Below are 57,038 nucleotides of genomic sequence, written 5' to 3'. Positions count from 1 at the left end.
GCATGAGTGCTGCCCTCGACCTCATCACGATCAACACTTGACCACCATGACGAAAACAACCAATTACCGAATCATTAATAGATACACAAAAGATTCAACAGCGCATCATTCACCACCGGATGCCTGAAACCCGCCCTCGATCGAGGGCCTGCCTCGCGCCGCACTGTCTCGAACTGACCTGTCTCGAACTGGCCTGCCTCTAACCGACCTGAGTCAGCCCGCCACCAGCAGCCTGGGACGTGCCCCAGACAGTTGACGCCGCTGAACGAGCAGGGCGCCCCCTCAACCTCGTCAGGCGTCCTGCAAGCGCCTCTAAGGCCCAGAAACGCAAAAGGCGCCACCCTGATATCAGGATGGCGCCTCGTGGCGTGTGCGCGCTCTCAGAGCGCTCTCATGACTTCATTGCAGAACATGCAGGACAGATCAGCCCGTCAGCTTGGCCTGTGGCGGCGTTCGATGACGTTTCCGGCAACAGGGCTCAGTGTTGCTGACGCTCCTCGGCGGCCTGTTGCTCGCGCTGGCGGGCCCGCTCGCAGGCAGGACGCGCCCGCACCTCTTCGCCCCATTGCTCAAGCACGGTAGGCAGAGGTTGCCCGGCCATCTGCGCCCAGCTGAGGGTCTGGGCGAGAAAGATATCGGCGACACTGAATTCATCGGCCACCAGCCAGCCCTGACCATCGAAGCGGCGCTGAAGTGCCTTGAGAGCACGCTGGAATTCCCATTGGGCTGTCTGCTTGATGGCATCACAGCGCTGGTCCTCCGGCAGCGCGAAGGTGTGCTTGGCCAATGTCCACAGCGGCTGCTCAAGCTCGGTGGTCAGGAAACTGAGCCATTGATCCATCTGGGCCTGCCCGGCCAGCGATTGTGGCAGCAGGCGCCCTTCTCGCGCCGCCAGGTAGCGACAGATGGCACTGGACTCGAACAGGGCCAGCTCACCATCCACCAGGGCTGGTGCCTTGCCATCGGGATGAATGGCCAGGTATTCAGGGCTGTGCCCCTCACCGGCCTTCAGATCCAGACTATGAATCCGGTAATCGAGCCCCAGTTCCTCGAGCGTCCAGGCGACCCGCAGCGAGCGGGAATTCGGATAGCTATAGAGAGTCAACATGGTCGGGCGCACTCCGTGGCGTTGCAGTGGTGACTGGCGCAGGTGACGGCTTTCGCGCCAGCCAGGCCCTGGCTGCTTGAGCAGAGGGCTTGATGGTCATCCAGCATGGGCGGGAAGTCGCGGAGTTTCCATGCATCCTTCGCCATCTCGCCGCAGGCAGTCACGCAACGAAAAACGCCTGTGGACAACTCGAACTCTCGAGTCATCCACAGGCGTTTCGGTATTGCATGTCGCCAGGATCAGCTGCCGAGGCGAGCCTCGATACTGGCGCGGATGCCGGCGGTATCCAGACCGCAGTCACGCAGCAGCTCGACCGGCTTGCCATGCTCGACGAAGCCATCCGGCAGCCCCAGCAGCAGCATGGGCTGAGCCAGTCCCGCGTTCAGGTAGAGCTCGGCCACGCCGGCTCCCGCGCCACCCGCGATGGCATTCTCTTCGACGGTCACGACCAGGTCGTGCTCCGCGGCGATCTCGAGCAGTGCCTCGCGGTCCAGCGGCTTGATGGAGCGCAGATTGAAGTGGGTCGCGTCCAGCGCCTCGGCGACCTCGGCCACCGGCGTGTTCATGCTGCCCACGGCGACGATGGCGACACGCACCTCGGGGCTGCCGCTGATACGACGACGATATTCCCCCTGACCGATCGCCATTGGCGTCAGGTCGGCATCGGTGGCCACCCCCGGCCCGGTACCGCGCGGATAGCGCACCGCGGCAGGCCCGGGGTGGGCCAGTGCCGCGCTCAGCATGCCACGGCACTCGGCTTCATCGGCCGGCGCCATCAGCACCAGCTCCGGCACGCAGCGCAGGAATGACATGTCCAGGCTGCCGTGATGCGTCGGGCCGTCTTCGCCGACCAGACCGGCACGGTCGATGGCAAAGGTCACGTCCAGTTTCTGCACCGCGACATCGTGGATCAGCTGATCATAGCCACGCTGCAGGAAGGTGGAATAGATCGCCACCACCGGCTTCATGCCCTCACAGGCCATGCCCGCTGCCACTGTCACCGCGTGCTGCTCCGCGATGGCGACATCGTAGTAGCGATCAGGATATTCCTTCGAGAAACGCACCAGATCCGAGCCTTCCCGCATGGCCGGCGTGATGCCGATGACGCGCTCATCCGCGGCGGCGGCATCACACAGCCAGTTGCCGAAGACGCTGCAGTATTTCTGCGGCTTGGGAGCCGGCGCGTCGGTGACGGCAGGCGCCTGCTCGGCTGCCTGGGGCGCGGCCTTCTCGAGCTTGGTGATGGCGTGATAGCCGATCGGGTCACGCTCCGCCGGCAGGAAGCCCTTGCCCTTGCGCGTCACCACATGCAGGAACTGCGGGCCATCCAGATCACGCATGTTGCGCAACGTCTGCACCAGCGCCGGCAGGTCATGGCCGTCGATGGGGCCGATGTAGTTGAAGCCCATCTCCTCGAACAGCGTCGCCGGGCTGATGAAGCCCTTCATGTGCTCTTCGGTACGCTTGGCGAGCTCCAGTGCTCCCGGCAAGGGCGACAGCAGTCGCTTGCCGTTGGCGCGCATCTGGGTATACGGCTTGCTGGCCAGAATACGTGCCAGATAGCTTGCCAGGCCGCCGACGTTCTCGGAGATCGACATCTCGTTGTCATTGAGCACGACCAGCATATTGGCCTTCACGTGCCCGGCATGCGCCAGTGCCTCGAACGCCATGCCAGCCGTCAGGGCACCATCGCCGATCACCGCACAGGCGCGCCGTGACTCACCCGCCGTGCGGGCGCCGAGCGCCATGCCCAGCGCCGCACTGATCGAGGTGCTGGAATGGCCCACTCCGAAGGTGTCGAACTCGCTCTCGGCACGCTTGGGGAAGGCAGACAGGCCGTTGTACTGGCGCATGCTGTACATGGCTTCACGACGGCCGGTCAGAATCTTGTGCGGATAGGCCTGATGACCCACGTCCCACACCAGACGGTCATGGGGCGTTTCCAGCGCATGGTGGAGTGCCACGGTCAGCTCGACCACACCGAGCCCGGCACCGAAGTGCCCGCCGGTACAGCCGACGCTGTAAAGCAGGTAGGCGCGCAGTTCGTCAGCCAATTGGCGCAGCTGTGCCGCGCTCATGGCGCGCAGCGCTTGAGGTGTCTCGACCGCATCGAGCAGTGGCGTCGCGGGGCGCGCCTGAGGTATCTCGTCAAACAGCTTCATAGGCGTCAGGAATCAGTGGTCTCGCTCGATCATGTAGCGCGCCAGCACCGCGAGTGGCTCTGCGGCCTCTCCCAACGGTGCCAGGGCATCCAGGGCCTCTTGCAGTAGCTGACCTGCTCGCTCTTGAGCACCTTCGAGTCCAAGCAGCGAGGGATAGGTCGGCTTGTCGCGCGCAGCGTCAGCACCGGCCGTCTTGCCAAGCGTTGCGGTGTCGCCCGTCACGTCCAGGATGTCATCCTGGATCTGGAAGGCCAGGCCGATAGCCGAAGCGTAGCGCTCCAGGGCAGCAAGACGCGAATCCTGCTCGTCGACTGCCACCAATCCGCCCAGACGGACCGCGGCGCGAATCAGCGCGCCGGTCTTGTAGGCATGCATGCGTGACAGCGCCTCTACCTCGCGGAACTGCCCGACCGCCTCGAGATCCAGCGCCTGACCGGCCACCATGCCGCGCCGCCCGGAGGCCTCGGCCAGGGTACGCACCAGGGCAGGTGTCCGTACATGGCCGGTCGTCGCCATCACTTCGAAGGAGAGCGTCAGCAGGGCATCGCCCGCGAGAATGGCGGTCGCCTCATCGAAGGCGCGATGCACGGTGGGACGGCCACGACGCAGGTCGTCATCGTCCATGGCCGGCAGGTCATCATGAACCAGCGAATAGGCATGCACCAATTCGAGCGCCGCTGCCGCCGCGTCCAGCGCAGCGCGGTCAGCGGCCTCCTCATCGCAGCCCAGGGCACGACCCACCGCATACAGCAGCACGGGGCGCAGACGCTTGCCGCCACCCAGCACGCTGTAGCGCATGGCGTCCTCGAGACGCTCACTCACCGCCGCACTGCCGGGAGTCAACAACGCCTCAAGCACGGCCTCACTGCGCGCCTGTCCAGAGCGGATCAGCTCGCTGGCCTGCGATGCAGTCGGCGTGACTTGCGTATTCAATCCACCTGACATCACCAGTCCTTCTCCTCGTCCGCTTCACCCGCCATGCTGCCTGCGGCATCGGGCGCCGTAAACGCCGTGGGCGTCAGCGCTCCCTCCGGGCCTTCCACCAATGCCTGCAGGCGCAACTCCGCGCTGTCGAGCCGCTGCTGCGCCTCGCGCGCCAGGCTCACGCCCTCTTCAAAAGCGCCCAGTGACGCTTCCAGCGACATGTCGCCAGCTTCGAGCCGCGTCACCAACCCTTCTAGACGGGCCAGGGTGGCGGCGAAATCCTGTGGCACTTCCTTTTCGGCCATGGGTGCTCTCGCTCATCCGACCGGGCGGGCCCGGTGTCTCTGTGTGGAGCGCCAGTATAACCCGAAGGGCTTCACGACGCTGCCCACCCCCTGCGCACGGAGGAAGAGTCACATCAAACGGCTGTGCTGTGAATTTTTCATGCCCGGCACGCGGACATTTCATCCGGAGGCCCCGTCGGCTGTGATATTCTTTGCTCCCCTGTTGACAGCACGCCCCGCTGTTTCTCTGGCATTTTCTTGAGGTGTGACACGCCAGCAGGTCATGAAAAAGACCAAACGAACAGAAACGCCGGCATGACCGGCGAGAGGGTTGATCCGACAATGGCCAAGACGTCCCTGGACAAGAGCAAGATCAAGATTCTATTGCTCGAGGGTGTCCACCAATCCGCCGTGGATAATTTCCTCAACGCGGGTTACACCAACATCGAACTGCTTCAGACCTCGCTGGCCGAGGAAGAACTGATCGAGAAGATCCGCGATGTGCACTTCATCGGCATTCGTTCCCGCACTCAGCTCAACGAGCGCGTGATCTCCGCTGCCGAGAAGCTCACCGCCATCGGCTGCTTCTGTATCGGCACCAACCAGGTCGACCTGGAAGCCGCACTGAAGCGCGGTATTCCCGTGTTCAACGCGCCCTACTCCAACACTCGCTCGGTCGCCGAGCTGGTACTGGCCGAAGCCATCATGCTGATGCGCGGCGTGCCGGAGAAGAGCGCCAAGGCACATCGTGGCCAGTGGATGAAATCCGCCAAGAACAGCCATGAAGTCCGCGGCAAGACGCTGGGCATCGTGGGCTACGGCAGCATCGGTTCCCAGCTGTCCGTGCTCAGCGAATCCCTGGGCCTGGACGTCATCTACTACGATGCCGTCACCAAGCTCGGCATGGGCAACGCCCGTCAGGTGGCAAGCCTGGAAGAGCTGCTGGCGCGCGCTGACATCGTCACGCTGCATGTGCCGGAAATCCCCTCCACCAAGTGGATGATGGGCAAGCAGCAGTTCGCGCTGATGAAGCAGAACAGCGTCTTCATCAATGCGGCACGCGGCACCACCGTCGTCATCGAAGACCTGGCCGAAGCCCTCTCCAGCGGCAAGCTGCTGGGCGCCGCCATCGACGTCTTCCCGGTAGAGCCGAAAGGCAACGGCGAAGAGTTCGTGTCTCCGCTGCGCGAGTTCGACAATGTCATCCTGACGCCGCACGTCGGTGGCTCCACCATGGAAGCCCAGGAAAACATCGGTGTCGAAGTCGCCGAGAAGCTGGTGACCTACTCCGATAACGGCACCACCATCGGCTCGGTCAACTTCCCGGAAGTCGCCCTGCCGGCGCACCCGGAAAAGCACCGTCTGCTGCATATCCACGACAACGTCCCGGGCGTGCTGTCACGCATCAACCAGGTGCTGTCCGAGGAAGGCATCAACATCTCTGGCCAGTACCTGCAGACCAACAACACGGTCGGCTATGTGGTCATCGATGTCGACAAGGCCTACGGCAAGAAAGCGCTCGAAGCGCTCAAGACCGTCGACCATACCCTGCGTATCCGGACCCTCTACTCGGAAGCTGATTTCGAGAACTGAGTCCGTGCTCTGCTTCATGGCCGTGGAGCAGAGGGCAGGCAAATGAAAACGCCGCAGCCAGAAATGGCTGCGGCGTTTTTTTGTTCCGGATTACCGAGCGCGTTGATCATCCCGTGCCCCGCTTCCCACTCCCCTCTGTCATGCCTCTGTCATGCCTCAATCGGTTTTCCATATACTGGCAATGCCGGGCCAAGACCAAGGGCGTGTTTCACGTGGAACATCTTGGCCCCTCGTAAAACACCTTCTAAATCAGATAGTTGAGAACAGGCGCCCAGTTGAAACTTCTTCTCTCAGCGCTCTGACAATGGCGTGCCAGCGACGGCCCAGTTTTCCGGCTCCACTTCCTGCAACACCACCCAGACGGACTGCTCACGCACACCCAGCACGCGAGCCGTCTCGCGAGTCAACGCCTCCACCAGCTCCCGCTTCTGTTCCTGTGTCTTGCCCGTCAGAAATTCTGCACGAATCATTGGCATGGTTTTCTCTCCTTGTTGTTCAGATCTTTTTTAGCGTGTGCCTGGCCAGCCTCGACTCGCTATTGCCACAGCCGCCTTATGACGCTGCGGACAATGTTCCACGTGAAACATCTGCCGGCAGCAAAGAGCGCAGCCCAGCGATATCAGTCTGCGGCATAGGCTGGTAAAGAAATTGGCTGCTTTACGAAAAAGCAGCCAATTCTCTCCATACGTCATTCAAAAAATCGCCTGGCTATCAGTCTGTTGGCGCGCTTTAGCCAAATATCACAAGCATCATGTTCCACGTGAAACACTGCTTAGGCGTAGCAGGAATCACCCAGCAGCACCTCTTCGACGCGACCGTTCAACAGCATGCCAAGCAGCGGCGTGTTATGGCCGGCACTGACCAGCGTCTCGCTTGAGACACGCCATTCCTGTTCCATATCGATCACCGCCAGATCACAGTACTCGCCCACTTCCAGCATGCCGCCCTTGAGTCCGAAGCGTCTGGCACTGAACGTCAATGTCTCGATCAGGCGAGGCAGGCTGAGCAGCTCGGCCTCCACCAGCGCCAGCCCCAGCGGCAGCATGGTTTCCAGGCTGGTCATGCCGGGCTCGGATACTGCGAAGGGCGCGCTCTTGGCTGCGGCTTCATGGGGCAGATGATCACTGACGATGGCGTCGATGGTGCCATCGACCACACCGGCCCGCAGCGCATCACGGTCTGCCGCGCTGCGCAGTGGCGGCTCCAGATGGAAGTTGGCGTTGAAGCCTTCCAGCTGCTCATCGGTCCAGTGCAGTTGCGCCATCGACACATCCGCGCTGATATCCAGCCCTCTGGCCTTGGCATCACGTACCAGCTCCACGGCCCGTGCACTGGAGAGCAGTGACACATGCGCCCGCACGCCGGTCTGCTCGATCAACAGCAGCCACTGGGTCAGAGCGACCGTTTCGGCTGATTCCGGAATGCCGGCCAATCCGAGACGTGAGGCAATGGCGCCCTCATGGGCGCAGCCCTGCCCGGCCAAGGCGGCCTCCTGGGCCTGGAACACGACGGTGATATCAAAGGTCCGCGCGTACTCCAGACAACGGCGCAGTACGCCGAGATCGCGTATCGGCTGGCGCAGGTTGGTCAGCGCCACACAGCCTGCGGATTTGAGCGCGGCCATATTGGCGAGCAGATCACCTTCCAGCCCCTGCGTCAGTGCCCCCAGCGGCGCAAGACGCACCCCCGCCACATCACGCGCGCGGTCCAGCAGCGTACGAATATGTGAGGCGCTGTCGAGCACCGGGCTGGTGTCGGGGCGCGGCAGGATGGTCGCGTAGCCACCCGCCAGTGCGGCAGCCGACTCACTGACCAGGCTGCCCTTGTAGCGCGGACCCGGGTCGCGCAGGTGCGCGCCAAGATCGATGAAGGCCGGCGTGACCAGCTTGCCCGCCAGATCATCGCGCTGCTCGGCACTGAAATCCGCCGGCGCTTCGCCGATCGCGATCAGGCGACCGCCGTCGAGGTGCAGGTCGTACTGGCCATCGCGGCCGTTGGTCGGGTCGATCACCCGTGCATTGATCAGGCTGCGTTTCATGCGCCAGCTCCTCGTGAACGTTCACCCCTGCGCTCGGCGCGCGCCTTCATCTGTCCGGAGACCGCCATCGACAGCACCGCCATGCGCACCGCGATGCCGTTGGTGACCTGATCGAGTATCAGCGAACGCGGGCCATCCGCGACGGCGGATTCGATCTCGACACCCCGGTTGATCGGCCCCGGATGCATCACCACGGCGTCAGGATGCGCGTGTGCCAGGCTTTCGCGGGTCAGGCCATAGCGGCGGTAGTATTCCGATTCCGAGGGCAGCAGCGCGCCATCCATGCGCTCCTTCTGCAGGCGCAGCATGATGACGACATCGACATCCTTCAGCCCTGCTGCCAGCTCAGTGAAAACCTGGCAGCCCAGCGTCTCGACCCCGATGGGCAGCAGCGTCTGCGGCGCGACCACACGCACCTCCGCTGCGCCCAGCGTATTGAGCGCCTGGATCTGCGAGCGAGCGACGCGTGAATGCAGGATGTCACCGACGATCGCGACGCGCAGATTGGCGAACTCGCCCTTGTGGCGGCGGATGGTCAGCATGTCGAGCATCGCCTGGGTCGGGTGCGCATGGCGACCGTCGCCGGCATTGATGATCGCCACATGCGGCGTGATCTGGCTGGCGATGAAGTGCGCCGCACCGGAGTCGCCATGACGCACCACGAAGGCGTCCGCCTGCATGGCCTCGAGATTGACCAGGGTATCCATCAGCGACTCGCCCTTGGCGGCCGACGAGGTCTTGATGTCCAGATTGAGTACATCCGCCGACAGACGCTTGGCGGCCAGCTCGAAGGTGGCACGCGTGCGGGTCGAGTTCTCGAAGAACAGGTTGGCCACCGTACGCCCGCGCAGCAACGGCACCTTCTTGACCTCGGCATCGCCGATGCCACGGAAGTGATCGGCGGTGTCGAGAATCTCGGTCAGCACGCTGCGCGGCAGGCCTTCGATATCCAGAAAGTGACGCAGCCGGCCCTGCTCATCCAGCTGGACCTGTGCCGGCGAGGCAGCCCGCACGTCCGCGCTGGCCTGCGAGAGATCAAACAGGTTCATGCCGTCACCTCTCCGGTATCGACCAGTGTCAGGCGCAGGTTGTCGGGGCCTTCCAGCTTGATGCGCTTGCCGGGCGCCAGCGCCAGGTTGGCACCCAGGGCGTCCGGCTGCACCGGCAGCTCACGCCCCGGCAGCTCTACCAGGCAGGCCAGCAGCACGCGGCGCGGACGGCCATAGTCGAACAGCTCATTGAGCGCCGCGCGCACGGTACGTCCGCTCATCAGCACATCGTCCACCAGCAGCAGATCGCGATTCTCGATATCCGGCAGCTGTGACCCCTGGCCGCCATCCGGCAGGCCCTTGTGGCCGAAGTCGTCGCGCCAGAAACCGATATCCAGTGTCGCGAGGGGCTCTTCCAGCCCCAGCCGCTCACGCAGTGCCTGGGCGACCCAAACACCGCCGGTATGAATGCCGACCGGAATCAGACGTTCACGATCGAGTTCACGGCGCTCGAACAGCAATTCGAGCTCCTCGGTCATGGCCTCGAGCAGTGCCTCGACCTCTGGCAGTGCCTCATGTTCTTCGTGCATCTCAGACTCTTGCATGGATATCGCTTCCTATCTTCCCTGCCGGATGGCGGCAAACAGACAAAAAAAACCCGCTTCCGGAAAGGAAGCGGGTGGAGTATTCAGTAACCGACAAGGTCGCCCTCGCCTCGCTGGCTTGCAAACCAGCTCTCGAGAATCAGCTGAGCGGCGAGGCCGTCCACACCATCATCGCGATAATTGCCGCGGTGGCCGCGCTCGCGCGCCAAGCCCTTGGCCGCCTTGGTGGAGCCGCGCTCGTCCCACATTTCCAGCGGCTTGCCATAGCGGCCATACAGGCGCTTGCCGAACTTGCGGGCTCGGCTGCACATCAGTGTCTCGCTGCCGTCCAGCTCGAGCGGCAGGCCGACCACGAACAGGTCGGGCTGCCATTCCTCGATCAGGCGATTGACGACATTCCAGTCCGGAATGCCGTCCCGCACATGCAGCGGCACCAGAGGCGTCGCGGTGCCGAGCATCTCGGTACCCACCGCGACACCGATGCGGCGCGTGCCGAAGTCGAACGCCAGCGCCGTACGGCTGACTTGCCGCTCAGCCATGCCCGATCTCCCGCGACATCAGATTCATGTCGACGCCCAGCTTGCTGGCAGCCGCTTCGAGACGGGACTCGCTGTCGGCATCGAAGAGGATGCCGCTGTCGCCTTCGACGATCAGCCAGCTGTTTTCTTTCAGCTCGTTGGTGAGCTGGTCCGGCTCCCAGCCAGCGCAGCCGAGGCAGACCATGAAGTCATCAGGGCCTTCGTTGCCGGCTATCGCCTTCAGGATGTCCAACGAGGTGGTCAGCGCCAGCTCGTCGGTGACCTGCAGGCTGGAATCCCACTCGCTGGCCTTGCCGCGATGCAGGATGAAGCCGCGGTCCTTGTGGACGGGGCCGCCGTAATAGACCACCTCATCGAGGCGTTCACAGCTGTCGGCAGCGATCTCGAGCTGCTCGAACAGACCGCGCATGGTCAGCTTGATCGGCTTGTTGACGATGACACCGAGGGTGCCCTTGTCATCATGATCACAGAGGTAACTGAGCGAGCCGGAAAAATTGTCATCATCGAGATGCGGCATCGCCAGCAGGAAATAGTCTCGCAGACTTTGCATGGTCCTCCCGAGGCGTCAGGGCGCGCCAGAATCGTTGCCGGGGCCGAATCGCCAGATGCGGGTGATGGTCAGCTGGCTCATCCCCTTGAGACTTTCATCAAAGGGCGCATAAGGAGCCGCGCCGTAGACCGTATCCAGAGCCGCCTGGTCGAGTTCAGCATGTCCCGAGGATTGTAACACTTCCGCGAACTCAAGCTGACCGCTGGGCAGCACGACGGCGCGAATCCGCAGCTCGCCGCTCAGATGAGCAGGCGCCGGATAGTGCTGATTGCCGAATGCTTGTACCGTGCCGGTCCAGTCATTGATATAGCGCGCGCGGGCCGAGGCACGCGCCGCCTTGCGTGAGGCGGTGTCACCCACCACCTCACGCGACTGGCCGGAGGCCTGGATTCGCTGAACGTCCTGCTCGCTGGCCTGCTGTTCATTGTCCGGCGTATCCGGCAGCAGTTCGGAACGCGTCACCTGCTGTGACGACGCTTGCTGGGTCGCGATCACCTCGGGGATGCGCTCCGGCAGTACCAGCGCCTGCGTGGCCGGGGCCTGGGCTTCCGCCACGGCCGGCTCACTGGCCTCGGACGCACTCTGCTCACCCGGCTGCGGGGGCGCCTGATTGACTGGCCCGGCCTGCACCGCTGCCTCGCGCCCGCTGCCACTGGCCTGCTGGTCCTGCTCGGCCACCACCTGCGAGTCGACGGCAGTGGTGCTAGCCTGACTGACCAGCGTCACATCGAGCATCACGGGCTTGGGCATGGGTGGCACCTCGGGCGGCGTCAGCAGGCCGCTGCCCAGCAACCACCAGCCGATGACGGCATGGACGGCCAGTGCCGCGCCCCATGCCACCACACGGCGATGCACCCGCGTCACCGGAACATAGGTGATCGGGTCGGTGACGCTATGATTGCCTGCCCACCATTCGACGGGTGCTGCCATACCCCACTCCCTGTCCACGGAACCTCATTGGCAGCTTCGGCTTCCTTGCCGTTTACTGCGAATCCATTGCGGGTCAGCCAACTGGTGCCGACCTCACCGCGACGTTGATCAGGCGGGCGTCTGCGCCGCCAGACGCGCTTCGATGGCATCCATCAACAGACCGGCGATATCAGTGCCGCGCTGGGTATCGATCTCGCGTACGCAGGTCGGGCTGGTGACGTTGATCTCGGTGATGTAGTCGCCGATCACGTCCAGGCCGACGAACATCAGACCCAATGATTTCACCACCGGCTTGACCTGCTCGATCAGCCAGTAATCGCGGTCGGTCAGCTCACGCGATTCGCCACGTCCGCCAGCCGCCAGGTTGCCGCGCGTCTCTCCGGCGCTCGGGATGCGCGCCAGGCCGAACGGCACCGGCTCGCCATCCACCAGCAGAATGCGCGTATCGCCGGCACTGATTTCCGGCACATAACGCTGGGCCATGATCTGACGGGTGCCCCGCAGCGTCAGCTGCTCGATCACCGAACCGAGATTGCGGCCGTCTTCGGCGACGTGGAAGATGCCACTGCCACCCATGCCATCCAGCGGCTTGAAGATCACGTTGCCATGCTCGGCGTGGAAGGCGCGCAGCACCTTGTCGTTGGCCGACACGGTGGTCGGCGGGATGCACTGCGGGAACTGCTGAGCGAAGAGCTTCTCGTTGCAGGTCTGCAGCGCGGCCGTCGGATTGACCACCAGCACGCCTTCCCGCTCGGCAAAGCCCAGCAGGTGAACGGCATTCAGGAAGTGTTCGTCGACGGGCGGATCCTTGCGCATCAGGATCACGTCAAGCTCGGCCAGCGGAGTCGCGACGACCTCGCCCAGCTGATAGAAGTTGTCCGGGGCGTGGTAGACCTCCAGATCACGCATCCGGCCCATGGCGCGACCATTCTCGAGATAGAGGTCTTCCTGCTCGAGATAGTGCAGCGACCAGCCACGCTGGCTGGCGGCCCACAACATGGCCAGAGTGGTGTCCTTCTTGTAGGCGACGCTGGACATCGGGTCCATCACCACGCCGATCTTGAGCTTGCGAGCAGTCATTGAGGCAACCTTGTGACGACACTGCCAGCCCGGAACGCGGCCGGCAGCGGGGATAACGGAGACTCCCGTCGCGACATGACACCATGGCGCGGGAGCGATGGGACAAGTATGCAGCAGCGCCGTGCTGCTCACCACTGGCGAAACGCCCTTGCCGACTCACGCTGTGTTGCCGGCAGATCAACAATTCTGCTCGGGTGCCAGATGATGGGAGATCAGCGCGGCAGGTCACCAAATCGCTGCTGCAGCAAGGTCAGCGCCACCACCGGCGCCGTCTCGGTGCGCAGGATACGCGGCCCCAGGCCGAGCACTTCACAACCGGCGGCGGCCGCTTCTGCCACCTCATCCTGCGTGAAGCCGCCTTCCGGGCCGATCAGCAGGCTGGCACGGGTCACGCCGCCCTCGGCCTCGGCCACGTTCAGCGCCTCGGCACCGCCCGGCTGCAGAATCAGGCGCAGCGGCTCATCACGCTCGGCCAGCCACTGCGTCATCGCCACCGGGGCATGCACGACCGGCACGACGCTTCTTCCGCACTGCTCGCAGGCGCTGGCCGCCACGCCCTGCCAGTGCGCCAGCTTCTTGTCGGCGCGCTCGCCCTTGAGCTTGACGTCGCCACGCGCGGTATAGAGTGGCGTGATGGCAGCCACGCCCATCTCACAGGCCTTCTGGATGGCGTAATCCATGCGGTCTCCCTTGGAGATCGCCTGCCCCAGATGCACCGCCAGCGGCGCCTCGCGGTCATTGGGCACCGCCTCGATCACCTGCACGCTGACGCCCTTGCGGGTCACCTCCTCCAGCAGCACGCGCACCTCCTGCCCACGGCCATCGAACAGCTGCGCCTCACTGCCGACCTTGGCACGCAGCACCAGCCCGAGGTGGCGTGCAGGCCCCTCGGGGAGCGCGAAGGACGCCCCGGCGCTGACATTGAGATCAAGATCGGGGCAGTGCAGACGGATGGCCATGGACGGGGTCTCGCGGACTAAGAAGCAATGAAAGTGAACCGCGATGAGTCGATGCAGCATCGCAGGCAAGGCGGCGGCCATTGTCGCCCAAAAAAGCAGCGACGGGCCACTGGGGCCCGTCGCTGGTCGTACCTGTCATGTGGCCAATCAAGGCCGGCTCACTGATCAGTGAGCGGTCGCCTCGGCGGCGCCCTGGGCTTCACGCTGCTTGCGCTGCGCGTACATGGCCTCGAAGTTGACCGGAGCCAGCATCAGCGGAGGGAAGCTGCCACGGTTGACCAGGTTGTCGATGGCTTCACGCGCATACGGGAACAGCACGTTCGGGCAGAAGGCGCCCAGGGTGTGATCCAGCTGCTCGGCAGACAGGCCAGCGATACGGAACAGGCCAGCCTGCTCGACTTCCGCCAGGAAGGCTGTGGTCTTGTCTTCGCCGTTGGTGACCTGAGCGGTGACCTTGATGGAGACTTCGAACAGCTCCTCACCGACCTGCTGGTGCTCGGTATCCAGCTCCAGCGCGACCTTCGGCTGGAACGGCTGGGAGAAGACCGCCGGAGAATTCGGGGCTTCGAAGGACACGTCCTTCACGTAGATGCGCTGCAGGGCAAACTGGAGCTGATCCTGAGCCTGTTCTGCGCCTGCTGCAGCCTGTGCGTTCTGTTCTTCAGCCATGAGACATATCCTTGAGGGTTCGGAGATTTATTCTTGGTTGCGAGCCGGCCTCCAGCAGACCCGCAAACTTGCCCAGCCAGCGGGGCAATGACAGCTGGCAGACACGCGACGTGCGAGTCTGCGACTCAGCGAGTCACGACCGGCAGGCTGTCGGCTTCCCACTGGCCCATGCCGCCCTTGAGCTTGACGGCCTGCTTGAAGCCATCCTTCTCGAGGCGCGCCACCAGCGGTCCCGCTGTCTGGCCGTGCTTGCAGACGATGATCACCGGGCGTTCCTTGTACTTGGCCAGCGGAGTGGTCTCGCTGGTCAGCTGACTGCTGGGAACGTTGACGGCACCGGCGATATGACCGGCCTTGAATTCCTTGCTGTCGCGGATGTCGATGAAGACACCCTCTTCGCGATTGACCAGTCGCGTGGCCTCGCTGACGCTGACGCCGTGGTTGCCACGCATGGTTTCCATGACAATGAGGGCGACCAGCAGGGCGACGAAGGCGCCGACCAGCAAGGGATGATTCTGCGCGAACTGAAGCAGCTGTTCGATCATGAGACGGGCTAACTCCGCTGTGACGTGCATGCCGACGCGTACGCGGCAAAGGAAATAGACCGCTACCTGAGGTAACGGAGCCAGCATTATACATGACAGGCCCAAGCATGAATGCCGCTGCATGGCATCAAAAAGGCGTAGCCGGGCGATGCGCCGGCTGCTGTCAGCTCAGCCGGGCCGGGGCGATCCACCGATAGCGCAACCCAATCCCGGCGATACACTTGCGGCACTTGCACTCGGCACCTTACCACCCCTCTAATAGAGGGCAGAACGAGCAGGTAGTTTTATCACTACATGTCGTTTCCGCCGAGGGTTCTGTCTCGCGGATGCGCCACAGCATGGCCGCAGGACATGACAGCTGCATGATGCGTCGTCCGTCGAACATCATCCTGTCATCCCGGCCCCTGCTCACCCCAGATCATTCGTCATCACAGCGAGGAAGTCATGGCAGCTCAAGCACAAGGTCCGCGTCCCGTCGCCCTAATCATTCTGGACGGCTACGGTCACAGCGAAGAGGAGAAGGACAACGCCATCCTCGCCGCCGACACGCCGGTGATGGACCGCCTGCGTCGTGAATATCCCAGCGAACTGATTCACACCGATGGTGGCTTCGTCGGCCTGCCGGACGGCCAGATGGGCAACTCCGAAGTCGGCCACATGAACCTCGGTGCCGGTCGCATCGTCTATCAGGACTTCACGCGCATCACCAAGGCGGTGCGTGAGAATGCCCTCAAGGACAATGACATCCTGACCGCGCCCATCGATGCCGCCGTCAAGGCCGGGCGTGCCGTGCACCTGATCGGCCTGCTGTCTCCGGGTGGTGTCCACTCCCACGAAGACCACACTCTGGCCATGGCCGACCTGGCCGCCGAGCGGGGCGCCAAGCGCATCTATATCCACGCCATCACCGATGGCCGTGACACCGCGCCCAAGAGCGCCGAGGCCTCCATCGCGCGTGCCGATGAGCACCTCGCGGGCCTGGGCCTGGAAGACGGCCGTGTCGCCACGCTGGTCGGTCGCTACTTCGCACTGGACCGCGACAACCGCTGGGACCGCGTCGAGCAGGCCTACCGCCTGATCGCCAACGGCGAAGCCGAGCATGAAGCCGCCACCGGCGTCGCCGGTCTGGCTGCCGCCTACGAACGCGACGAGACCGATGAATTCGTCACCGCCACCCGCATCGGCGATTCCGTCGCCATGCAGGAAGGCGATGCGGCCATCTTCATGAACTTCCGCGCCGACCGTGCCCGCGAGCTGACCCGCGCCTTCGTCGAGCCGGACTTCGCAGGCTTCGAGCGCACGCCGCCCAAGCTGGCCCACGACGGTCTGGTGATGATGACCCAGTACGCCGCCGACATCCCGGCGCCGGCAGCCTTCCCGCCGTCCGAGCTGCACAACACCCTGGGCGAGGTCGTATCCGACCGTGGCCTGACCCAGCTGCGCATCGCCGAGACCGAGAAGTACGCACACGTCACCTTCTTCTTCTCCGGTGGCCGTGAAGAGGAATACCCCGGCGAGACGCGCATCCTCGTGCCGTCCCCGCAGGACGTGAAGACCTACGACGAGAAGCCGGAAATGAGCGCCGGCGAAGTCACCGACAAGCTGGTGGAAGCCATCGAGTCCGGCGGCTACGACCTCATCGTCTGCAACTACGCCAACGGCGACATGGTCGGCCACACCGGCAAGTTCGATGCCGCCGTCCAGGCCGTCGAGTTCCTCGACAAGTGCGTGGCACGCGTGGTCGAGGCGCTGGAGAAGGTCGGTGGCGAATGCCTGATCACCGCCGACCACGGCAACGCCGAGCAGATGGTGCACCCGGAAACCGGCAATCCGCAGACCGCGCACACCACCTTCGAGGTGCCGCTGATCTACGTGACGCAGCGCGATGCCAAGTTGGCCGCCGACGGGCGTCTGTGCGATCTCGCCCCGACCCTGCTGACCATGATGGGCCAGTCGGTGCCGGAAGAGATGGATGGCAAGGTGCTGGTCGATTATGCCGAGGCCTGATAGCAGGCTGCATGGCGCACCCTTCGGTGCGTCGTGCCTCTCGCCCAGCCCGAGCAAGCCGCTCGGGCTGGGCGACCGCCCCCGAATCTTCAAGCGCCGGAGCCGAGTCTCCGGCGTTGTGCTGTCTGCCTGGCTGCTGAGTCTCGCCCCGCTGGCACTCGGCCCCGTGGTGGCGACCACCGCGCAGGCCGCTGACGACACCGCCACCCTGACCCAGAAGAAGCAGGCCTCCCAGGAAGACCTCAAGCGCCTCAAGCGTGAGATCCAGGCGATGCAGGGCGAACTCAAGGCCACGGCAGCGCGGCGCAGCGACACCCGCAACGGGCTGGAGAAGATCGAGCGCCAGCTCAACGCCACGCGCCAGCAGACCGGCAAGCTCGAGGATGAGCGCGATGACATCAAGCAGCAGCTGGTGGCGCTGACGCGCAAGCGTGAAGCCCTCAGCCAGCAGCAGATGGCCCAGAAGGCCGCGGTCGCCGAAGAGATGGCCGCCCTCTATCGCCTCGGCCGTCAGCCTGAGCTGAAATTGCTGCTCAACCAGGATGATCCCGCACGTCTTGAGCGCCTGCAGGTCTATCTGAACCACCTGAGCGAATCACGGCGTGCGGCGCTGGAGCGCCTGGCCGAGCTGAACCAGTCACTGGCCGACACCCGCGCGCAGCTGCTGGCCCGCCAGACGCGCCTGGATGACGTGCAGGCAGGCCTCGAGCGGCAGGCCAGTCAGCTGATCGCGCAACAGAATGAACGCGCCGCCCTGCTGCGCAAGCTGGATGCGCGCTATGCCAGCCATGAGGCGAAGATCGCCGAACTGGACCAGGACCGCGCGCATGCCAATCAGCTGATCCAGACCCTCGAGAAGCGCCTCAAGTCGATCAAGAGCGCGCCACCACCCAAGACCCGCATCACGCGTGCGATGGGCAAGATGGATTGGCCGGCGCCGGGCAAGGTGATCTCCGCCTATGGGCGTGGCGAGGGCGTCAACCGTGATGGCGTGCTGATTCGTGCGACGCAGGGTACCGCCATCACGGCGCCACACGCCGGTCGTGTGGTCTTCGCGGACTGGATGCGCGGCTATGGCAACCTGCTGATACTCGATCACGGTGACAACGTGCTGACGCTCTACGCCCACCTGGCAAGCTTCAGCGTAGGCCCGGGCGACAGCCTGTCACGTGGCCAGCAGCTGGGCAGTGTCGGCAGCAGCGGCGGACGTGATGGCCCGGCGCTCTATTTCGAAGTGCGCCGCAGCGGTCAGCCGACAGACCCGAGTCGCTGGCTCGCGCGCCGCTGAAGTGCCTGGCAGCGGCACCTCGCGCATCATCTGATTGTCAGCCAGCGCTGAATGCCACCGCTAGCCAGCGGGCTAGTCGCCAGGCACTCGCGCGGGATATGCTCGCAGTAGCCTGTGACTGCGAGCATGCTGGGCGGTGTTCCCCCCTGCCATGCCTCGACATCCGGCCCCGGCGCTCAGCGCATTTCGGTACCAGTCGAGTCAGTATCCGTCGAGAAGGAAATCGCATGTCTGCAATGTCGCCGTTCCGTCCTGCCCCGCGCCGCCTGCGTCAGCTGGCGGTCAGCGTGCCGCTGAGCCTTGCCCTGCTGGGCGGCGGACTGCCGGCCAGTGCAGAAGATGTCACCTCACCGGCCGACAGCGCTCAGGATGCCCGTCAGGGCACGGACCTGCCGCTGGATGAGCTGCGCACCTTCGCCGAGGTCTTCGAGCGCATCAAGCGCACCTACGTCGATCAGGTCGATGACCGCACGCTGCTCAAGAATGCCATGCGCGGCATGCTCGAAGGGCTGGACCCGCACTCCGCCTATCTGGATCAGGAAGACTGGCAGGACCTGCGCGAGAATACCGATGGCGAGTTTGGCGGCATCGGTATCGAGGTCGGCACCGGCGACGATGGCCAGCTGACCGTCATCGCCCCCATCGACGACACCCCGGCGGCGCGCGCGGGCCTGCAGCCGCGAGACGTCATCCTCAAGATCGACAATACGCCGCTGGACGGCCTGTCGATGTCGGAGTCGGTCAAGTTGATGCGCGGTGAGGCAGGCTCTCGCATTCGGCTGCTGATTCTGTCCGAGGGCGCCGACATGCCGCGCGAAGTAGTGCTGGAACGCGCCATCATCAAGAGCAGCAGCGTCAGTCAGCGCCTGCTGGACCCGGGCTATGGCTATCTGCGCATCAGCCAGTTCCAGAGCGCGACCGGTGACGAGGCCCACACGGCACTGGCCAGACTGCGGGAAGACAACGAAGGCGAGCCGCTCAAGGGGCTGGTGCTGGATCTGCGCAACAACCCCGGCGGGCTTCTCTCGGCCGCCGTCGAGATCAGTGACCTGTTCCTGTCCAGCGGCCGCATCGTCTACACCGAAGGCCGCCTGCCCGACAGCGAGCTGTCCTTCTCGGCCAAGCCCGATACCCCGGCGGGCGACACCCCGCTGGTGGTGCTGATCAATGGCGGCACGGCCTCGGCAGCGGAAATCGTGTCCGGCGCGCTGCAGGATCAACACCGCGCCATCATCATGGGCACCGACAGCTTCGGCAAGGGCTCGGTCCAGACGGTGATGCCGCTGGGCAATGGCGATGGGCTCAAGCTGACCACCGCGCTCTACTTCACACCCAGCGGACGTTCGATCCAGGCCGAGGGCATTCGCCCGGATGTCGAGGTCGTGCGAGGCCGTCTCGAGCGCGACACGCGGCGTGACTTCAGCGTGCGCGAGGCTGACCTCGACGGGCGCCTCGACAATGCCAACGCCGCCAGCGAGTCCGCCAGCAGCAAGGCACCCGACAGCCCGGTAGTGGCGGAAAGCGACTATCAGCTGGGTGAGGCGCTCAATCTGCTCAAGGGCATGAACGTGCTGGGGCGCAGCGCGGCGCTCAAGGCCACCGTGCCCACAAGCGACGAGTAAGCATCACGCCATGATCGCCAGATCATCAGGCCACAACGACAAGGCCCCGCCATCTGGCGGGGCCTTGTCGTTGCAGGGGGCATGACATGCGCACTTGTATGGAGACATATAGCGCTGTGTGGCAGCGATCGGCCATCCTGTGACCACCTGCGCCCAAGCAATGATAGTGGGCGCTCACATACCCGTTAGATCAGGCATTACAGCACCTTCACTCTTGTTACGGCTTGCAGCTGGCGGGCAACTCACCCCGCTGCCCCATCGCCTGACGCATCAGGATGCGCTTCAACTCGCCCTGGCCGTCGACGAAACCAAGCCCGAAGTTGCGCAGCAGCCGCACGCCCGGCTGACGGCTGCCGAACAACAGCCGGAAGCCATCCATCATCTTGAGCATCATGGCATTGTCGCTGCGACGCCGGCGGCGATAGCGCGCCAGCCAGCGCTCGTCGCCGAGCGCCACCCCGCGGCGATGTCCTGCCAGCAGCTCGTCTGCCAACACCGCCACATCCATCAAGCCCAGATTGACGCCCTGGCCTGCCAGCGGGTGAATGGCATGCGCAGCATCCCCCACCAGCGCCAGCCCCGGCAGCACATAGTCTTCGGCGTGGCGCTGATGCAGCGGGAAACTGAAGCGCTCACTCGCCCATTCGATGGCGCCCAGCTGACCTTCAAAGGCGTCTTCCAGCTCACTACAGAAGGCCGCCGGTGACAGTGCCAACAGCCGCTCGGCCTCCTCTGGCGTGGTCGACCACACGATGGAGCAATGCCGCTCTGCAGCCGAGGCTCCCTCGGCCGGCTGAGCCAGGGCGTCATTGACGGCCATCGGCAGGAAGGCCAGCGGCCCGGTCGGCAGGAAGCGCTGACGCGCGACGGCCTGATGCGCGAGTTCGGTGCGCACCGTGGCCACCAGCGCGACCTGGCCGGTGTCGTGTTCCCGCGTGGCGATCCCGGCCAGCTCGCGCAGCCGTGAGCGCGCACCATCCGCCGCGACCACCAGCGCCGCGGTGACTGTCCGGCCATCGGTCAGCGTCAGGCTGGTCGCTTCTGCCTCATCGAGTTGGTAAGCATTCACTACCGATGTAGCGCCTGAGCGTGGCAGTGCCATGCCTGCCACACGCGCCCCGAAGCAGCGCGTGATCGCCGGGCAGGCATCGATGGCCTGCTCCAGCGCGGCGAGCGTGACCCGGTTCTCGACGATATGCCCCAGCACCGGCACACCGCTGTCCTCGGCACTGAACTGGATCTCGCCATTGCCCTCCGCGTCCCACACCTGCATGCCGGTATAGGGCATCAGGCGACTGGCGGCGATCGTCGGCCACACACCCAGACCGCTCAGCAGCTGCTGAGAGACCGGCGTCAATGCACTCACCCGTGGCTCGGGGGCGCTATCAGGTTGCCAGCGGGTCGCGGACTCACGCCCCTCGACCAGCATGACCTGCAGTCCCACCTGCCCCAGCAGCAGCGCCAGGGTGGCACCGACGATACCGGCACCGACGATGGCGACATCGGCGTCATGTGCGCTACCTGCTGATCGACCGTCCTTCATGCCTGCTCCCTGTCTCGTAGTTCAGTCTCTTGCTTCTGTCTCGTAGCCTGATCTCGAAGACCAATCTCGTGCCCTGATTTCGAAGCTCCGGCTCGTGGCTCGACACCAAGGCGCTGTCAGTGAGGCCCTGTCAGTGACGCCCTGCCTGCGAGGCTCTGCCCACGAGCCAAGTCAGTGAGTGCCTACAAATCTCAGCGTTCAATGCCCATCGAGCGTCTGGCCAACAGGCGCTTGAGCGGCGAGACCAGATTGAGCCCGATCAGGCCCGCTGCCCGTGCATGCCCCAGCCAGCGACTCTCGACCCCGAACAGGCGGATCAAGCCATCGCTGAACAGCACCACATTGTCGCGATCCGCACCGCGCCGCTCCTCGAAGTCACTCAGCACGCTGGTGGCCCCCGGCGACTCGCCACGCGTCAGGCCCGCCTCGATGGCCGCGACCAGATCGGTCACGCCGCGCAGCGCCAGGTTGAAGCCCTGCCCTGCCACCGGGTGCAGGGCGTGGGCGGCGTTGCCGAGCACCGCAAGGCCGGGGCGCGTGCCTTCGCTGGCACGCACCAACGACAGCGGATAGGCGTGGCGTTGCCCGACGCGGCGAAAGCGTCCTGCGCGTTCACCGAAGGCGCGCTGCAGCGCCTGCAGGAAGTCGCTGTCGGGCAGCGTCATCAGGCTTTCCGTGTCAGCGGGCGAGCGCGTCCACACCAGCTCCATGCGCTTGCCGGCCAGCGGCAGCAGCGCCATCGGGCCTTCGCTGGTGAAGCGCTCGTAGGCGACTCCCTGGTGAGGCTGGCTCATCTCCACCGTGGCGATCAAGGCATGCTGCTCATAGTCCTGCGCCGCACTGTGGATACCGAGACGCTCCTTGAGCCCGGAACGACCGCCATCCGCCAGCACGGTCAGCTCAGCCTCGATCAGACGGCCATCCTCCAGCGTGAGGCGATGGCCTTGCGCCGTGACAGCGATTTCTGCCACCCGCGCCGGGCAATACCAGGCCAGCGGCAGCTCGGCCAGCTGGCGATGCAGTACCTGGCCCATCCAGGCATTGGGAATCACATGGCCGAGCGCGGCTACCTCAAGCTCGGAGGCCCGCATGCGTGTCGCCCCCAGGTGGCCGCGCTCACTGACATGGATGGTGCGAATCGGCGTGGCGTGCTCGCACATCGCCTCCCAGACCCCGAAGGCGGTGAACCGCTGGCGTGAGCCCGCCGCGATGGCGCTGGCACGTGCATCGAAACTGGGCTGAAAGCGCCGGGCGTCTGCCGTCGCCGCGGGCAGCTCATTGGCCTCGATCACGGCGACACGCAACGCTGCGGCCTCACGGCCCTTCTCGTCGGCCACACGCGCCATCAGGGGCGCCAGCGCACAGGCCAGGCTGGCGCCCACCAGGCCGCCGCCGATGATCACGATGTCGAAGTGTTCGGCATCACGCCCGCTCATGGCTTCAGGCTCACTCATGGCGTCAGGCCTCCGCGCGCATCAGCGCCTCGATGGCCTCGACGGACTTGGGCACGCCATGACTCAACACCTCGTGGCCCGCGGCAGTCACCGCGACGTCGTCCTCGATGCGAATGCCGATGCCGCGATATTCGACGGGAATGTCGCCGTCCTGCGGAATGTAGAGGCCCGGCTCGATGGTCAGCACCATGCCCGGCACCAGCGGACGCGGCTCACCCGCTTCGCGATAGCTGCCCACATCGTGCACATCCAGCCCCAGCCAGTGCGAGGTGGAGTGCAGATAGAAGCGACGGTAGGCATCGCTGCTGATCAATTCCTCGACCTCCCCCTGCAACAGGCCCAGCTCGACCAGCCCCGTGGTCAGGTCATGCACGACCTGTTGGTGAATACCCACCAACGTTGCACCCGGCACCACGGCGGCCACCGCGCGCTCCTGCGCCTTGAGCACGATCTCGTACAGACGGCGCTGCGGCTCACTGAAGCGGCCATTGACCGGGAAGGTACGCGTGATGTCGCCGGCATACAGGGCGTACTCGGCGCCGGCATCGATCAGCACCAGCTGACCATCCTCCAGCGGCGCGCGATTCTCGATGTAGTGCAGCACACAGGCATTCACACCCGCTCCGACGATGCTGGTGTAGGCCGGAGCCGGCGCGCCCTGCCACTGGAACTCATGCTCGATCTCGGCCTGCAGATGATACTCGTGCAGGCCGGGACGGCTGATCTGCATCGCACGCACATGCGCGCGCGCGGAAATCTCGGCGGCGTGACGCATCAGTGCCAGTTCACGCTCATCCTTGATCAGGCGCTGCTCATGCAGCAGCGGCGCGAGATCCTCGAAGGCGGCCGGCGGCCGTGCTCCGCGACGCACCGCGGCGGCCAGCTCATCGCGCAGCGCTTGAGCCAGCGCCAGGCCTTCATCATCCTCGAACAGCACATAGAGACGCTCGCGGCCATCCAGCAGGCTGGCCATCACTTCATCACGGGCCTCATTGGTGAAGGCCTGATCGAAGCCTGCCGTGGCGACGGCACCCTCGGCACCGATGCGGATGCCGGTCCAGGCTTCGGCCAGCGGGTCCTTCTCCTGACAGAACAGCACGCTCTCCCCTTCGGCGCGCCCGGGCAGCAACAGCAAGGCGGCCTCGGGTTCCGGCCAGCCGGTCAGATAGTGGAAGTCGCTGTTCTGACGGAAGCTGTATTCACTGTCGCGGTTGCGCTGGGCCAGGCCCGACGAGACCACCAATGCGGCAGCCCCCTGCGGCAGCTGCGCGATCAGGCGCTGGCGGCGTGCACGAAAATCCTCTGCCGTCAGGGCAGCAGGTGCGGGCAGGATGGCTGGGGCAGTCATGGCAATCTCCGTCGAGAACCCGCCGGGCATGGCGCGTTCGAGTGACAAACAGGCGTGATGCTGTAGATGGGGCCACCCGCCCTCTTGTACCAGCCTTGCGTCAGACGCGGCGCAAGCGGTGGGTGACCATCGATTCAGTGGGTATCGGTACGTGAGCTGACGCCGAGGCTGCCCTCGAGACCGCCTTCCGGCAGCTGGTCATCGCTGGGCTTCTCGACGTCCGGGTTGCCCGGGTGCTGCTCGGTATACAGCAGCAAGGCCGCCATGCGCACATGGTCAGCCAGCGCGAACAGATCGGCCTCGTCCTCGGCGTTGTCGTCGTCGAGGTCTTCGGCATTGGCGAGGCCGCTCGAGATGGCTTCGACATCGCTCAGCGCATCCTTGAGCGCCTGACTCCAGCCACTACGGACATCGTCATCGGCACCGGCCAGCTCTTCCTGGAAGCCCAGCGTCCATTCGCGCAGGCTCTGACCACGTTCGGCCAGCGAGAACATGTCATCCGGCAGCAGCGGCTCGAAGCTCATCTCGCTGGCGGCCAGACGCTCCTGATTGCGCGTGCGCCAGGTGAGGAAGGCTTCACCGGCTTCACGCGTGGCCGGCTGCTCGACCCCCAGCGAGGCGCAGACGCGCGCCAGCCAATCCTCGGCACTGATGTCATCCAGCGCCAGTGCGGCCACCAGCTGACCATCGAGGAAGGAGGGATTGTTGAGGCTGCCGTGAGCCAGGAAGTGGTCTGCGACGAGCGAGAAGTCGAAGGTATCGTTGATGATCGCCATGATGCGGCCCCATTGAGTCAGTGAGAAGTGGTTCTGTAGCGGGAGAATGGCATCTGAAGGATGTGCTGCAGCACAAGGCAGCCGCGCCGCGCGGCGCGTTGACCCTCCAGAAGCGGCTCTCTATAGTGGCTCGAGAATGCCCCCATCTTACCGCACTGGCCCTCCTTCTGGCTTGCCGTCCTGACTGCGACGGTGACGCACTGACAGCAGGACGTCGGCATCAATCTGGATGACGCCGGACAAGGCCCGAGAGGATCTACATGAGCGATTCCGCCACCCCACGCAATACCACCGAGATCAGCCTGCTCGGCCGCAGCTATACCGTCAGCTGTCAGCCCGGCGAGGAAGATGGCCTGACCCGTGCGGCGGCTTATCTGGATCTCGCCATGCAAGGCATCCAGCAGCGCGGCAACACCATCAGCGCCGACAAGGTCGCCCTGATGGCAGCGCTCAATATCTCGCATGAGTTGATCAACAGCCGTGACAGCGAGCGCGCCCTGCAGCGCGACTTCGAGACTCGCCTCACCGCGCTGGACCGTCAACTGGATGCCGCGCTCAGTCAGCTGCCAGCCGACTATGCCGATCAGGCGAAGGCACGCGCTGCTGAGCGTAAAAACGCTTCAGAATCAAACAACTGATACATTCAGGCAACAGATTGTTCCCGACAGGATTAGCCCTTGGGCAGGCAGGCGGGGTTTGGTAGACTGAATGAGTTCTCTGGGGTGTACGACAGTTGCCGATGTCCCTCGAGCTTATAAGCTATTCCCAGGGAGTCCACTGCGCAGTGCTGTGTGCATGTCCGTGCGTCGGAACGCCTGATGCGCTGCGCGGGACTACCCACCTTGAACCGCTGGGTTCAAGGGCCCCCGGTAACACCGGCACCTTGGAGAACCCTGTCTGACGGAGATTGTCAGGCATGCGCAAGCCCCCCGCGGTCTATGCCGCACCCGCGAGCCCACGCTCGCCACTCCCTTCTGCAGCACTCGATACCACGCTCTGGGCACTGCCCAGCGAGCTCGATCACCCTCAGGCCGACCGCCGTGCGCTTCGCCGTCTGCTGCGCCAACGCCGCCGTCAGCTACCACCTGCCATTCGCCTGCAAGCCGAAGATGCGCTCCTGCGTCAGCTGAAACGGCTGCCGGAACTGTTGCGCGCCCGTCACATCGCCCTGTATCTGCCCTACGATGGCGAGATAGATGCCACGCGCCTGTGCGATTGGCTGCAGCGACGGGGAGCGAAGGTCTATCTGCCGGTACTGCGTCCGTTCGCGGCCAATTCGCTATGGTTCGTGCGCTACGACGATCAGACACCCCTGGTCAGCAACCGCTTCGGCATCGCCGAACCGGACACCCGTCACGGTGCTTCCAGGGCGCGGCGCCTGCCTGCCTGGGCGCTGGATGTCGTCTTGATGCCACTGGTCGGCTTCGATGGGCGCGGGGCTCGCATCGGCATGGGTGGTGGCTTCTACGATCGCAGCTTCGCCTTTACCCGCCGTCCCGGCCCCCGACCACTGTTGATCGGCCTCGCCCACCACTGTCAGAAAGTCCCCGCCCTGCCGGTACAGTCCTGGGATGTCCCGCTGGACGCCATCATCAGTGATCGCGAAGTCGTGCGCCCAGCCCGCCCTGAATGAGGCGCTGGGCTTTATGACGAGATCGATGGCACGACCGCGAGATGTCGAGGGTGAAAGCAGGCAGAAAGGGGCTATCGGTGAGGAGGCGAAGCAGCAACGCAGTGAAGCCAGACGAGGGGTCAAGCTGAGGGGGGGAGTCGGGGAGCTGGAAAGCTGGGAGCAGAAACGCTGGAAAGCTTGGCAGGAGGGTCATGGCATGGGTGCGTGGCGCCAGAGAGACTGACGCCAGCAGCACCGCTACCGCCGGTGAGGGCAGCAGCGCAGGATTCAGGAACCCATTACGGTCTGGGCGTAGCCGGTTGCCACTACACCAATCCCGAAGATGAATACCAGGGCCATGACCAGATCGGGCTTACGTTTCATGAGAGCGGGCTTCTTCTTATATCGTCAGTGGCTTTCGCGTGACGGTTGTCGATGACTGTCTTCCTGACAGTGACCAGATGATAGGCATCTGACTTCTGTATGACAATCACCATGCAATCGTTTGAATGGACGCTTTTCCACGCAGCTTTTGATGTCTGGTCGCCCCAGCCGACAAGGGTTTTCGTCAAAAACACCGTTCTTTTTCGCGCTCGGCATGAAATGTGGAATTTCCTGCGGCATGCCCGCCGGATACGCATGAAAAAGCCCCGACCTTCCACGCGAAGGCCGGGGCTTTTCTATCCACGAATATGACCAATGAAACATGATGAGCTGCGCCTCAGCTCGCCGCCTTCAACGCAAATGACTCATATAGTCATCATCGCCCCACCCCTTGTCTCACTCAGGACAGAAACAGGCGATAAGCGGGATTGTCGCTCTCTTTCCAGAAGCGATAGCCGATCTCATTGAAATATTCCTCGACCCGCGCGCGGTCGCCATTGGGGATCTGCATGCCGATCAACACCCGCCCATGCGACGCGCCGTGGTTACGGTAGTGGAACAGCGAGATGTTCCAGTCCGCCGGCAGGTGGGTGAGGAAATTCATCAGGGCACCCGGGCGCTCCGGAAACTCGAAACGATAGACCTCTTCCTCGAGATCGCTGGTCGTGCGCCCACCGACCAGATGACGCGTGTGCAGCTTGGCCAGTTCGTTGTCGGTCAGGTCTTCCACCGCATAGCCCGCCTCACGCAGCTTCTCGACCACAGCGGCGCGGTCTTCACCGCCCGGCTTGACCTGCACGCCGACGAAGACATGCGCTTCCTCCGGGTTGGCATAGCGATAGTTGAACTCGGTGACCATGCGCTTGCCGATCACCTTGCAGAACTGCTTGTAGGCCCCCGGGCGCTCCGGCAGCGTCACGGCCAGAATCGCCTCACGCTGCTCGCCCAGCTCGGTGCGCTCGGCAATGTGCTGCAGGCGATCGAAGTTGGTGTTGGCACCGGAGTTGATGCACACCAGCGTCTCCCCTTCCGCGCCTGACTGCTGGACGTATTTCTTGAGGCCCGCCAGTGACAGTGCGCCACTGGTTTCGGAGACGGCGCGCGTATCCTCGAAGATATCCTTGACCGCTGCACACATCTCGTCGGTATTGACGGTGATGACCTCATCGACGGTGTGCTGGATGAGCTCGAACGGTGCCGCGCCGATCTGCGCGACCGCCACACCCTCGGCGAACACGCCGACCTGGTCCAGCACCACGCGCTCACCGGCTTCCATCGCTGCCTTGAGGCAGGCGGCATCTTCCGCCTCGACCCCGATGACGCGAATCTCGGGGCGCAGGTACTTCACGTAGGCTGCGACACCGGCGATCAGGCCACCACCCCCGACCGGCACGAAGATCGCATCGATCTTGCCGGGGTGCTGACGCAGGATTTCCATGCCGACGGTGCCCTGACCGGCAATGACATCCGGGTCGTCATAGGGCGGGATGAAGGTATAGTCGTGCTCGTCCATCAGGGTACGCGCGTGGGCCAGCGCCTCGGGGAAGGCGTCGCCCTTGAGAATCACCCGCGCGCCGCGCTCGCGCACGGCCTGCACCTTGATTTCCGGCGTAATGCGCGGCATCACGATCACTGCCTTGACGCCCATCAGCTTGGCCGCCATCGCCAGGCCCTGCGCATGATTGCCGGCCGAGGCCGCAATCACGCCACACGCCTTCTGTTCATCCGTCAGCTGGGCCATCTTGTTGTAGGCGCCGCGAATCTTGAAGGAATAGACAGGCTGCAGGTCTTCACGCTTGATGAAGATGTGATTGCCGAAACGACGCGACAACAAGGGTGCCGGCGAGAGCGGAGTTTCATGGGCGGCTTCGTAGACACGAGCCGACAGGATTTTCTTGACGTAATGTTCGAGCATTATAGGAATGTCCTGATGTGTCACAGCGCGGGCCGCATGAGCGCGACCGAACCCCCATTGTTATCAGACCGCTGGCGAGAGCGTCCAGCGCCATCGCCGGGTTTGCCGTTATAATGTGGCGTTTTCCGGCGTTGCGCTTCACGTCAAGCCGTTTTCCAGTGCCTGTCGGCGGTAAACTGCTGGCCACGCGGGGAAGACTGCGCCAATGCCCACATTCACCACCGCCCCACCGACCCGAGGTATCACATGACCCAGGATGAGCTGAAGCAGGCCGTGGCCCGCGCCGCCCTTGACGAGATTCGCCCACTGCTGAGCCGCGACACCATCATCGGCGTCGGCACCGGCTCGACGGCCAATCTGTTCATCGATGCGCTGGCGGAAGTGCGTCACGACTTCGCCGGCGCCGTCGCCAGCTCCGAAGCCACTGCCGAGCGCCTCAAGGGCCATGGCATCGACGTCTTCGAACTCAACCATGTCGGCACCGTGCCGGTCTACGTGGACGGTGCCGACGAGATCGACCCGCGCCTGGCGATGATCAAGGGCGGCGGCGCCGCGCTGACCCGCGAGAAGATCGTCGCGGCCTGCGCCGAGCGCTTCGTGTGCATCGCCGATGGCTCCAAGCAGGTGGATATTCTCGGCGGCTTCCCGCTGCCGGTGGAGGTCATCCCGATGGCGCGCTCCTATGTCGCGCGTGAGCTGGTCAAGCTGGGTGCCGACCCGGTCTACCGCGATGGCGTGCTGACCGACAACGGCAACCGCATCCTCGATTGCTACAACTTCCTGATCGAGGACCCGATCGCCATGGAAGCGCGCATCAATGCCATCGTCGGTGTCGTCACCAACGGTCTGTTCGCGGCACGCGGTGCCGATGTGCTGCTGGTGGGACGCGAAAGTGGCGTCGAACGCATCACTGCCTGAGGAGCTGGCATGACGATGAATCTGCGCCCACGACTGCGCCTGGCGACCGCACTGCTGCTGGCAGCCAGCGCAAGTCCGCTGGCGCTGGCCGATAGCCTGCCGATCAGCCAGCCAGTCACCGTGACGCTCGACAGTGGCGTCAAGATCCTGCTCAAGCCGGACCACAGCTGGGAATATCAGCTGGATGAGGTGCAGGCCGCTTCCGTCCCGGCCACACAGCCCTCAGTGAAGGCTGGCAGCGCGCTGGTGCCGACCTCGACGGCCGTGCCGGTGACGGCGGCGGTCGCTCCGGCTGGCGACTCGACCTCACCATCAGCCGGTGCAGCCTCTGCCAGTGCCAGCAACGCAGCGCCTGACAGCGCGTCACGCCTCAACCGCAGCGCGCTGGCCAATCCGCGGCTGTTGAGTGAAGGCCACCGCGATGGTCTGGTCGCGCGTCTGTCCTCGGTGAGCGAAGAAGATGACGAGGCGCTTCTGCAGTTCAGCCTCGACAACACGGCCGGCCAGAGTGTCATCGGCGTGCAGGCCAGACTGCGTCTGTATGCCGATGATGGCCATCTGCTCGCGACGCGTGAGGTGCCGTTGTGGGTCGGGGAATATCGCCTGCCCCAGACCTACCTGCGCCCCGGACAGACACGCGATAGCCGCGAGGTACGCGTCTCGCTGCCGGAGGGTGAGTGGACACGCCAGCTGGTGCGCGTGGAAGTCACCGAGGTGGAGTTCCGCTGATCATCAGATGCCGGATGCCGGATGCCGGATTTCAGGCGTCAGATGCCACAGCAGCCAGACGAAAAACGGGAAGCCCTGAGGGGCTTCCCGTTTCTGTTTTAGCGCCGGTCGCTCAGCGAGAGCGAAGCGGTGATCAGAACTTGTAGTTGATGCTGAAGTAGTTGCCGAAGCCGGTGGTGTCCTGGCGAACGCCGGTGGCAGTGGAGCCATCGGTGAAGAACGCCATGTTGTTGTAGTACTTCAGGCCATAGCCGATCGCATAGCGCTGGGTGTGGTAGTAGATACCGTTGAACCACTCCATGCTGTTGACGCTGCGGCCCGCCTGGCTGCCCACTTCGTCGGCATCGAACTTGTAGTCCAGGTAGCCCTGATAGGCGATGAAGCTGCCATCATCGAAGTTGACGAACGGCTTGAACCAGTTGGTGGAGGCCATGTAGCCGTCCCACTTGCTCTCGTCTTCGCCGCCGTAGTTCTCACGCACGTAACGCGCGTAGAGGTTGAAGCCCATCTTGCCGAACCACGGCACCTGCACATCGCTGCCCAGGCCGACGTAGTGCTCCCACAGACCGCCGAATGCGCCGTTGTCACCGATGTTGGTGACGGTGGCGATGTAGAGCTCATCCACCGGACCGAAGGACAGGTCGTAACCGGTCATGGCGTCCAGCGAGAAGCGCGGTGCCAGCTTGGCGAAGAAGTTGTCGCCATCGTGCAGATCATCGGAACTGTCATCGAGGATGTCGAAGAAGTCGACATACCCGTAGAGATCGACGATGCCCGAACGGCCACCGAACTCCATTTCCAGGTAGGTATCTTCGCTGTTGCGGAACGGCAGGCGGTTGTCTTCACTGCGCATCAGGTTGAAGGTCAGCCACTTGTAATCATTGGCGTGGATATCGCCATTGAAGTCAGTAGCCTGCGCCGGTGCTGCAGCGGTCAGCAGCGTGGTGGCAGCCAGAGTGCTGGCCGCGAGGGTCTTGAGCATGGTCATCGCGTAACGATCCTGTCCTGAATGTTGAGACTGTTCGAATTCTTGTGGTCTTGCCCGCTGAGCGGGTCTTGTCGCTATGAAGTCCGACGAAGGCGCGGGAGTGAAACTCGCACGGGGCCCAGTCTGGAAAGGCGGCGATGTTAGCACTTCCTCGCAAAAACGACAGAGCGACATTTCGGGGGTGATCAACGTGCCTTCGACGACAATGTGAACCTTTTCACACTCTCGCCAGGCACCTTGTCACCCTCGGCTTCCCCGAGATGACGTCCCGATGTTTCCTCGCTTGCCGCCCGGCGCATGCCGGCAGGATGGCTCCCGTCGACTGACCGGGCGGAGAGCGAGGAATGCATCAGGCCGCCAGCGCCAGGAAGAAACCGGCAATCGCCGCCGACATCAGATTGGACAGCGTGCCGGCAAGTACCGCCTTGAGCCCCAGGCTTGCGATCTCATGACGGCGTGTCGGTGCCAGGCTGCCCAGCCCCCCCAGCAGAATGGCGATCGACGACAGATTGGCGAAGCCGCACAGCGCGAAGGACAGCACTGCCATGGTGTAGGGCGTCATCACCGCGCCGGTGGCCGCGACGATGCTGTCACCGCTGAGGTAGGGCGCCAGATTGATGTAGGCGACGAACTCATTCACCACCAGCTTCTGGCCGATGAAGGAACCCGCCAGGGTCGCCTCGCTCCACGGCACGCCCAGCAGGAAGGCCAGCGGCGCGAACAACCAGCCGAGAATCATGTCGAGACTCAGCGTGTCCATGCCGAACCAGCCACCCACGCCGCCGAGAATGCCGTTGATCAGGCCGATCAGCGCGATGAAGGCCAGCAGCATCGCCCCGACATTGGCCGCCAGCTTGAGGCCGGAAGACGCACCGGAGGCCGCAGCGTCCAGCACATTGGAGGGCGCATCATCATCCTTGAGGGCAGCATCGGCGAGGGCGATCGAGTCGTCCGGCTTCTCCGTCTCCGGGAACAGCAGCTTGGCGAACAGCAGCCCGCCGGGCGCTGCCATGAAGGATGCCGCCACCAGGTACTCCATCGGAATGCCCAGCGCCGCATAGCCGCCCAGCACCGAACCGGCGACGGAGGCCAGGCCACCGCACATCACCGCGAACAGCTCGGAGCGCGTCATGCTGGCCAGATACGGCTTGACCACCAGCGGCGCCTCGGTCTGACCGACGAAGATGTTGGCCGTGGCCGAGAGCGACTCGGTACGCGACGTGCCCAGCACACGCTGCAGGCCGCCACCCAGCAGGCGAATCACCCACTGCATGATGCCGAGGTAGTAGAGCACCGCGATCAGCGACGAGAAGAAGATGATGATCGGCAACACCTTGACCGCGAAGATGAAGCCGACACCACTGCCCGGATTGGCCAGGCTGCCAAACAGGAAGTTGATGCCCTGATCGGCATAGTTGACCACCTGACTGACGGCACCGGAGACACCGGCCAGCACTCCCTGGCCGAAGGAGGTGTAGAGCACGAAGGCGCCGATGGCCAACTGGATGGCAAAGGCACCACCCACGGTACGCAGGCGAATGGCGCGTCGATTCGACGACAGCGCCACGGCAATGAGGATGAGCGAAGCCATCCCGACGAGACTCATGAGGGGATTCATTGGGAAGATCCTGAGGGTTCTTGTGGTTGTTATGGGTGCTGCGTGCAGGGCTGCGACGACCCGTTCTCAACGTCGTGCAGTGTTATCCTGCATTCTCACCATGTTCAAAAAGTCACAGCCTGACCAAATAGTCAATACGTCCGTTTTACCTCACGCCCACTTGTCTTCCAGTGCCAGACTGGCAGTGTCAGGGGCATTTTTGAGGTTCTCCCTGTGTGTCAGTGGTTTATCATCTGCTTCTGACGTGGGACGTGGCGCTTCCGCCCAGTTTTTCGCCAACGCTCCCTCATCGGAACCGGCACCAAAGGACAAAAGCCGCATGAACAATCACAGCGCCGCCCGACTCGACCGCCTGCAGGCCATTCTGCGCGAAGGCAGCCCTCTGCAACTGAGCGACGCCGCACAGCTATGCGCCGTCTCGGAGATGACCATTCGTCGCGACGTGGCGCACAGCAACGGACTGCTGGAAATTCTGGGTGGCCGCCTGTTGCTGGTCGATTCATCCGCCGGCAGCGTCTATCGCCTGGATCGCGAGATCGACGCCAGCGCCCCGATCAAGCAAGCGCTGTGCCAGCAACTGGCCAGTCATATCGAGGACGGCGACACCCTGTACGTGGATTGCGGCACCACGCTGGTCCATCTGGCGGCCGCCATCGACCGCCAGCAGACGCTGACTCTGGTGACCTGCGCCCTGAACGTGGCCAACGCGGTCGGCCATCTGCCCGGGGTGCGGCTGGTGATGCTGGGGGGTCTTTTTCACCCGGCCACCCAGTCATTCACCGCCACCGACATGCCGGAGGCCATCCGCCGCCTCGGCATCAACAAGGCCTTTCTCTCGGCGGGCGGAGTGCATGCCGAGCGAGGCGTCAGCTGCTTCCATTTCCATGAGGTCGCGGCCAAGCAGGCCGCTCTGGAAAGCGCGATGCAGCGCTTCTTGATCGTCGATGCGCGCAAGTTCGAGATGGTGCGCCCCGCCTTCATCGCCCCGCTGAGTGACTTTGATGTGGTGATCAGCAATGCCAGCCCCGCCGCACGTGATTGCCTGGGGGCGCTGGAGGCAGAAATGGGCGTGACAGCCGAGCTTGTCGACTGCTGAGCTGCAGATTGCCTTGCTGGAAAGAGTCAGGCCACCCGCAGCGCCAGACCACTGACAAACAGAAAACGCCGCACGATTGTGCGGCGTTTTCTGTCTGACCAGACAGTCAATGCACACTTTGCGTGCGCGGGGGCGTCACAGCGGCAGGTGGTGCTCGAGCATCGCCAAGGTGCCACTCAGCGCGCCACGATTGCGCTCCACGACCTGGCTGGCCGCCTGGCCTGCCATCTGCTGCGCGGCCTGATCCGAGAACAGCGCATTCACCGCTTCGGCCAATGCCGCGTCATCCGCGACGACCTGAAGCGCGCCTTCTGCGGCCATCACCTCGGCGATCTCGCTGAAGTTGTCCAGCGATGGGCCACTCAGCAGTGGCAGCCCCAACGCAGCGGGCTCGAGCAGGTTGTGCCCGCCGATGGGCACCAGGCTGCCGCCAATGAAGGCGATATCAGTGGCCGCATACAGCGTCAGCAATTCCCCGAGACTGTCACCGACCAGCACCGAGACGGCGCCAGCCACCTCGGTGCCGCTCTCTGACATGGCACTGCGCCGCAGGCTGCTCTCGCCGCGCGCCTGACACCACTGCGCCGCCTGAGCGGCCACTGCCTCGAAGCGTTGTGGATGGCGCGGCACCAACAGCAGCAAGGCCTGAGGATGCTGGTCACGCACCGCGGCATGCGCCGCGAGTATCTGGCCATCCTCGCCGTCATGCGTCGAGGCGGCGATCCATACCGGCCGCTGCGCGAATGACTGGCGCAGCGCCTGGCCATCGGAAATGACTTGTTCAGCAATGTCCAGTTCGAACTTGAGCGAGCCGACGGCCGTGCCACGCGCTGGCGGCAGGCCAAGCGCCATGAAACGCTCCAGATCCTGCTGCGACTTGGCCGACAGACCACTGACGTGAGCAAGACTGTCGCGCATCAGGGCGCCGATCCTGCGATAGCGCTGGAAGGCGCGTGGTGACAGGCGGCCATTGATGACACACAGCGCAATGTCATCCCGCGCGCAGGCTGCCATCAGGTTGGGCCACAGCTCGGTTTCCACCATGATCGCCAGCGCCGGACGCAGCCGACGCACGAAGCGCCGCGCGCTCAGCGGGAAATCCAGCGGCAGGTAATGGTGACGGGCCGGGGCAAGCCCTGACGAGCCCTGCGGCGTATGCAGCAGACGTGCGGCCTGCGCAGCGCCGGTGGCTGTCATGGTCGTCAGCACCAGCGGGCGCCGTGGGTAGCGCTGACGCAGTGCCTCGACAAGACTCGCCACCATCACCACCTCGCCCAGCGAGGCGGCGTGCAGCCAGATGGGGCGCTCACTGTCGGGCGTGGTGCCCGGCGTGGAGGGGATGATACCCAGCCGCTCCAGGCGCGGGTGCTGGGCATCGTGCTCGCGCCAGACCCGCTGCCAGATGAGGGGCGACAACAGGGTCAGCGCGGTGCTGTAGAGGCCGCGGGCAAGGCTCACGCCTAGTCCTCGCGATCGAGAATGGTGGCGATCATCGCGGTGGTGGACACGCCGTCCTCGAAACCGAGCACGCGGACTTCACCGCCATTGGCGATAACCGCCTCTCCCCCGGCAATCTCTTCGGGACGATAGTCGCCGCCCTTGACCAGCACATCCGGCAGCACGGCCTCGATCAGGCGTGCCGGGGTGTCTTCGCTGAAGGGCACCACCCAGGCGACCGCACCGAGGCCTGCCAGCACCTGCATGCGGCGCAGCACCGGGTTGATCGGGCGTGTCGGCCCCTTGAGGCGTGCCACCGAGTCGTCGTCATTGACGGCCACGATCAGGCGATCGCCGTGGCGTGCCGCTTCCTGCAGGTAGGCCACGTGACCGGCGTGCAGGATGTCGAAGCAGCCATTGGTCATCACCACACGCTCGCCGCGTGCCTGGGCGGCCTTCACTGCCGGGATGAGCGCGGACTCTTGGATCACGCCGAATTCTGCCAGCTTGTCGCCGTGCAGCGCGGTGTAGAGCTCCGCCACCGACAGGGTCGCGGTACCCGGCTTGGCGACCACCAGACCCGCGGCCAGGTTGGCCAGCATCACGGCTTCCGGGAAGGCGTGACCGGCCGCCAGCGCCAGGCCCAGCACGCCGATCACCGTATCGCCGGCACCGGTGACGTCGTAGACCTCACGCGCATGCGTCGGCAGGTGCAGCGGCTGATAGCCCTCGCGGATCAGGGTCATGCCCTTCTCGCTGCGCGTCACCAGCAGGGCTTCCAGCTCGAGCTCGGCACGCAGTGCCTCGCCCTTCTCGGCCAGTTCCTCATCGCTGCGGCACGGCCCGACGATGGTCTCGAATTCGGTCAGGTTGGGGGTGATGATGCTGGCGCCGCGATAGCGCGAGAAATCACTGCCCTTGGGGTCGACCAGCACACGCTTGCCCGCCGCACGCGCGGCGGCGATCAGCGCCTCGACCTGATTCAGCGAGCCCTTGCCGTAGTCGGAGAGAATCATCACGCCACTGGCGCCCAGCTCGGCCTCGACCTGGCTCACCAGCGCGCTGGTATCCACCTCGTGCAGCGGCTCCTCGAAATCGAGGCGCAGCAGCTGCTGATTGCGGCTCATCACGCGCAGCTTGGTGATGGTCGGCACGCTGTCACTGGCCTGGAAGCGCGTGATGACATTGGCGTTTTCCAGCGCGCGGGTGAGGATGGCGGCGTTGTCATCCTCACCGACGACGCCCGCGAGGGTGGCGTGTGCACCGAGCGAGGCGATGTTGAGCGCGACGTTGGCGGCACCGCCGGGGCGGTCTTCGCTCTCGCCGACTCGTACCACCGGTACCGGCGCTTCCGGCGAGATGCGTGAGGTGCCACCGTGCCAGTAGCGGTCGAGCATCACATCACCCACGACCAGCAGGCAAGCCTGTTCAAGCGCAGTCAGATCAAGCTTCATCAGGCGTCTCCGCGTGCAGAGGGGGATTGGGAAGAAGAGGTATCCGTAGAGGAGACAGCCGCGACCGGCAGACGTTCGCAGCTCTGGCCACGAATGACGCCATCGGTGTCCGCCAGCAGCTCAGCGAGGCGCGCGATGACATCCTCGGCGCGAATCAGGCTCATGGCGTCCTGATGGCGCACGCGCTGACCCCAGTTGATCTCGTCCATCTGCTTGTGAAGATAGGTCTTCACGGCGTCCGGATAGCGATTGACCACCAGATGCTGCCAGCAGTACGGCGCCGCACGCTCGGGATTGGTGGTGGCGTACAGGCCGATCACCGGCGTGTTGAGCGCATTGCCCATGTGCACCGGGCCGGAATCCGGCGCGATCACGGCCACGGCGCGATCGATCATCGCCAGCAGGCCCTTGAGCGAGGTGCCACCGATGGCATCGATGACCGCGCCTTCGCTGACCAGCGCCTTGATGCGCGCGCCCATTTCACGTTCCTGCGGGCTGCCACCACCGGTCATCACGCTGCGGATGCCATACTGTTGCCAGGCATGATCGACGACCGCCGCATAGCCTTCCGGCGACCAGTTGCGGAAGTTGCGCAGTCGCGGATTGGCACACGGGCTGATGATCAGATACGGCGCCTCACCGGTGACGCGTGCGGCTTCGGTGTAGGCCTCGGACGGCACGTCGAGTCGCCAGTCGAGGCGGCAGTCCTCGACACCCAACGTACGCGCGAAGTCCATGAACGACTCCAGCACGTGGGCGCGCTCTCGCGGGGCCAGCTGATGGGAGGTAAAGAGGTACTGCCAGTCCTTGGCACGCGCACGGTCGTAACCGATGCGTACCTTGGCCTTGAGACCCAGCGACAGCGCACTGGCGCGCAGTGCCTGCTGCATGTGCAGCAGCACATCGAAGTGCGTGTCCTTGAGCTGTCGCCAGATGGCGCGCATGCCCGCAAGACCGGTGGACTTGTCATAGACCACGAACTCGACCCCGGTCAGGCCGGACAGTAGACTGTGCTCCCCCTTGCCGACGATCCAGGTAATGCGGGCCTCAGGCCACTGACGCTGCAAGGCGCGTACCGTTGGCACAAGATTGCAGACATCGCCGAGAGCGGAGAGCCGGAGCACGCAGATATGTGCGGGCTGGGCAGGGAGAGGATGCTTCATGCGGATGGCAGTTTTCCGAAATGAGAATGCCCACATTCTATATGATGGCGAAACAGCGCCACAAATGACGCCGGACTGGTTCATGCCATCGTTCTGGCGTGAACACGACGCCGTGACCGGCGAAGCGCCGGGGCGCGGGGCGAGTCTGTTCCTCGATGTCTGTCGTTTGCCCGCCGAACTGCAACCCGCCAATACCACCGCGACACCGGCTCGCCGCTGGGCACTGCGCCCCTATCGTCGCGGCGGCCTGATCGCGAAGCTCGCCAGTCAGCGCTACCTCTATACCGGCCTTGAGCGCACCCGCGCCTTCGCCGAACTGCGCCTGACGGAGCGCCTGTATCGCCAGGGGCTGCCGGTGCCAGAGCCCGTCGGTGCCTGCGTGTGGCGGCATGGCCTGACCTACGAGGCCGCCCTGATCACGGTGCTGATTCCCGGCGCACGCGCCTTCGCCGATGACCTGATCGCCCTCGAAGCACAGCACCTGCCTGACGGGGCCGAGCTGCCCGAGGCTCTGCTTCGCCTGCTCGACGCGACAGGTCACGCCATTCGCGCCGTGCATGACGCCGGGCTCGAGCATGTCGACCTCAACGCACGCAACCTGCTGATCGATGAAAGCGAACGCGTCTACGTGATCGATCTCGATCGCTGCCAGCTGCATGCCGAGGCTCCCACGGATGCACGCTGGCGCGAGAGCAATCTCTCCCGCCTGGGCCGTTCGTTGGCCCGCTTCACCCCGACACATCATGCAGCGTGCCTGGCCCGCATCCGCAGCGCCTATCAAGCTTGAGCCGACCAAGACTGATCCTTCACGCATGGCGCTTCCCGAATGGCACTTCAGAATACCGCCCGGCAAGGCATCGGTGACCATGCAGTGTACGATAGCGACATGAATCGTCGGCAGACGCATCGCCCAGGCGAGCCTGCCACTGAGTCCCATCGGCGCCTGCCCCACCCCGTCGTGCTGCAGGCGCTCTTCAGACAGAGACCGTCATGAACACGAGCGACGAGGCCTCGGCCGCCCCTTCACCCGATGGCAAGCTGCGCACCGCGGTGCCCATCACCGGCTGTGTCATCACCCTCAATGAAGCCCACAACATCGAGGACTGCCTGCGCTCGCTGGCCCAGGTCTGCGATGAGCTGATCGTGGTCGATTCCGGCTCCACCGATGCCACCTGCGAGCTGGCGCGCAACATGGGCGCCGTGGTGATCGATCAACCCTACCTGGGCGACGGGCCGCAGAAGAATGTCGGGCCGAGCCATGCCAGCCACCGCTGGGTGCTGTCTTTGGATGCCGATGAGCGCCTGACCGACGGTGCCGTCAGCGCCATCCGGGAACTGGCACTCGACAGCACGCCTCACGATGGCTTCGCGCTGCGCCGTCGCAACTTCATCGGCTCGCGCTGGGTGCGACATGCCGGCTGGTACCCCGATTACTGCCTGCGCCTGTATGACCGCGAGAAACTCGCCTTCCGCGATTCGCGTCAGCACAGCTCGGTGCAGGCCAACCATCCCTGCGAGCTGGACGCCGATCTCGAGCATTACAGCTTCGCCAATCTCGGTGAACTGTTCGTCAAGGCCAGTGGCCGTTTCTCGAACCGCGCCGCCAAGATCATGTATCAGAAGGGAAAGCGCGCCAACGCCTTCACTCCCTTCCTGCATGCCAGTAATGCCTTCATGCGCAAGTTCATCTTCCAGGCTGGCTTCCGTGATGGCGTCGATGGCTTCTCGGTGGCGCTGTCGGCCAGCGTCAATGCCTACCTGAAATACGCCAAGCTGCTGGAATTCCAGCGCGACGCCAAGGTGCGTGAGGCCGAAGATTTCAACAAGGTATGGTGACCATGACCTCTAGCTGTGAGCCGACTGCCGCGCGAGGTGTGACGCGCCCGCTTCACGTACGCCATGTCAATCTGGCACGCGGCTTTCGCGGCGGGGAGCGCCAGACGCTCAACCTGATCGCGGACCTGGCGCGACGCGCAAGCCCGGGGGAGAACGGCGAAGCCGGCGCGTCGATCCGCCAGTCACTGGTGTGTCTGCAGGGCTCGCCCTTGATCAGCGAACTGGCGGCGCTCGAGCTTGCCGCCACGGTGGACGTGATCGAGATCAGCGGACGCTTCAAGGGCCACCTCGGCCAGCCCCGCGCCGATATCGTGCATGCTCACGAAGCCAAGGCCGTGCACTGGGCATGGCTGCATCAGCGCCTCACCGGCACGCCTTACCTGCTGACACGCCGAGTGCCCCAGCCGGTGAAGGACAAGCCGTTCAATCGCCTGACCTATCGCGCGGCCGCCTGCCGGGTGGCGATTTCGTCGGTGATCGAATCTCACCTGCGGGAGCGCCAATGGGGTGAGACAGCGTTGATCCCCAGCACCCTCGCCCACCTGCCCAGCGACAAGCAGGCCGTGGCCGAGCTACGCCAGCGCTTCGGCAATACTCCCGCAGGAGATCGTGTTGTCATCGGGCATGTCGGCGCCCTGGTGGACCGCCACAAGGGCCAGCGAGTGCTGATCGAGGCGGCCCGCAGCCTGCGCGACAGCCACCCGCAGCTGCTGTTCGTCTGCCTGGGGGCCGGCGAGGACGAGGCGGCCTTCAAGGCGGAAAGTGCCGATCTCGACAATCTGGTCTGGGAAGGCTTCCACACCAATGTCGGCGACTATCTGGAAGCCTTCGATCTGTTCGCCTTCCCGTCGCGCAACGAGGGTCTCGGCTCGATTCTGCTCGACGTGATGGATCACGGCGTACCGATCATCGCAAGCGATGTGGATGGCATCCCCGATATCGTGCATGACGACAGCACCGGCGTGCTGGTGCCCACCGGCGATGCACAGGCACTGGCTGCCGCCATCGTGGCACTCGCGACTGATGCACCACGTCGGGAGCGGCTGGTCGCGGGGGCACGTGCGCATCTGGCACGCTTCACTCCCAGCGCCATGGGCGAGGCCTATCTGGAGCTTTATCAGCGGCTGGCACGCTAGACCGCCTTTCATCTCAGATACTTATCGCCCCAGTACCTGGCCCACAAGCACCTATCGTCCAGATACCTATCGTTCGGCTAAAGAACGAAAAAAAGCCCTGTTTCATGTGAAACATCACAATGAAACAGGGCTTTTTTTCGTTTTTCCAAACAGCAGGTCAGCAACTCAGGCGCGCGAACCAGCGTCCTCCAGGCCGCGCAGATCCGGCCAGCCTTCGTCCACACCCAGCACGGGATATGTCCGGGGATCCAGCGGGCCTGGTTCGCTTTCGGGGCGACACTCACGCAGCGCAGCCTGCAGCCGCTGCAGGGCCTCATCGCCTTCGGCACCAGCGGTCACCCTGCCCCAGAACTCACGATGTACCGCCTTGATGACGACGGGCACGCTATGCACACCGACCTGTTGCGCCATGGCCAGACGATGCAGACCACGGTTGATCTTGAGCAGGCGACCCTCACGCGTCACCGCGACACCCATCTCGTCCTTGGTGACCCCCTGACGAAAGCCATTGCCGGCCATGTCCTGCAGATAACCGCGATAACAGCGCAGATAGCCGAGGATCTGCTCTTCGCTGTCCATCAACAGTCCATCACGCGGCGACGACCACGGCTTGCCCGATTCCAGCAAGGCCTTCAAGTGCTGATAGCGCTCCGTCACCGTCAGGTCATCGCCATGCTCGATCAGGTCCCGCATCAGCCGCGAGCGTGAACCGAAGCGGAAGGCGCCGCGCCGCAGGTCCCAGTCGCCGTCCCAGATGAAGGCGTTGGAGGATGGCCGGTTGCGCTTGTCACGCCCGAAATTGACGTCGCGCACCAGCTCACGCGGATTGACCCAGACCGTCAACGCCTCCTGCCCCATCACGTCTTCCAGCGCATGACGCGGCAGGCCACGGCGCTCAAGGGACTGATGGCGTGCACGCTGGCGCTTCCAGCGCATCAACCAGCAACGACTGAACGGCAGTATCAGGTGGTGCTCGCACCAGGCACGCAGCGCCTCGATCCGCTGAGCACGCTGCATGGCACCACGCATGCGCGGGTGGATCAGATCATCCGTCGTACGGTTTCTCGGCAGGTTCACCGCGCATCCTCATCCAGCGAGATCGCCGTCAACAATCGCTCGGGAGCAATATGGTTCAGGCAATTGGTATGCCCCAGCGGGCAGACGCGCTTGAAACAGGGTGAACACTCCAGCGCCAGCCAGTGGATCTCGCGATTGGCCGTCAGCGGCGGCGTGTAATGCGGCGACGAGGAGCCGTAGATGCCCTGGATACGGGCCCCTACCGCGGCCGCCACATGCATCAGGCCGGAGTCATTGCTGACCACTTCCCGACACTCGGCGATCAGGTCCACCGCATCCGCCAGCCGCGTCTTGCCACACAGGTTGTGAACGCCCGCAAGCCCCTGGGCGATCTCCTCCCCCGCCGCGACATCCTTGGGGCCACCGAAGATGCGCACCTCGGCCCCCTGGCGGGTCAATGACTCGGCAAGCGCGCGAAAGTGCGCCAGCGGCCACTGCTTGGCCGGGCCATATTCCGCCCCGGGCATCATGCCGATGATGGGTGCCGGCGGCGCCACCAGCCCCAACTCGCCGCGCAAGCGCAGCTGATTGGCGCTGTCAGTGACCAGAGCGGGCTCCGGGATGCCCGCCGGCGGATTGGCCTCCTCAACGGGCAGGCCCAGCGACGTGAAGCGCTTGACGGTCTGATCGAGCACCGACTTGTCGAGCTTGCGGCACTCGGTGAGCAGGCCGTAGCGCTGCTCACCGGTGAAGCCGACGCGCACCGGAATGCGCGCGAAGAACGGCACCAGCGCTGCCTTCCACGAGCGCGGCAACACGATGGCGCGGTCGAAGCGCCCACGCAGCGAACGCCCGAGCTGCCAGCGCGCCTTGAGGGCGAAGTCACCATGCCCTGCCGGCAACGCCAGTGCCTCCTCAACCTCGGGCATGCGCTCGATGATCGGCTGCGACCAGGCGGGCGCCAGCACACTGATCCGGCAGCCGGGCGAGCGCTGCTTCAGCGTCATGAACAGGCTCTGCGCCATCACCATGTCGCCGACCCAGCTGGGCCCGACCACCAGAATGCGCTCACTCATGCCTTGCTCCTCTTCACGGCCAATCCTCCTTGCAGGTGCGCTTGCCCTGCCCCATCGCCCTTGCGAGGCAGGCGCTCACCCTCAATCCACACACGCTCAGTCCACACGTGCTCACTCCCCACGTGCTCGGACTCAGCGATTCAGCCATTCGAGATAGGCGCGCGTGCCCTGGGCAACGGTCTTGAATTCGACGTTGCAGCCGGCCTTGCGCAGCTTGCCGATATCGGCACGCGTGAAGCTCTGGTAGCGGCCCTTGAGGTTTTCCGGGAAGTCGATGTACTCGATCTCGCCCTTCTCGTAGTACTCGATGACGGTCTCGGCGATCGCCTTGAACGGCTCGGCGCGACCGGTACCCAGATTGAAGATGCCGGAGGCTTCCGGGTGATCGAGGAACCACAGGTTCACGTCGACCACATCACCGACATAGACGAAGTCACGGCTCTGCATGCCGGCATCGTAGCCATCGTAGGCGCCGAACAGCTTGGGGTTCTCGCCCGCCTTCACCTGGGTGTGATGGTGATAGGCTACGCTGGCCATCTTGCCCTTGTGCTGCTCACGCGGGCCGTAGACATTGAAATAGCGGAAGCCGACGACCTGGGTGGTCAGGCTGTCCCAGCGCTGGCGCACGTGCTGATCGAACAGCAGCTTGGAGTAGCCGTAGACGTTGAGCGGACCTTCGAACTCCGGCGTTTCCTTGAAGACCTGGCTGTCGCCGTAGGTCGCCGCGGAGCTCGCGTAGAGGAAGGGAATCTGGTTCGCTTCGCAGAAGTTGAGCAGCACCTTGGAGTACTCGAAGTTGTTCTCGAGCATGAACTGGCCGTCCCACTCGGTGGTGTCCGAGCAGGCGCCTTCGTGGAAGATCGCCTCGATCTTCGGCAACTCGGCATACTCGCCCATCAGGCTCGACTGGACGCGAATCAGGAAGTCGTCCTTGTCGAGGTAATCGGCGATGGTCAGGTCCGCCAGATTGACGAACTTGGTGCCGTCACTCAGGTCATCCACCACCAGGATATCGGTACGGCCGCGGTCATTGAGTGCCTTGACGATATTGGCACCGATGAAACCGGCGCCTCCGGTAACGACGATCATTTGAGCTCCCAGAGCCTCTAGAGGCTTGTAGGCAACGCGCGCGTTCAGTAACGCGACACATCAGAATTTGGAAATGGCACGCACTCGGTTTCGTCTGCGGCCTATAACCCGATAAGCGGGGATTGTATACTCGGCAGTTCTCGAATTCATGGGCCAACGGGCTTCACCAATGACACAGCCAGACGTGAAAACCTTCCAGGGCCTGATTCTGGCCCTGCAGCAATACTGGGCCGAACAGGGTTGCATCATCCTGCAACCATTGGATATGGAGGTTGGCGCGGGGACTTTCCACCCGGCGACCTTCCTGCGCTCCATCGGTCCTGAAACCTGGAACGCTGCCTACGTGCAGCCTTCCCGCCGTCCCACCGACGGCCGCTACGGCGAAAACCCCAATCGCCTGCAGCACTATTATCAGTTCCAGGTGGTGATGAAGCCGTCACCGGCCAACCTGCAGGAGCTCTATCTGGGCTCGCTGGAGCGTCTGGGCATCGACCCGCTGGTCCACGACATCCGTTTCGTCGAGGACAACTGGGAATCTCCGACGCTGGGCGCCTGGGGCCTCGGCTGGGAAATGTGGCTCAACGGCATGGAAGTGACCCAGTTCACCTACTTCCAGCAGGCAGGCGGCATCGAATGCTTCCCGGTCACCGGCGAGCTGACCTACGGCCTCGAGCGCATCGCGATGTACCTGCAGGACGTGGACAGCGTCTACGACCTGATCTGGACCACCGCGCCGGACGGCTCCGTCGTGACCTATGGCGACGTCTTCCTGCAGAACGAGAAGGAGCAATCGGCCTACAACTTCGAGCACGCTGCCGTGCCGGAGCTGTTCGCTGCCTTCGATCACTGCGAGAGCGAGTGCCAGAAGCTGCTGACCGCCAACCTGCCGCTGCCGGCCTACGAGCAGGTCCTGAAGGCATCACATACCTTCAACCTGCTGGATGCGCGTCACGCCATCTCCGTCACCGAGCGTCAGCGCTACATCCTGCGCGTGCGCACTCTCGCCCGTGATGTGGCCCACGCCTATTACGATTCGCGCAAGGCCGCCGGCTTCCCGCTGGCCCCGCAGGCGCTGCGTGATGAGCTGCTCGCCGCCGATGACACCACTACCGAGGGAGACGCGTAAGCATGGCCTCCGTGAATACCCTGCTGATCGAACTGGGCTGCGAAGAACTGCCGCCGGGCGCCATCGACGCACTCGCTGACAGCCTCGCCAACGGCCTCGCCGATGGCCTGCGCGACGCCGAAGTCGCCTTCGGTCAGGTACGTGCCTACGCCACACCGCGTCGTCTGGCGGTGATGATCGAATCCCTGGCCGAGCGCCAGCCGGACCGCGAGATCGAGAAGCGCGGACCGGCCAAGGCCGCCGCCTTCAAGGATGGCGAACCGACCCGTGCGGTGCAGGGCTTCGCCCGCTCCTGCGGCGTCGAAGTCAGTGATCTGATCGAGCTGGAAACCGACAAGGGCACCTGGCTCGGCTATCGTCACACCCAGCCGGGCGAGCATCTCTCCGCCCTGCTGCCGGCCATGCTGGAGCAGGTCGTGGCTCGCCTGCCGGTACCGAAGAACATGCGCTGGGGTGCCTCACGCATCGAGTTCTCGCGTCCGGTGCATTGGCTGGTCGCGCTCTACGGCAGCGAAGTGATCGAGGCCAGCGTGCTCGGCCTCGACTCCGGTCGCACCACCTTCGGCCACCGCTTCCATGCGCCGCAGGCCATCACGCTGGCGCACGCCGAGGACTATCTCGACGCGCTGGAAGATGCCCGCGTGCTGGCCAACCGTGAGGTGCGCCGTGAGCGTATCCGCGAACAGGTCCAGGCCGAGGCGGAAGTCTATGGTGCCAATGCCGTCATCGAGGAAGCCCTGCTCAACGAGGTCAACGGCCTCGTGGAATGGCCGGTGGCACTGACAGGCACCTTCGACGAGCGCTTCCTGGAAGTGCCGGCGGAATGTCTGATCTCCTCCATGAAGGCCAACCAGAAGTACTTCCACCTGCTGGACAACGACGGCAAGCTCAAGCCGGCCTTCATCACCATCTCCAATATCGAGAGCAAGGACCCGCAACAGGTCATCTCCGGTAACGAGAAGGTGATTCGTCCGCGCCTGGGCGATGCTGCCTTCTTCTACGAGACCGACCTGCGCAGCACGCTGGAATCGCGTCGCGAGAAGCTCGAGAGCGTCGTCTTCCAGCAGAAGCTGGGCAGCATGGCCGAGAAGGCCCGTCGCAGCGAAGCCGTGGCACGCCACATCGCGGAACGCATCGGTGCCGATGTCGACCACGCCGCACGTGCCGCACAGCTGGCCAAGACCGACCTGGTCACCGAGATGGTGCTGGAGTTCCCGGAATTGCAGGGCATCATGGGCCACTACTACGCCCGTCACGATGGCGAAGATGCCACCGTCGCTCTCGCGCTGGAAGAACAGTATCTGCCGCGCTTCGCCGGCGATGCGATCCCCACGACCAAGGCCGGCATGGCGATTGCCCTGGCCGACCGTCTCGACACCCTGACCGGCATCTTCGGTATCGGTCAGCGTCCGACCGGCGCCAAGGACCCGTTCGCGCTGCGTCGCGCCACCATCGGGGTGCTCAACATCCTGATCAAGGGTGAGCTGGGCCTCGACCTGCGCGAGCTGCTGACCGTCAGCGCCGAGCAGCATCGTGATCTGCCCAAGGCCGAAGGACTGGTCGAGGACGTGCTCGAGTACATGCTCGATCGCTTCCGCGCCTGGGCCAGCGATGAAGGCATGGGTGCCGAGCTGTACCTGGCCGTGCGTACCCTGAAGATCAGCAATCCGCTGGACTTCGCACGTCGTCTGCGTGCCGTGCACGCCTTCGGCGAACGCCCGGAAGCCGCTGCCCTGGCTGCAGCCAACAAGCGTGTCTCCAACATCCTCGCCAAGGCCGAGCACGATGGTCGCACCGAGGTGGATGCGAGCCTGTTGAGCGAGCCGGCCGAGCAGGCACTGGCAGACGCCCTGACGGCACGTGGCGCGGAAGTGGCACCGCTGTTCGCCGCGGCGCGCTACCAGGAGGCCCTTGATGCACTGGCCAGCCTGCGCGAACCGGTCGATGCCTTCTTCGATCAGGTGATGGTCAACGCCGACGATGCCGCCGTGCGCGCCAATCGTCTGGCGATGCTGGCCAGTCTGCAAGGCCTGTTCATGGGTGTGGCCGACATCAGTCTGCTGACCCAATAAGAACTGCCGATCCACGCTGTCCCTGACATCGGTAACTCGCAGTCTCTGCAAAAGAACCCCGCCACGGCGGGGTTCTTTTGCATCCGGGGTCCCGAAATGCCGTGTTGCGTGACAGGATTTCACGCAACACGGCAGCGATGTCACAATTTCTGCCTTGATCCCCTACCTAGGTCGCACTAGTATTCCAGTATAGAAACAGTGTTCGAAAAGCGCGGCAGCCTGTCGCACCACGCACTTCGACCACTCGGCGCCATTTGCCCATCCCCACGTGCGAGCGTCATCTTGTGACTCGGCTCACAATTTTCCAGGCAAAGCGGCGACCCCTGACAAGCAGCCCGGCTGACGCCCCTGACTGCCCTGAAGTGAAGAGTTGACCATGCAAAAACTGATCGTGCTCGACCGTGATGGTGTCATCAATGAAGACTCCGATGCCTTCGTCAAGAACGCCGAGGAGTGGATCGAATACCCCACTTCCATCCAGGCCATTGCCCGCCTGACCCGCGCTGGCTATACCGTGGCCGTGGCGACCAATCAGTCCGGCATCGCCCGTGGCCACTTCGGTCACCGCGAACTCGACCAGATGCACACCAAGATGATGCAGCTGGTGAAGGAAGCCGGTGGCGATATCGCTCACATTGCCTACTGCCCGCATGGCCCGGACGACGGATGCGATTGCCGCAAGCCGGAACCCGGCCTGCTCCACCAGATCCAGGATGCCCTGCAGATTCCCGACTTCGAAGGTGCCTGGATGCTGGGTGACAGCCTGCGTGACCTCATCGCGGGCCAGAAGGCTGGCTGTCGCGCCGCGCTGGTGATGACCGGCAAGGGCCAGAAGACGCTGGCAGATGGCGAGGGGCTCAAGGACGTGCTGGTAGTGGCCAACCTGGCCGACTTCACCAACCGCCTGCTCGATGGTGAGCTCAATCACCCCATATCGGATGGTGAGCCGGGAAAGTCCCAGCGCCGCTGCGTCAGCTGTGAAGCCGCTGCCGAAAGCTATCTGTGAGGCGCGTCTGCCCGGCGATAACCCTGCGCACGGCGCGCTTGCCTCTCTAATCAGTAGCGGCGATATGCTACCCTTCAGACATGAATCCGGGCGGGCGACTGCCTGCCTGTCTCACTTCCTCATGCTGGAGGCTTCACATGCCACTGCTGGATAGCTTCACTGTCGATCACACCATCATGAAGGCGCCTGCCGTGCGCGTGGCCAAGAAGATGGGCACCCCGAAAGGCGACAACATCACCGTCTTCGACCTGCGCTTCTGCGTGCCGAATGAAGAGATTCTCTCCGAGAAAGGCATTCACACCCTCGAGCACCTGTTCGCCGGCTTCATGCGCGAGCACCTCAACGGTGATGACGTCGAGATCATCGATATCTCACCGATGGGTTGCCGTACCGGCTTCTACATGAGCCTGATCGGTGAACCGGAAGAAGCTCGCGTTGCCGCAGCCTGGTCTGCTGCCATGCAGGACGTGCTCAACGTGGCGCGTCAGGAAGAGATCCCGGAGCTCAACGTCTATCAGTGCGGCACCGCACAGATGCACTCTCTGGAAGAAGCCAAGCAGATCGCCAGCAACATCCTGTCCCGCGATATCGGCGTCAACCGCAATGACGAGCTGAAGCTGGATGAAGGCTTCCTCAATCAGGCGCACTGAGTCTTGAGGCAGCATGCCTTGAGACATCGAGACTTGAGGCACGGGGCTTGATCAGCCCGTCGAGTGCGCCGAGCACTTGAACGAAAAAGCCCGCTATCTGACCGGATCAGATAGCGGGCTTTTTTCATGACGTGACATCCGAGCGAGTGTAGCCAATGCCAAATTCCAGCAGCCATGCCTTTGATTTCACGACCTTCCTGGCAGACAAGGAAGCGTGGTCAGCGCCGAATGAACTCGTCCCCTACCGCTGCCGCGATGACAGCAGCCTGGGCTGTCGCCATTATCCCGCAGCAGGCATGTCAGGGGGCCGCTCACACCTCATCCTGCTGCATGGCTCCAGCGCTGATAGCCGTTATCTCGCATCGCTGGCAACGCGCCTGGCTGAGGCCGGTCATCATGTGCATACGCCGGACTTGCGCGGCCACGGCCCAGCCCCGCAGCGACGTGGCGACATCGACCACCTGCTCCAGCTCGAGGAAGATCTCGAGGACCTGATCCTGTCGCTCGAGCTACCAGCCGATGCCAGAGTCATTGTCGCTGGCCACTCTGCCGGAGGCGGCCTGGCACTGCGCTTCTCGGCCGCTGTCTGTCAGCGCCAGCGTGCCAGCATTCCGCTGCACGGCGTGATATTGCTGGCACCGTACCTGCATCATCTCGCGCCCAACATGCGCCGTGATTCGCGCTGGGCACAGCCACGCATCGCGCGGATGCTGGCCTGCGCACTCCTGAACCGGCTCGGCATCCATCGCCTGGATCATATTGAGGTCCTTGGCTTCAATATCCCGCCAGAGTACCGCGATGCACATACCACCGACGCCTACTCGTGGCGCCTGATGACGGGCCTCAATCCTCGCGACTATCAAAGTGACCTCAAGGCGCTCGCCCACCATCAGCTGCCAGTGCTGGCTCTGATCGGCGAGCACGACGAGGCGTTTCATGCCGAGCGCCTTGCCCAATGTCTGCAACCCCACCACCCCGCGGCGCAGGTGGAAGTCCTCGAGACGATCGATCACCTGGGGCTTGCGACGGCCTCCATCACGGCAGAGCGAATCACCACCTGGCTGGCCGAGCAACGCCCCGATCAGGACGACACGCCCGGCTGAGACGACACCCTCGGCCGTGATCGAGCCGAGCCCTGCCCCTCGCGGTTATCCTTGCCCTTGATTGCGGCAAAACGCACATGCCAAAACGGCCCCTGATCGAAGATCAGGGGCCGTTTTTCTGGCTCGGCTTGGCAAGACATCCGCCAAGCGCTAGCTCAACACCATCAGACGTCGAGGTTGGCCACCAGCGCGAAGCGCTCGATGAAGTCACGGCGCGGCTCGACTTCGTCACCCATCAGGGTGTTGAACATCTGATCGGCACCGATCGCATCCTCGACGGTCACACGCAGCATGCGACGGGACTCCGGATCCATGGTGGTTTCCCACAGCTGATCCGGGTTCATCTCACCCAGCCCCTTGTAGCGCTGGATGCTGAAGCCACGTGCCGCTTCCTTCATCAGCCAGTCGAGGGCTTCGTAGAAGGTGACGACTTCCTTCTTGCGCTCACCGCGCGAGACGTAGCTGCCAGCTTCCAGCAGGCCTTCCAGCATGTTGCCCAGCTCACTCATCTCGCGGTAGTCGGCGGACTTGAAGAAGTCGACATCCCACAGGTAATCGCTGCTGACACCATGTGCTGTCAGCGTCACCGCCGGCAGATAGAGATTGCGCTCGCCGTCGTGGCTGAGAGTGAAACTGTAGTGCGGGCCGCCCTCATAGGCAATCAGGTCATCCATTTCCTTCTGGAGACCGTCGATCCAGCCTTGCACCTGAGACTGGTCCGCGAGAGCGGCCTCATCCAGATGCGGAGCGTGCACTATCTTGCGCAGCACGGCAGACGGGTAGACGCGCGCCAGACGATCGATGCGCTTCATCACGCCACGATACTGGTTGACCAGTGCTTCCAGCTGAGCGCCGGCGATACCCGGGGCATCGGCGTTGACGTGCAGCTTGCCGCCGTCCAGCGCCGTGGCGGTCAGATAGTCCTGCAGCGCCTGCTCGTCCTTCAGATACTGCTCATGCTTGCCACGCTTGATCTTGTAGAGCGGCGGCTGGGCAATGAAGATATGACCGCGCTCGATCAGCTCCGGCATCTGACGGAAGAAGAAGGTCAGCAGCAACGTACGGATGTGCGAACCATCGACGTCGGCATCCGTCATGATGATGACGGAGTGATAGCGCAGCTTGTCGGGGTTGAACTCTTCACGACCGATACCGCAACCCAGCGCGGTGATCAGCGTGCCAACCTCGGCAGACGACAGCATCTTGTCGAAGCGCGCCTTCTCGACGTTGAGGATCTTGCCCTTCAGCGGCAGGATCGCCTGGGTACGACGATCACGCCCCTGCTTGGCGGAGCCACCAGCGGAATCACCCTCGACCAGGTACAGTTCGGAGAGACTCGGGTCCTTCTCCTGACAGTCAGCCAGCTTGCCCGGCAGACCTGCGATATCCAGGGCGCCCTTGCGACGCGTCATATCACGCGCCTTGCGTGCGGCTTCACGCGCCCGCGCCGCATCCAGCATCTTGTTGACGATGCCCTTGGCTTCGTTGGGCTTCTCGATCAGATACTCGGAGAACAGACGGCCCATTTCCTGCTCGACGGCTGTCTTGACCTCGGAAGAGACCAGCTTGTCCTTGGTCTGCGAGGAGAACTTCGGGTCCGGTACCTTGACCGAGATGATCGCGGTCAGGCCTTCACGGGCATCATCCCCGGTCGTACCGACCTTGGATTTCTTGAGCAGACCTTCCGCCTCAATATAGCTATTGAGCGTACGCGTCAGTGCCGCACGGAAACCGGCCAGGTGAGTCCCGCCATCGCGCTGAGGAATATTGTTGGTGTAGCAGAAGATATTCTCGGCGAAGCCTTCATTCCACTGCATCGCCACTTCGACGGCAATGCCATCCTCGCGCTCCATCTCGAAATGGAACACCGGATTCAAGGGCGCCTTGTTGGTGTTGATATGGTCAACAAACGCCTTGAGGCCACCTTCGTAATGGAACAGCTCTTCCTTGCCACTGCGCTCGTCAATCAGACGGATGGCGACACCGGAGTTCAGGAAGGACAGCTCGCGCAGACGCTTGGCCAGAATCTCGTAGTGGAATTCGATATTGGCAAAGGTCAGCGGGGAAGGCTTGAAGCGCACCAGGGTACCGGTCTTCTCGGTCTGGCCCACGATGCCCAGCGGCGACTGCGGCTCGCCATGGCGATAGATCTGCTCGTGGACATTGCCCTGACGCCAGATGGTCAGCTTGAGCTCTTCGGATAGCGCGTTGACGACCGAGACACCCACACCGTGCAGACCGCCGGAGACCTTGTAGGAGTTGTCATCGAACTTACCGCCTGCGTGCAGCACGGTCATGATGACTTCCGCTGCGCTGACGCCTTCCTCTTCATGGATCTCGGTCGGCACACCACGACCGTTGTCGCTGACGGAAACTGACTCGTCGGCATGAATAACGACCCGGACTTCGCTACAGTGACCGGCCAGCGCCTCGTCGATGGAGTTATCCACCAGCTCGAACACCATATGATGCAGCCCCGTGCCGTCATCGGTATCACCGATATACATGCCGGGGCGCTTGCGTACGGCATCCAGGCCCTTGAGGACCTTGATGCTTGATGAGTCGTAAGCCTGTTCGCTCATTGGCTTCTCCGTCGTGAAATCATTCCGTGTGCAGTCGCCCGTGTTCCACGTGAAACATCCTGACATCAGTGTTCGGCAACCATACCCGATCCAATGTTTCGGGTTCGACGCAGGTCACGAAGACCTGGCACTCGAGGCCTGCCAACAGCTGGCAGAACAGACGGCGATGCTCGCCATCCAGTTCCGCCGGCAGATCGTCGATCAGGTAGACACAGGTACGTCCGTTCATTTCTTCGAGCAAGCGACCCTGAGCCAGCTTGAGAGCGCTGACCACCAGCTTCTGCTGGCCGCGAGACAACACCTCGACTGCAGGGCGTCGCCCCAGGCGAATACGCAAGTCGGCGCGTTGTGGGCCAGTCTGGGTAAAGCCCATATGGCTATCACTGTCGCGCCCTGCTGCCAGCACGTCGCCCAGAGGGCGCTTGGCATCCCAACCGCGCTGATAGCGCAGAGTCAGCTCGGGTAAATCTATCAGCTCGGCAAGCGTGGCTTGAAACAGAGGTGCCAGCGCCTGCATATATTCCATGCGCAGGGCATCAAGACGCTCGCTCCAGTGAGCAAACTCTCGATCCCAGACGTTAAGTGCCTGAACGTCCATCTTACCATGCCTGAGCAGTGCGTTCCGATGTTTGAGCGCCCGACGCACGCGGCGCCAGACGTCGAAGAAGTCGTGTTTCACGTGAAACACACCCCAATCGAGGAACTCACGTCGGGCAGAGGGTGAACCCTCCAGCAACCGGAAGGCATCCGGATTGATCAGCTGCAACGGCAAGGCCTGAGCCAGCTGGGCGACTCGCTCGACCTTCTCGCCATCCAGCCGCATCTCCAGCCCATCTGCAGCCTGATCACGCCTTACCCCCAGGGGGCGCGGCGGATCGCCTGCCAGGCGGCCAAACAGCGTCATTCCCGCCGTGTCATGCGCAATGGCATGCTTGAGCTTGTGCGTGCGGAAAGAGCGCGCCAGCCCCAGCACATGGACACCTTCCAGCAGGCTCGACTTGCCACTGCCATTGGCACCACTGACCAGATTCACCCCTTTTCCCGGCGCAATATCGACTGTCGCCAGGTTGCGCAGATTCTGGAATTGGAGTCGTTCAAGCGCCATGACGGCCTCATTCGATAGAGAAAAAGAGCCATGGCCGCCTTCGGGGCTCAAATACGACAACACCCGCCATTCAGGAGTGAAAATGGCGGGTGTTGTCGAGGCTCATTCTGCGATTGCGTGCGTCAATTGCGCCACAATTACGATTCAAGATACTGATTTAAATAGAAATTACGATATTACAGACGCATCGGCATCACTACGTAACGCGCATCGCCGCCACCCGGCTCTTCCAGCAGCGCCGAGCTGTTGGCATCGGACAGCGTCAGCTGTACGCGATCGGCATCCAGCACTCCCAGCACATCGATCAGGTAACCGACATTGAAGCCGATCTCGAGGCCAGCCCCTTGATAATCAAGGGCAATATTCTCTTCGGCCTCTTCCTGCTCGGGGTTGTTGGCCAGCACGCGCAGGTTGCCGGCCTCCAGATAGAGGCGCACGCCACGGTACTTCTCATTGGAGAGAATCGCGGTGCGCGACAGTACCTGACGCAGCTCGGCACGCTCGGCCACGATGACCTTGTCACCGCCACGCGGGACAACGCGCTCGTAATCCGGGAACTTGCCGTCCACCAGCTTGGAGGTGAAGGTGAAGTCGCCGGTCTGGGCACGCACGTGCGTCCCGCTGACCGTCAATGTCATCAGCTCATTGCTGCCGTCGAGCAGGCGCGTCAGCTCAAGGATACCCTTGCGCGGGATGATCAGCTTCTGCGCTTCCGGCACGCTGATGTCAGCGGCCTGCTCACAGACGGCCAGGCGGTGACCATCGGTCGCCACGGTACGCACCAGGTTGCTGGTCAGTTCCAGCAGCATGCCGTTGAGGTAATAACGGACATCCTGTTGCGCCATCGCGAAGGAGGTCGCGTCGATCAGATGCTTGAGGGTGCCGCGCGGCAGGCTGACGGTGATATCGCCCTGGCCATCATCGATGTTCGGGAACTCGGCCACCGGCAAGGTCGACAGGGTGAAGCGTGAACGACCGCTGCGCAGAATGGCACGCCCTTCTTCCAGCGCGAGAATGATCTCGCTGCCTTCGGGCAGTGACTTGCAGATATCCATCAGCTTGCGCGCCGGCACCGTCGCGGAACCCGGCTCATCGACACGGCTGGGCTCGACACGCCCGATCAGCTCGACCTCAAGGTCCGTCCCGGTCAGCGACAGCTGCTGATCGGACACTTCGAGCAGCACATTGGACAGCACCGGCAGTGTCTGGCGACGCTCGACGACACCCGCCACCAGGGACAGCGGGCGCAGCAGGGCTTCACGCGAAATGGCAAATTTCATGGAGACTCCACTCTCTGGAAACGGGGCAATGCTCGCTGACAGGCAGCGCGCACGCAAAAGAAATTCGGGGCCGCGACAGGCAAGCCCGGAGCACAGCAGGCCGATAGCGTGATTGTCGCCAACCCGACCTGCCGCTGCAATTCGATCAGCTGGTCAACAGACGCAGCAGATTCTTGTAGTCCTCGCGGATATCGGCGTTCTCTTCACGCAGCGAGGCCACCTTGCGACAGGCATGCAGCACCGTAGTGTGGTCTCGCCCACCGAAGGCATCGCCGATTTCCGGCAGGCTGTGGTTGGTCAGCTCCTTGGCGAGCGCCATCGCGACCTGACGCGGACGGGCGACGGAGCGCGAGCGACGCTTGGAGTGAAGATCGGAAATCTTGATCTTGTAGTACTCGGCCACGGTGCGCTGGATGTTGTCCACACCCACCTGCTTATCCTGCAGTGCCAGCAGGTCCTTCAGGGATTCACGGATGAAGTCCTGATTGATCGCGCGCCCCATGAAGTGGGAGTCGGCGATGACCTTCTTCAAGGCACCTTCCAGCTCGCGCACGTTGGAGCGGATCTTCTGCGCGATGAAGAAGGCGGCATCGTGAGGCAGATCGACCTTGGCCTGATCGGCCTTCTTCATCAGGATCGCGACGCGCGTCTCGAGCTCCGGCGGCTCGATGGCGACGGTCAGCCCCCAGCCGAAGCGTGACTTGAGACGCTCCTCGACCCCATTGATCTCCTTCGGATAGCGATCCGAGGTCAGGATCATCTGCTGACCACCCTCGAGCAACGCATTGAAGGTGTGGAAGAACTCCTCCTGGGAGCGCTCCTTGCCAGCGAAGAACTGGATGTCATCGATCAGCAGCGCATCCACCGAACGGTAGAAACGCTTGAAGTCATTGATGGCGTTGAGCTGCAGCGCCTTGACCATGTCCGCCACGAAGCGCTCGGAATGCAGGTAGACCACCTTGGCATTCTCGCCGCCCTGCTTGGCCAGATGATTGCCCACCGCGTGCATCAGGTGGGTCTTGCCCAGACCCACGCCGCCATACAGGAACAGCGGGTTGTAGGCGCCGCCGGGATTCTCGGAGACCTGACGCGAGGCCGCGCGGGCCAGCTGGTTGGACTTGCCTTCGACAAAGGTTTCGAAGGTGAAGTTCGGATTCAGGCCACTGGAATGCTTGAGGCTACCTTCTACCTGCACCTGGCGCGTGTTGCGACGCGGTGCCTGTTCCCGGGCGCCATCGCCGGCCATCTCACGCTCTTCCGCGAAATTGCCCCGCGGCGGCGTATGCACGGAAGGGGCACGCGGGCTCGGCATCTGGCCCGGCGCTTGCGCCTGAGCAGATACCGGCGACGCAGCCGCGCCTTCCGGACGCGGGTTCGAGACGGTCCGGCGGCTACCGACGCTCAGCTCGACCTTGGGCGGCTTGCCCGGTGCCAGCTCACGCAGCAGCTCGTGAATTCGTTTGAGGTACTTGTCATTGACCCAATCACGCACGAAGCGGTTGGGGGCGAGCAGGCACAGCTCTCCGCTGTCGCCTTCCTCAGCCTGCAGGGGACGAACCCAGGTATTGAACTGCTGTGAATTCAGCTCGTCTTGCAGGGCGTCAAGACATTGTTGCCAAAGTGCGAGCGACAC

The 57,038-nt window shown here is 63.7% G+C and carries 49 protein-coding genes and 1 other RNA gene; 18 read left to right on the top strand and 32 right to left on the bottom strand.

Going from position 1 to position 57,038, the window contains the following annotated elements:
* Positions 1-478: 478 nt before the first annotated feature.
* The 4 genes from H2O77_RS00250 to xseB form a co-directional block, all read right to left on the bottom strand.
* Positions 479-1,108, bottom strand: a complete 630-nt coding sequence (locus H2O77_RS00250) for a glutathione S-transferase family protein (RefSeq protein ID WP_215823666.1) — start codon at positions 1,106-1,108, stop codon at positions 479-481.
* Between the two features lie 239 nt (positions 1,109-1,347).
* The gene (dxs, locus tag H2O77_RS00245; RefSeq protein WP_215823665.1) at positions 1,348-3,270 is read right to left on the bottom strand and encodes a 1-deoxy-D-xylulose-5-phosphate synthase; all 1,923 of its coding nucleotides are present in this window, start codon (positions 3,268-3,270) and stop codon (positions 1,348-1,350) included.
* A gap of 12 nt (positions 3,271-3,282) precedes the next feature.
* A complete protein-coding gene (locus H2O77_RS00240) occupies positions 3,283-4,215 on the bottom strand; it encodes a farnesyl diphosphate synthase (protein ID WP_054556401.1) in 933 nt (310 codons plus the stop codon).
* Positions 4,215-4,499, bottom strand: a complete 285-nt coding sequence (gene xseB, locus H2O77_RS00235; RefSeq protein ID WP_043331600.1) for an exodeoxyribonuclease VII small subunit — start codon at positions 4,497-4,499, stop codon at positions 4,215-4,217. The genes H2O77_RS00240 and xseB overlap by 1 nt, the downstream gene beginning before the upstream one ends.
* A gap of 321 nt (positions 4,500-4,820) precedes the next feature.
* Between xseB and serA the strand changes: the two genes are divergently transcribed.
* Positions 4,821-6,071, top strand: a complete 1,251-nt coding sequence (gene serA / locus H2O77_RS00230) for a phosphoglycerate dehydrogenase (protein ID WP_043331602.1) — start codon at positions 4,821-4,823, stop codon at positions 6,069-6,071.
* Positions 6,072-6,361: 290 nt separating this feature from the next.
* Here the strand turns inward: serA and H2O77_RS00225 are convergent, their stop codons facing one another.
* The 11 genes from H2O77_RS00225 to H2O77_RS00175 form a co-directional block, all read right to left on the bottom strand.
* The gene (locus tag H2O77_RS00225; RefSeq protein ID WP_043331603.1) at positions 6,362-6,547 is read right to left on the bottom strand and encodes a tautomerase family protein; all 186 of its coding nucleotides are present in this window, start codon (positions 6,545-6,547) and stop codon (positions 6,362-6,364) included.
* Between the two features lie 296 nt (positions 6,548-6,843).
* On the bottom strand, positions 6,844-8,109 hold the full coding sequence (locus H2O77_RS00220; RefSeq protein ID WP_054556399.1) for a dihydroorotase: 1,266 nt from the start codon (positions 8,107-8,109) through the stop codon (positions 6,844-6,846).
* Complete coding sequence (locus tag H2O77_RS00215) at positions 8,106-9,158, bottom strand: aspartate carbamoyltransferase catalytic subunit (RefSeq protein WP_052384301.1); 1,053 nt, start codon at positions 9,156-9,158, stop codon at positions 8,106-8,108. The genes H2O77_RS00220 and H2O77_RS00215 overlap by 4 nt, the downstream gene beginning before the upstream one ends.
* Positions 9,155-9,688, bottom strand: a complete 534-nt coding sequence (gene pyrR / locus H2O77_RS00210) for a bifunctional pyr operon transcriptional regulator/uracil phosphoribosyltransferase PyrR (RefSeq protein ID WP_192839044.1) — start codon at positions 9,686-9,688, stop codon at positions 9,155-9,157. The genes H2O77_RS00215 and pyrR overlap by 4 nt, the downstream gene beginning before the upstream one ends.
* 98 nt (positions 9,689-9,786) lie before the next feature.
* A complete protein-coding gene (gene ruvX / locus H2O77_RS00205) occupies positions 9,787-10,242 on the bottom strand; it encodes a Holliday junction resolvase RuvX (RefSeq protein ID WP_054556397.1) in 456 nt (151 codons plus the stop codon).
* Positions 10,235-10,792, bottom strand: a complete 558-nt coding sequence (locus H2O77_RS00200; protein ID WP_043331610.1) for a YqgE/AlgH family protein — start codon at positions 10,790-10,792, stop codon at positions 10,235-10,237. The genes ruvX and H2O77_RS00200 overlap by 8 nt, the downstream gene beginning before the upstream one ends.
* Positions 10,793-10,807: 15 nt before the next feature.
* Complete coding sequence (locus H2O77_RS00195) at positions 10,808-11,722, bottom strand: TonB family protein (protein ID WP_213114369.1); 915 nt, start codon at positions 11,720-11,722, stop codon at positions 10,808-10,810.
* A 108-nt stretch (positions 11,723-11,830) separates the two neighbouring features.
* Entirely contained in the window at positions 11,831-12,802 is a 972-nt protein-coding gene (gshB, locus tag H2O77_RS00190) for a glutathione synthase (protein WP_215823664.1), read from the bottom strand.
* Between the two features lie 212 nt (positions 12,803-13,014).
* A complete protein-coding gene (locus H2O77_RS00185) occupies positions 13,015-13,761 on the bottom strand; it encodes a 16S rRNA (uracil(1498)-N(3))-methyltransferase (protein ID WP_215823663.1) in 747 nt (248 codons plus the stop codon).
* Between the two features lie 165 nt (positions 13,762-13,926).
* Positions 13,927-14,430 (bottom strand): protein-export chaperone SecB, encoded by a 504-nt coding sequence (gene secB, locus H2O77_RS00180; RefSeq protein WP_043331620.1) that lies wholly within the window; start codon positions 14,428-14,430, stop codon positions 13,927-13,929.
* Between the two features lie 125 nt (positions 14,431-14,555).
* Positions 14,556-14,975 (bottom strand): rhodanese-like domain-containing protein, encoded by a 420-nt coding sequence (locus tag H2O77_RS00175; protein ID WP_043331622.1) that lies wholly within the window; start codon positions 14,973-14,975, stop codon positions 14,556-14,558.
* Positions 14,976-15,419: 444 nt separating this feature from the next.
* Between H2O77_RS00175 and gpmI the strand changes: the two genes are divergently transcribed.
* The 3 genes from gpmI to H2O77_RS00160 all read left to right on the top strand — a co-directional run bounded on the left by gpmI (position 15,420) and on the right by H2O77_RS00160 (position 19,892).
* On the top strand, positions 15,420-16,982 hold the full coding sequence (gene gpmI, locus H2O77_RS00170; RefSeq protein ID WP_043331623.1) for a 2,3-bisphosphoglycerate-independent phosphoglycerate mutase: 1,563 nt from the start codon (positions 15,420-15,422) through the stop codon (positions 16,980-16,982).
* Positions 16,983-17,100: 118 nt separating this feature from the next.
* Complete coding sequence (locus H2O77_RS00165) at positions 17,101-18,270, top strand: peptidoglycan DD-metalloendopeptidase family protein (RefSeq protein WP_215823662.1); 1,170 nt, start codon at positions 17,101-17,103, stop codon at positions 18,268-18,270.
* 227 nt (positions 18,271-18,497) lie between these two features.
* Complete coding sequence (locus tag H2O77_RS00160) at positions 18,498-19,892, top strand: S41 family peptidase (RefSeq protein WP_276315213.1); 1,395 nt, start codon at positions 18,498-18,500, stop codon at positions 19,890-19,892.
* Positions 19,893-20,109: 217 nt separating this feature from the next.
* On the opposite strand, the gene H2O77_RS00155 is transcribed toward H2O77_RS00160, so the two are convergent.
* From H2O77_RS00155 to H2O77_RS00140, 4 genes are all read right to left on the bottom strand, one after another.
* The gene (locus H2O77_RS00155; RefSeq protein ID WP_215823661.1) at positions 20,110-21,435 is read right to left on the bottom strand and encodes a UbiH/UbiF/VisC/COQ6 family ubiquinone biosynthesis hydroxylase; all 1,326 of its coding nucleotides are present in this window, start codon (positions 21,433-21,435) and stop codon (positions 20,110-20,112) included.
* A gap of 191 nt (positions 21,436-21,626) precedes the next feature.
* Positions 21,627-22,889: a 2-octaprenyl-6-methoxyphenyl hydroxylase gene (ubiH, locus tag H2O77_RS00150; RefSeq protein WP_215823660.1), complete on the bottom strand. Its 1,263-nt coding sequence runs from the start codon at positions 22,887-22,889 to the stop codon at positions 21,627-21,629.
* 4 nt (positions 22,890-22,893) lie between these two features.
* A complete protein-coding gene (pepP, locus tag H2O77_RS00145) occupies positions 22,894-24,237 on the bottom strand; it encodes a Xaa-Pro aminopeptidase (protein ID WP_215823659.1) in 1,344 nt (447 codons plus the stop codon).
* Between the two features lie 134 nt (positions 24,238-24,371).
* Positions 24,372-25,013 (bottom strand): UPF0149 family protein, encoded by a 642-nt coding sequence (locus tag H2O77_RS00140; protein ID WP_215823658.1) that lies wholly within the window; start codon positions 25,011-25,013, stop codon positions 24,372-24,374.
* A gap of 260 nt (positions 25,014-25,273) precedes the next feature.
* Here H2O77_RS00140 and H2O77_RS00135 point away from each other — a divergent pair, with 260 nt between their 5' ends.
* From H2O77_RS00135 to H2O77_RS00125, 3 genes are all read left to right on the top strand, one after another.
* Entirely contained in the window at positions 25,274-25,651 is a 378-nt protein-coding gene (locus H2O77_RS00135) for a cell division protein ZapA (protein WP_064503224.1), read from the top strand.
* A gap of 73 nt (positions 25,652-25,724) precedes the next feature.
* A non-coding RNA gene (ssrS, locus tag H2O77_RS00130) (6S RNA) lies at positions 25,725-25,907 on the top strand.
* A gap of 22 nt (positions 25,908-25,929) precedes the next feature.
* Entirely contained in the window at positions 25,930-26,646 is a 717-nt protein-coding gene (locus H2O77_RS00125; protein WP_215823657.1) for a 5-formyltetrahydrofolate cyclo-ligase, read from the top strand.
* Positions 26,647-27,409: 763 nt separating this feature from the next.
* Here H2O77_RS00125 and ilvA read toward each other — a convergent pair.
* A complete protein-coding gene (gene ilvA / locus H2O77_RS00120; protein ID WP_276315247.1) occupies positions 27,410-28,933 on the bottom strand; it encodes a threonine ammonia-lyase, biosynthetic in 1,524 nt (507 codons plus the stop codon).
* A gap of 237 nt (positions 28,934-29,170) precedes the next feature.
* Here ilvA and rpiA point away from each other — a divergent pair, with 237 nt between their 5' ends.
* Together rpiA and H2O77_RS00110 are read left to right on the top strand one after the other, a co-directional pair.
* On the top strand, positions 29,171-29,842 hold the full coding sequence (gene rpiA / locus H2O77_RS00115) for a ribose-5-phosphate isomerase RpiA (RefSeq protein WP_054556388.1): 672 nt from the start codon (positions 29,171-29,173) through the stop codon (positions 29,840-29,842).
* A 9-nt stretch (positions 29,843-29,851) separates the two neighbouring features.
* Positions 29,852-30,571 (top strand): DUF3157 family protein, encoded by a 720-nt coding sequence (locus tag H2O77_RS00110; RefSeq protein WP_215823655.1) that lies wholly within the window; start codon positions 29,852-29,854, stop codon positions 30,569-30,571.
* Positions 30,572-30,704: 133 nt separating this feature from the next.
* Here the strand turns inward: H2O77_RS00110 and H2O77_RS00105 are convergent, their stop codons facing one another.
* A complete protein-coding gene (locus tag H2O77_RS00105; RefSeq protein WP_215823654.1) occupies positions 30,705-31,559 on the bottom strand; it encodes an outer membrane protein OmpK in 855 nt (284 codons plus the stop codon).
* Between the two features lie 349 nt (positions 31,560-31,908).
* Positions 31,909-33,177, bottom strand: coding sequence for a NupC/NupG family nucleoside CNT transporter (locus tag H2O77_RS00100; protein ID WP_043331634.1), 1,269 nt, complete (start codon positions 33,175-33,177; stop codon positions 31,909-31,911).
* 319 nt (positions 33,178-33,496) lie between these two features.
* On the opposite strand from H2O77_RS00100, the gene H2O77_RS00095 reads away from it, so the two are divergent.
* Positions 33,497-34,273: a DeoR/GlpR family DNA-binding transcription regulator gene (locus H2O77_RS00095; protein WP_054556386.1), complete on the top strand. Its 777-nt coding sequence runs from the start codon at positions 33,497-33,499 to the stop codon at positions 34,271-34,273.
* A gap of 135 nt (positions 34,274-34,408) precedes the next feature.
* Here H2O77_RS00095 and waaA read toward each other — a convergent pair whose 3' ends face one another.
* Genes waaA through H2O77_RS00080 form a run of 3 tightly spaced genes read right to left on the bottom strand, consistent with a single transcriptional unit; the run spans position 34,409 to position 38,327 of the window.
* Complete coding sequence (waaA, locus tag H2O77_RS00090) at positions 34,409-35,731, bottom strand: lipid IV(A) 3-deoxy-D-manno-octulosonic acid transferase (protein ID WP_215823653.1); 1,323 nt, start codon at positions 35,729-35,731, stop codon at positions 34,409-34,411.
* Between the two features lie 2 nt (positions 35,732-35,733).
* On the bottom strand, positions 35,734-37,164 hold the full coding sequence (hldE, locus tag H2O77_RS00085; protein ID WP_215823652.1) for a bifunctional D-glycero-beta-D-manno-heptose-7-phosphate kinase/D-glycero-beta-D-manno-heptose 1-phosphate adenylyltransferase HldE: 1,431 nt from the start codon (positions 37,162-37,164) through the stop codon (positions 35,734-35,736).
* Positions 37,164-38,327 (bottom strand): glycosyltransferase family 9 protein, encoded by a 1,164-nt coding sequence (locus H2O77_RS00080; protein ID WP_213114357.1) that lies wholly within the window; start codon positions 38,325-38,327, stop codon positions 37,164-37,166. The genes hldE and H2O77_RS00080 overlap by 1 nt, the downstream gene beginning before the upstream one ends.
* On the opposite strand from H2O77_RS00080, the gene H2O77_RS00075 reads away from it, so the two are divergent.
* From H2O77_RS00075 to H2O77_RS00065, 3 genes are all read left to right on the top strand, one after another.
* A complete protein-coding gene (locus H2O77_RS00075) occupies positions 38,326-39,114 on the top strand; it encodes a 3-deoxy-D-manno-octulosonic acid kinase (RefSeq protein WP_215823651.1) in 789 nt (262 codons plus the stop codon). The genes H2O77_RS00080 and H2O77_RS00075 overlap by 2 nt on opposite strands.
* 203 nt (positions 39,115-39,317) lie before the next feature.
* Positions 39,318-40,163: a glycosyltransferase family 2 protein gene (locus H2O77_RS00070; RefSeq protein WP_107335753.1), complete on the top strand. Its 846-nt coding sequence runs from the start codon at positions 39,318-39,320 to the stop codon at positions 40,161-40,163.
* 2 nt (positions 40,164-40,165) lie between these two features.
* Complete coding sequence (locus H2O77_RS00065; RefSeq protein ID WP_215823650.1) at positions 40,166-41,299, top strand: glycosyltransferase family 4 protein; 1,134 nt, start codon at positions 40,166-40,168, stop codon at positions 41,297-41,299.
* Between the two features lie 165 nt (positions 41,300-41,464).
* Here the strand turns inward: H2O77_RS00065 and H2O77_RS00060 are convergent, their stop codons facing one another.
* From H2O77_RS00060 to rfaD, 3 genes are all read right to left on the bottom strand, one after another.
* A complete protein-coding gene (locus H2O77_RS00060; RefSeq protein ID WP_215823649.1) occupies positions 41,465-42,376 on the bottom strand; it encodes a hypothetical protein in 912 nt (303 codons plus the stop codon).
* Positions 42,373-43,392, bottom strand: a complete 1,020-nt coding sequence (gene waaF, locus H2O77_RS00055) for a lipopolysaccharide heptosyltransferase II (protein WP_043331640.1) — start codon at positions 43,390-43,392, stop codon at positions 42,373-42,375. The genes H2O77_RS00060 and waaF overlap by 4 nt, the downstream gene beginning before the upstream one ends.
* Positions 43,393-43,524: 132 nt before the next feature.
* Positions 43,525-44,481 (bottom strand): ADP-glyceromanno-heptose 6-epimerase, encoded by a 957-nt coding sequence (gene rfaD / locus H2O77_RS00050; RefSeq protein WP_054556380.1) that lies wholly within the window; start codon positions 44,479-44,481, stop codon positions 43,525-43,527.
* A gap of 169 nt (positions 44,482-44,650) precedes the next feature.
* Here rfaD and glyQ point away from each other — a divergent pair, with 169 nt between their 5' ends.
* From glyQ to H2O77_RS00025, 5 genes are all read left to right on the top strand, one after another.
* Entirely contained in the window at positions 44,651-45,607 is a 957-nt protein-coding gene (gene glyQ, locus H2O77_RS00045) for a glycine--tRNA ligase subunit alpha (RefSeq protein WP_107335756.1), read from the top strand.
* 2 nt (positions 45,608-45,609) lie between these two features.
* Positions 45,610-47,679 (top strand): glycine--tRNA ligase subunit beta, encoded by a 2,070-nt coding sequence (glyS, locus tag H2O77_RS00040; RefSeq protein ID WP_215823648.1) that lies wholly within the window; start codon positions 45,610-45,612, stop codon positions 47,677-47,679.
* Positions 47,680-48,055: 376 nt separating this feature from the next.
* Positions 48,056-48,685, top strand: coding sequence for a D-glycero-beta-D-manno-heptose 1,7-bisphosphate 7-phosphatase (gene gmhB / locus H2O77_RS00035; protein WP_064503225.1), 630 nt, complete (start codon positions 48,056-48,058; stop codon positions 48,683-48,685).
* Between the two features lie 137 nt (positions 48,686-48,822).
* The gene (gene luxS, locus H2O77_RS00030) at positions 48,823-49,335 is read left to right on the top strand and encodes an S-ribosylhomocysteine lyase (protein WP_043331647.1); all 513 of its coding nucleotides are present in this window, start codon (positions 48,823-48,825) and stop codon (positions 49,333-49,335) included.
* 155 nt (positions 49,336-49,490) lie between these two features.
* A complete protein-coding gene (locus H2O77_RS00025) occupies positions 49,491-50,438 on the top strand; it encodes an alpha/beta fold hydrolase (protein WP_215823647.1) in 948 nt (315 codons plus the stop codon).
* A 164-nt stretch (positions 50,439-50,602) separates the two neighbouring features.
* Here H2O77_RS00025 and gyrB read toward each other — a convergent pair whose 3' ends face one another.
* The 4 genes from gyrB to dnaA all read right to left on the bottom strand — a co-directional run bounded on the left by gyrB (position 50,603) and on the right by dnaA (position 57,038).
* Complete coding sequence (gyrB, locus tag H2O77_RS00020; protein WP_153634997.1) at positions 50,603-53,020, bottom strand: DNA topoisomerase (ATP-hydrolyzing) subunit B; 2,418 nt, start codon at positions 53,018-53,020, stop codon at positions 50,603-50,605.
* Between the two features lie 19 nt (positions 53,021-53,039).
* Positions 53,040-54,125, bottom strand: coding sequence for a DNA replication/repair protein RecF (recF, locus tag H2O77_RS00015; protein ID WP_215823646.1), 1,086 nt, complete (start codon positions 54,123-54,125; stop codon positions 53,040-53,042).
* Between the two features lie 176 nt (positions 54,126-54,301).
* Positions 54,302-55,405, bottom strand: a complete 1,104-nt coding sequence (gene dnaN, locus H2O77_RS00010; protein ID WP_043331653.1) for a DNA polymerase III subunit beta — start codon at positions 55,403-55,405, stop codon at positions 54,302-54,304.
* A 145-nt stretch (positions 55,406-55,550) separates the two neighbouring features.
* A complete protein-coding gene (dnaA, locus tag H2O77_RS00005) occupies positions 55,551-57,038 on the bottom strand; it encodes a chromosomal replication initiator protein DnaA (protein ID WP_043331654.1) in 1,488 nt (495 codons plus the stop codon).

Source organism: Cobetia sp. 4B, from assembly GCF_018831605.1.
Classification (GTDB): domain Bacteria; phylum Pseudomonadota; class Gammaproteobacteria; order Pseudomonadales; family Halomonadaceae; genus Cobetia; species Cobetia amphilecti.
Note: the sequence above shows the minus strand (reverse complement) of the source record. Positions and strands in the feature narration are given on the sequence as shown.

What these genes read in the sequence shown, in the direction of transcription:
- H2O77_RS00025 (WP_215823647.1), top strand. Translation starts at nt 49,491, where the DNA reads ATGCCAAATTCCAGCAGCCATGCCTTTGATTTCACGACCTTCCTGGCA.
- luxS (WP_043331647.1), top strand. Translation starts at nt 48,823, where the DNA reads ATGCCACTGCTGGATAGCTTCACTGTCGATCACACCATCATGAAGGCG.
- H2O77_RS00195 (WP_213114369.1), bottom strand. Translation starts at nt 11,722, where the DNA reads ATGGCAGCACCCGTCGAATGGTGGGCAGGCAATCATAGCGTCACCGAC.
- H2O77_RS00135 (WP_064503224.1), top strand. Translation starts at nt 25,274, where the DNA reads ATGAGCGATTCCGCCACCCCACGCAATACCACCGAGATCAGCCTGCTC.
- H2O77_RS00160 (WP_276315213.1), top strand. Translation starts at nt 18,498, where the DNA reads ATGTCTGCAATGTCGCCGTTCCGTCCTGCCCCGCGCCGCCTGCGTCAG.
- glyS (WP_215823648.1), top strand. Translation starts at nt 45,610, where the DNA reads ATGGCCTCCGTGAATACCCTGCTGATCGAACTGGGCTGCGAAGAACTG.
- waaF (WP_043331640.1), bottom strand. Translation starts at nt 43,392, where the DNA reads ATGAGTGAGCGCATTCTGGTGGTCGGGCCCAGCTGGGTCGGCGACATG.
- H2O77_RS00100 (WP_043331634.1), bottom strand. Translation starts at nt 33,177, where the DNA reads ATGAATCCCCTCATGAGTCTCGTCGGGATGGCTTCGCTCATCCTCATT.
- gyrB (WP_153634997.1), bottom strand. Translation starts at nt 53,020, where the DNA reads ATGAGCGAACAGGCTTACGACTCATCAAGCATCAAGGTCCTCAAGGGC.
- dnaN (WP_043331653.1), bottom strand. Translation starts at nt 55,405, where the DNA reads ATGAAATTTGCCATTTCGCGTGAAGCCCTGCTGCGCCCGCTGTCCCTG.
- gpmI (WP_043331623.1), top strand. Translation starts at nt 15,420, where the DNA reads ATGGCAGCTCAAGCACAAGGTCCGCGTCCCGTCGCCCTAATCATTCTG.
- H2O77_RS00240 (WP_054556401.1), bottom strand. Translation starts at nt 4,215, where the DNA reads ATGTCAGGTGGATTGAATACGCAAGTCACGCCGACTGCATCGCAGGCC.
- H2O77_RS00175 (WP_043331622.1), bottom strand. Translation starts at nt 14,975, where the DNA reads ATGATCGAACAGCTGCTTCAGTTCGCGCAGAATCATCCCTTGCTGGTC.
- H2O77_RS00250 (WP_215823666.1), bottom strand. Translation starts at nt 1,108, where the DNA reads ATGTTGACTCTCTATAGCTATCCGAATTCCCGCTCGCTGCGGGTCGCC.
- ubiH (WP_215823660.1), bottom strand. Translation starts at nt 22,889, where the DNA reads ATGAGTGAGCCTGAAGCCATGAGCGGGCGTGATGCCGAACACTTCGAC.
- H2O77_RS00065 (WP_215823650.1), top strand. Translation starts at nt 40,166, where the DNA reads ATGACCTCTAGCTGTGAGCCGACTGCCGCGCGAGGTGTGACGCGCCCG.
- hldE (WP_215823652.1), bottom strand. Translation starts at nt 37,164, where the DNA reads ATGAAGCTTGATCTGACTGCGCTTGAACAGGCTTGCCTGCTGGTCGTG.
- H2O77_RS00070 (WP_107335753.1), top strand. Translation starts at nt 39,318, where the DNA reads ATGAACACGAGCGACGAGGCCTCGGCCGCCCCTTCACCCGATGGCAAG.
- recF (WP_215823646.1), bottom strand. Translation starts at nt 54,125, where the DNA reads ATGGCGCTTGAACGACTCCAATTCCAGAATCTGCGCAACCTGGCGACA.
- dxs (WP_215823665.1), bottom strand. Translation starts at nt 3,270, where the DNA reads ATGAAGCTGTTTGACGAGATACCTCAGGCGCGCCCCGCGACGCCACTG.
- pyrR (WP_192839044.1), bottom strand. Translation starts at nt 9,688, where the DNA reads ATGCACGAAGAACATGAGGCACTGCCAGAGGTCGAGGCACTGCTCGAG.
- H2O77_RS00185 (WP_215823663.1), bottom strand. Translation starts at nt 13,761, where the DNA reads ATGGCCATCCGTCTGCACTGCCCCGATCTTGATCTCAATGTCAGCGCC.
- rfaD (WP_054556380.1), bottom strand. Translation starts at nt 44,481, where the DNA reads ATGATCGTCGTTACCGGAGGCGCCGGTTTCATCGGTGCCAATATCGTC.
- H2O77_RS00095 (WP_054556386.1), top strand. Translation starts at nt 33,497, where the DNA reads ATGAACAATCACAGCGCCGCCCGACTCGACCGCCTGCAGGCCATTCTG.
- rpiA (WP_054556388.1), top strand. Translation starts at nt 29,171, where the DNA reads ATGACCCAGGATGAGCTGAAGCAGGCCGTGGCCCGCGCCGCCCTTGAC.
- H2O77_RS00080 (WP_213114357.1), bottom strand. Translation starts at nt 38,327, where the DNA reads ATGAAGCATCCTCTCCCTGCCCAGCCCGCACATATCTGCGTGCTCCGG.
- H2O77_RS00215 (WP_052384301.1), bottom strand. Translation starts at nt 9,158, where the DNA reads ATGAACCTGTTTGATCTCTCGCAGGCCAGCGCGGACGTGCGGGCTGCC.
- H2O77_RS00105 (WP_215823654.1), bottom strand. Translation starts at nt 31,559, where the DNA reads ATGACCATGCTCAAGACCCTCGCGGCCAGCACTCTGGCTGCCACCACG.
- H2O77_RS00225 (WP_043331603.1), bottom strand. Translation starts at nt 6,547, where the DNA reads ATGCCAATGATTCGTGCAGAATTTCTGACGGGCAAGACACAGGAACAG.
- H2O77_RS00200 (WP_043331610.1), bottom strand. Translation starts at nt 10,792, where the DNA reads ATGCAAAGTCTGCGAGACTATTTCCTGCTGGCGATGCCGCATCTCGAT.
- secB (WP_043331620.1), bottom strand. Translation starts at nt 14,430, where the DNA reads ATGGCTGAAGAACAGAACGCACAGGCTGCAGCAGGCGCAGAACAGGCT.
- glyQ (WP_107335756.1), top strand. Translation starts at nt 44,651, where the DNA reads ATGACACAGCCAGACGTGAAAACCTTCCAGGGCCTGATTCTGGCCCTG.
- H2O77_RS00155 (WP_215823661.1), bottom strand. Translation starts at nt 21,435, where the DNA reads ATGAAGGACGGTCGATCAGCAGGTAGCGCACATGACGCCGATGTCGCC.
- xseB (WP_043331600.1), bottom strand. Translation starts at nt 4,499, where the DNA reads ATGGCCGAAAAGGAAGTGCCACAGGATTTCGCCGCCACCCTGGCCCGT.
- ruvX (WP_054556397.1), bottom strand. Translation starts at nt 10,242, where the DNA reads ATGGCTGAGCGGCAAGTCAGCCGTACGGCGCTGGCGTTCGACTTCGGC.
- gshB (WP_215823664.1), bottom strand. Translation starts at nt 12,802, where the DNA reads ATGACTGCTCGCAAGCTCAAGATCGGCGTGGTGATGGACCCGATGTCC.
- serA (WP_043331602.1), top strand. Translation starts at nt 4,821, where the DNA reads ATGGCCAAGACGTCCCTGGACAAGAGCAAGATCAAGATTCTATTGCTC.
- pepP (WP_215823659.1), bottom strand. Translation starts at nt 24,237, where the DNA reads ATGACTGCCCCAGCCATCCTGCCCGCACCTGCTGCCCTGACGGCAGAG.
- H2O77_RS00125 (WP_215823657.1), top strand. Translation starts at nt 25,930, where the DNA reads ATGCGCAAGCCCCCCGCGGTCTATGCCGCACCCGCGAGCCCACGCTCG.
- H2O77_RS00220 (WP_054556399.1), bottom strand. Translation starts at nt 8,109, where the DNA reads ATGAAACGCAGCCTGATCAATGCACGGGTGATCGACCCGACCAACGGC.
- H2O77_RS00110 (WP_215823655.1), top strand. Translation starts at nt 29,852, where the DNA reads ATGACGATGAATCTGCGCCCACGACTGCGCCTGGCGACCGCACTGCTG.
- H2O77_RS00140 (WP_215823658.1), bottom strand. Translation starts at nt 25,013, where the DNA reads ATGGCGATCATCAACGATACCTTCGACTTCTCGCTCGTCGCAGACCAC.
- gmhB (WP_064503225.1), top strand. Translation starts at nt 48,056, where the DNA reads ATGCAAAAACTGATCGTGCTCGACCGTGATGGTGTCATCAATGAAGAC.
- H2O77_RS00075 (WP_215823651.1), top strand. Translation starts at nt 38,326, where the DNA reads ATGCGGATGGCAGTTTTCCGAAATGAGAATGCCCACATTCTATATGAT.